Annotated in this window: 49 protein-coding genes (1 of these 49 running past the window's edge); 22 read left to right on the top strand and 27 right to left on the bottom strand. The window is 71.2% G+C overall.

What is annotated here, in order from left to right; translation table 11 throughout:
• The 4 genes in view from IT371_09715 to IT371_09700 are tightly spaced (at most 14 nt apart) and all read right to left on the bottom strand, a layout consistent with a single transcriptional unit that may run on beyond the window.
• Positions 1-688, bottom strand: the 5' portion of a protein-coding gene (locus tag IT371_09715) for an alpha/beta hydrolase (GenBank protein ID MCC6747923.1). It extends 125 nt beyond the left edge of the window; only the first 688 of its 813 coding nucleotides appear in the window; it begins with the start codon at positions 686-688; the stop codon falls past the left edge of the window.
• Between the two features lie 14 nt (positions 689-702).
• Entirely contained in the window at positions 703-2,424 is a 1,722-nt protein-coding gene (locus tag IT371_09710) for an acyl-CoA dehydrogenase family protein (protein MCC6747922.1), read from the bottom strand.
• An 8-nt stretch (positions 2,425-2,432) separates the two neighbouring features.
• Positions 2,433-3,452, bottom strand: a complete 1,020-nt coding sequence (locus tag IT371_09705) for an electron transfer flavoprotein subunit alpha/FixB family protein (GenBank protein MCC6747921.1) — start codon at positions 3,450-3,452, stop codon at positions 2,433-2,435.
• A 9-nt stretch (positions 3,453-3,461) separates the two neighbouring features.
• Positions 3,462-4,352 (bottom strand): electron transfer flavoprotein subunit beta/FixA family protein, encoded by an 891-nt coding sequence (locus IT371_09700; GenBank protein MCC6747920.1) that lies wholly within the window; start codon positions 4,350-4,352, stop codon positions 3,462-3,464.
• 215 nt (positions 4,353-4,567) lie between these two features.
• Between IT371_09700 and IT371_09695 the strand changes: the two genes are divergently transcribed.
• Positions 4,568-5,983 (top strand): trypsin-like serine protease, encoded by a 1,416-nt coding sequence (locus IT371_09695; protein MCC6747919.1) that lies wholly within the window; start codon positions 4,568-4,570, stop codon positions 5,981-5,983.
• On the opposite strand, the gene IT371_09690 is transcribed toward IT371_09695, so the two are convergent.
• Both IT371_09690 and IT371_09685 read right to left on the bottom strand, forming a co-directional pair.
• A complete protein-coding gene (locus IT371_09690) occupies positions 5,980-6,285 on the bottom strand; it encodes a hypothetical protein (protein MCC6747918.1) in 306 nt (101 codons plus the stop codon). The genes IT371_09695 and IT371_09690 overlap by 4 nt on opposite strands.
• A 57-nt stretch (positions 6,286-6,342) precedes the next feature.
• Positions 6,343-6,834: a hypothetical protein gene (locus IT371_09685; protein ID MCC6747917.1), complete on the bottom strand. Its 492-nt coding sequence runs from the start codon at positions 6,832-6,834 to the stop codon at positions 6,343-6,345.
• A gap of 341 nt (positions 6,835-7,175) precedes the next feature.
• Between IT371_09685 and IT371_09680 the strand changes: the two genes are divergently transcribed.
• Both IT371_09680 and IT371_09675 read left to right on the top strand, forming a co-directional pair.
• The gene (locus tag IT371_09680) at positions 7,176-7,556 is read left to right on the top strand and encodes a hypothetical protein (protein MCC6747916.1); all 381 of its coding nucleotides are present in this window, start codon (positions 7,176-7,178) and stop codon (positions 7,554-7,556) included.
• A gap of 178 nt (positions 7,557-7,734) precedes the next feature.
• Positions 7,735-8,097, top strand: coding sequence for a hypothetical protein (locus IT371_09675; GenBank protein MCC6747915.1), 363 nt, complete (start codon positions 7,735-7,737; stop codon positions 8,095-8,097).
• Positions 8,098-8,113: 16 nt separating this feature from the next.
• On the opposite strand, the gene IT371_09670 is transcribed toward IT371_09675, so the two are convergent.
• Complete coding sequence (locus IT371_09670) at positions 8,114-8,665, bottom strand: hypothetical protein (GenBank protein ID MCC6747914.1); 552 nt, start codon at positions 8,663-8,665, stop codon at positions 8,114-8,116.
• Between the two features lie 337 nt (positions 8,666-9,002).
• On the opposite strand from IT371_09670, the gene IT371_09665 reads away from it, so the two are divergent.
• Entirely contained in the window at positions 9,003-9,416 is a 414-nt protein-coding gene (locus tag IT371_09665; protein ID MCC6747913.1) for a hypothetical protein, read from the top strand.
• 45 nt (positions 9,417-9,461) lie between these two features.
• Here the strand turns inward: IT371_09665 and IT371_09660 are convergent, their stop codons facing one another.
• Complete coding sequence (locus IT371_09660; protein ID MCC6747912.1) at positions 9,462-10,253, bottom strand: OmpA family protein; 792 nt, start codon at positions 10,251-10,253, stop codon at positions 9,462-9,464.
• A gap of 272 nt (positions 10,254-10,525) precedes the next feature.
• Here IT371_09660 and IT371_09655 point away from each other — a divergent pair, with 272 nt between their 5' ends.
• Positions 10,526-10,867 (top strand): hypothetical protein, encoded by a 342-nt coding sequence (locus IT371_09655; GenBank protein MCC6747911.1) that lies wholly within the window; start codon positions 10,526-10,528, stop codon positions 10,865-10,867.
• 31 nt (positions 10,868-10,898) lie between these two features.
• Entirely contained in the window at positions 10,899-13,721 is a 2,823-nt protein-coding gene (locus IT371_09650) for a hypothetical protein (protein ID MCC6747910.1), read from the top strand.
• A 1-nt stretch (position 13,722) separates the two neighbouring features.
• On the opposite strand, the gene IT371_09645 is transcribed toward IT371_09650, so the two are convergent.
• The 5 genes from IT371_09645 to IT371_09625 all read right to left on the bottom strand — a co-directional run bounded on the left by IT371_09645 (position 13,723) and on the right by IT371_09625 (position 19,952).
• Positions 13,723-15,186 carry a nicotinate phosphoribosyltransferase gene (locus tag IT371_09645; protein MCC6747909.1) on the bottom strand — a complete coding sequence of 488 codons (1,464 nt, stop codon included), beginning with the start codon at positions 15,184-15,186 and terminating at the stop codon, positions 13,723-13,725.
• Between the two features lie 152 nt (positions 15,187-15,338).
• Positions 15,339-16,070: a bifunctional nicotinamidase/pyrazinamidase gene (pncA, locus tag IT371_09640; protein MCC6747908.1), complete on the bottom strand. Its 732-nt coding sequence runs from the start codon at positions 16,068-16,070 to the stop codon at positions 15,339-15,341.
• A 262-nt stretch (positions 16,071-16,332) separates the two neighbouring features.
• Complete coding sequence (locus tag IT371_09635; GenBank protein MCC6747907.1) at positions 16,333-17,205, bottom strand: hypothetical protein; 873 nt, start codon at positions 17,203-17,205, stop codon at positions 16,333-16,335.
• A gap of 9 nt (positions 17,206-17,214) precedes the next feature.
• Positions 17,215-18,243, bottom strand: a complete 1,029-nt coding sequence (gene nadE, locus IT371_09630) for an NAD(+) synthase (GenBank protein MCC6747906.1) — start codon at positions 18,241-18,243, stop codon at positions 17,215-17,217.
• A gap of 35 nt (positions 18,244-18,278) precedes the next feature.
• Complete coding sequence (locus IT371_09625) at positions 18,279-19,952, bottom strand: ribose-phosphate pyrophosphokinase (protein ID MCC6747905.1); 1,674 nt, start codon at positions 19,950-19,952, stop codon at positions 18,279-18,281.
• Between the two features lie 273 nt (positions 19,953-20,225).
• Here IT371_09625 and IT371_09620 point away from each other — a divergent pair, with 273 nt between their 5' ends.
• The 11 genes from IT371_09620 (at position 20,226) to IT371_09570 (ending at position 32,600) form a co-directional block, all read left to right on the top strand.
• The gene (locus IT371_09620) at positions 20,226-20,822 is read left to right on the top strand and encodes an RNA polymerase sigma factor (protein ID MCC6747904.1); all 597 of its coding nucleotides are present in this window, start codon (positions 20,226-20,228) and stop codon (positions 20,820-20,822) included.
• Positions 20,819-21,652, top strand: a complete 834-nt coding sequence (locus tag IT371_09615; GenBank protein MCC6747903.1) for a hypothetical protein — start codon at positions 20,819-20,821, stop codon at positions 21,650-21,652. Before IT371_09620 ends, IT371_09615 begins: the two co-directional genes overlap by 4 nt.
• The gene (locus IT371_09610) at positions 21,649-23,574 is read left to right on the top strand and encodes a hypothetical protein (protein ID MCC6747902.1); all 1,926 of its coding nucleotides are present in this window, start codon (positions 21,649-21,651) and stop codon (positions 23,572-23,574) included. Before IT371_09615 ends, IT371_09610 begins: the two co-directional genes overlap by 4 nt.
• A gap of 81 nt (positions 23,575-23,655) precedes the next feature.
• On the top strand, positions 23,656-24,099 hold the full coding sequence (locus IT371_09605) for a VOC family protein (GenBank protein ID MCC6747901.1): 444 nt from the start codon (positions 23,656-23,658) through the stop codon (positions 24,097-24,099).
• 89 nt (positions 24,100-24,188) lie between these two features.
• A complete protein-coding gene (locus tag IT371_09600; protein ID MCC6747900.1) occupies positions 24,189-26,414 on the top strand; it encodes a hypothetical protein in 2,226 nt (741 codons plus the stop codon).
• Between the two features lie 250 nt (positions 26,415-26,664).
• Positions 26,665-27,699 carry an SUMF1/EgtB/PvdO family nonheme iron enzyme gene (locus IT371_09595; GenBank protein MCC6747899.1) on the top strand — a complete coding sequence of 345 codons (1,035 nt, stop codon included), beginning with the start codon at positions 26,665-26,667 and terminating at the stop codon, positions 27,697-27,699.
• Positions 27,700-27,701: 2 nt separating this feature from the next.
• Positions 27,702-28,889 (top strand): DUF2330 domain-containing protein, encoded by a 1,188-nt coding sequence (locus IT371_09590; GenBank protein MCC6747898.1) that lies wholly within the window; start codon positions 27,702-27,704, stop codon positions 28,887-28,889.
• Positions 28,890-29,061: 172 nt separating this feature from the next.
• Complete coding sequence (locus IT371_09585) at positions 29,062-29,580, top strand: hypothetical protein (protein MCC6747897.1); 519 nt, start codon at positions 29,062-29,064, stop codon at positions 29,578-29,580.
• A gap of 26 nt (positions 29,581-29,606) precedes the next feature.
• Entirely contained in the window at positions 29,607-30,116 is a 510-nt protein-coding gene (locus IT371_09580; protein ID MCC6747896.1) for a hypothetical protein, read from the top strand.
• Between the two features lie 161 nt (positions 30,117-30,277).
• Positions 30,278-31,060, top strand: coding sequence for a hypothetical protein (locus tag IT371_09575; GenBank protein ID MCC6747895.1), 783 nt, complete (start codon positions 30,278-30,280; stop codon positions 31,058-31,060).
• A 217-nt stretch (positions 31,061-31,277) separates the two neighbouring features.
• On the top strand, positions 31,278-32,600 hold the full coding sequence (locus IT371_09570) for a carboxypeptidase regulatory-like domain-containing protein (GenBank protein MCC6747894.1): 1,323 nt from the start codon (positions 31,278-31,280) through the stop codon (positions 32,598-32,600).
• 23 nt (positions 32,601-32,623) lie between these two features.
• Here the strand turns inward: IT371_09570 and IT371_09565 are convergent, their stop codons facing one another.
• Positions 32,624-33,442, bottom strand: a complete 819-nt coding sequence (locus IT371_09565; protein ID MCC6747893.1) for a hypothetical protein — start codon at positions 33,440-33,442, stop codon at positions 32,624-32,626.
• Between the two features lie 302 nt (positions 33,443-33,744).
• On the opposite strand from IT371_09565, the gene IT371_09560 reads away from it, so the two are divergent.
• Positions 33,745-35,241: a hypothetical protein gene (locus IT371_09560; protein ID MCC6747892.1), complete on the top strand. Its 1,497-nt coding sequence runs from the start codon at positions 33,745-33,747 to the stop codon at positions 35,239-35,241.
• Between the two features lie 8 nt (positions 35,242-35,249).
• Here the strand turns inward: IT371_09560 and IT371_09555 are convergent, their stop codons facing one another.
• The 3 genes from IT371_09555 to IT371_09545 all read right to left on the bottom strand — a co-directional run bounded on the left by IT371_09555 (position 35,250) and on the right by IT371_09545 (position 39,919).
• Positions 35,250-36,734, bottom strand: a complete 1,485-nt coding sequence (locus IT371_09555; GenBank protein ID MCC6747891.1) for a hypothetical protein — start codon at positions 36,732-36,734, stop codon at positions 35,250-35,252.
• A gap of 152 nt (positions 36,735-36,886) precedes the next feature.
• Complete coding sequence (locus IT371_09550; protein MCC6747890.1) at positions 36,887-38,218, bottom strand: hypothetical protein; 1,332 nt, start codon at positions 38,216-38,218, stop codon at positions 36,887-36,889.
• Positions 38,219-38,419: 201 nt separating this feature from the next.
• On the bottom strand, positions 38,420-39,919 hold the full coding sequence (locus IT371_09545) for a hypothetical protein (GenBank protein MCC6747889.1): 1,500 nt from the start codon (positions 39,917-39,919) through the stop codon (positions 38,420-38,422).
• Between the two features lie 201 nt (positions 39,920-40,120).
• Here IT371_09545 and IT371_09540 point away from each other — a divergent pair, with 201 nt between their 5' ends.
• Positions 40,121-41,236: a multicopper oxidase domain-containing protein gene (locus tag IT371_09540; GenBank protein ID MCC6747888.1), complete on the top strand. Its 1,116-nt coding sequence runs from the start codon at positions 40,121-40,123 to the stop codon at positions 41,234-41,236.
• 56 nt (positions 41,237-41,292) lie between these two features.
• Here the strand turns inward: IT371_09540 and IT371_09535 are convergent, their stop codons facing one another.
• The gene (locus IT371_09535) at positions 41,293-41,937 is read right to left on the bottom strand and encodes a hypothetical protein (protein ID MCC6747887.1); all 645 of its coding nucleotides are present in this window, start codon (positions 41,935-41,937) and stop codon (positions 41,293-41,295) included.
• Positions 41,938-42,023: 86 nt separating this feature from the next.
• Between IT371_09535 and IT371_09530 the strand changes: the two genes are divergently transcribed.
• Positions 42,024-43,619 carry a phosphodiester glycosidase family protein gene (locus tag IT371_09530; protein ID MCC6747886.1) on the top strand — a complete coding sequence of 532 codons (1,596 nt, stop codon included), beginning with the start codon at positions 42,024-42,026 and terminating at the stop codon, positions 43,617-43,619.
• On the opposite strand, the gene IT371_09525 is transcribed toward IT371_09530, so the two are convergent.
• The 9 genes from IT371_09525 to IT371_09485 all read right to left on the bottom strand — a co-directional run bounded on the left by IT371_09525 (position 43,596) and on the right by IT371_09485 (position 53,548).
• Positions 43,596-45,488, bottom strand: coding sequence for a hypothetical protein (locus tag IT371_09525; protein ID MCC6747885.1), 1,893 nt, complete (start codon positions 45,486-45,488; stop codon positions 43,596-43,598). The genes IT371_09530 and IT371_09525 overlap by 24 nt on opposite strands.
• A 428-nt stretch (positions 45,489-45,916) precedes the next feature.
• Positions 45,917-47,341: a hypothetical protein gene (locus IT371_09520; protein MCC6747884.1), complete on the bottom strand. Its 1,425-nt coding sequence runs from the start codon at positions 47,339-47,341 to the stop codon at positions 45,917-45,919.
• The gene (locus IT371_09515; protein ID MCC6747883.1) at positions 47,338-48,567 is read right to left on the bottom strand and encodes a prohibitin family protein; all 1,230 of its coding nucleotides are present in this window, start codon (positions 48,565-48,567) and stop codon (positions 47,338-47,340) included. The genes IT371_09520 and IT371_09515 overlap by 4 nt, the downstream gene beginning before the upstream one ends.
• Positions 48,568-48,716: 149 nt before the next feature.
• On the bottom strand, positions 48,717-49,550 hold the full coding sequence (locus IT371_09510; GenBank protein ID MCC6747882.1) for a hypothetical protein: 834 nt from the start codon (positions 49,548-49,550) through the stop codon (positions 48,717-48,719).
• A 307-nt stretch (positions 49,551-49,857) separates the two neighbouring features.
• Positions 49,858-50,481 carry a hypothetical protein gene (locus IT371_09505; GenBank protein MCC6747881.1) on the bottom strand — a complete coding sequence of 208 codons (624 nt, stop codon included), beginning with the start codon at positions 50,479-50,481 and terminating at the stop codon, positions 49,858-49,860.
• Positions 50,478-51,248, bottom strand: a complete 771-nt coding sequence (gene bamD / locus IT371_09500) for an outer membrane protein assembly factor BamD (GenBank protein MCC6747880.1) — start codon at positions 51,246-51,248, stop codon at positions 50,478-50,480. Before bamD ends, IT371_09505 begins: the two co-directional genes overlap by 4 nt.
• A complete protein-coding gene (locus tag IT371_09495) occupies positions 51,241-51,780 on the bottom strand; it encodes an RNA polymerase sigma factor (GenBank protein ID MCC6747879.1) in 540 nt (179 codons plus the stop codon). Before IT371_09495 ends, bamD begins: the two co-directional genes overlap by 8 nt.
• A gap of 92 nt (positions 51,781-51,872) precedes the next feature.
• Entirely contained in the window at positions 51,873-52,826 is a 954-nt protein-coding gene (locus IT371_09490; GenBank protein ID MCC6747878.1) for a hypothetical protein, read from the bottom strand.
• Positions 52,823-53,548: a hypothetical protein gene (locus tag IT371_09485; protein ID MCC6747877.1), complete on the bottom strand. Its 726-nt coding sequence runs from the start codon at positions 53,546-53,548 to the stop codon at positions 52,823-52,825. Before IT371_09485 ends, IT371_09490 begins: the two co-directional genes overlap by 4 nt.
• Positions 53,549-53,700: 152 nt before the next feature.
• Between IT371_09485 and IT371_09480 the strand changes: the two genes are divergently transcribed.
• Positions 53,701-54,174 (top strand): hypothetical protein, encoded by a 474-nt coding sequence (locus IT371_09480; GenBank protein ID MCC6747876.1) that lies wholly within the window; start codon positions 53,701-53,703, stop codon positions 54,172-54,174.
• A complete protein-coding gene (locus IT371_09475; GenBank protein MCC6747875.1) occupies positions 54,171-56,792 on the top strand; it encodes a diguanylate cyclase in 2,622 nt (873 codons plus the stop codon). Before IT371_09480 ends, IT371_09475 begins: the two co-directional genes overlap by 4 nt.

Raw genomic sequence — 56,792 nt, 5'->3', positions numbered from 1 at the left:
GCACCAGGGCATCGGTCGCCGCCCGGTCGACGATCGCATCCTGGTCGCCCCAGACGATCAGTGTCGGGGCTTCGAGGGTTGCGAGCTCGGCCAAATCATCGTCGTCGAGGAGCGACCTGAAGGTCTGGCTCCAGACGCGCGCCGGGACCTTCAGGCTCTCGGCAATCATCGCCTCCACGAACGTCTGGTCGACGGGGCGCGCGAACGTCCCCGCGGCGAAGTCTCGCACGAAGGCAGGATCGATGGGGTCGGTGAGGTCCCTGATACGTCGTCCTGCAGCCTCTACCGCTGGACCCGCCAGCCGGACGAACGAGCCCTCGAGGACGACGCCGGCGACGCGCTCGCGATGCTCCATCGCGAAGCGCCGTGCCACGAGGGACGCCGAGGAGTGACCCGCGACCACGACTCTCGCGAGACCGAGCGCCTCGAGCAATGCCTCGAGGTCTCGCGCGTAGTCACGTACCGAATATCCCGCGTCGGGCTTGTCCGACTCACCGTGACCGCGCTGCGAGACAGCGATCACGCGAAGCGACGTGGGGAGATGGCGGAGCACCAGCTCCCAGCTCCGCCACGAATCCGACAGGCCGGGGAGGAGAACGAGGACCTCCTTCGACCGCGAGTCTCCGAGGTCGACGTACGAGAGGCGGAGCTTCGTTCCGAGTACGACCGTCTGCTGGACGGGGGTCATTCCGCACCGAGCCCTCAGACCAGGATCTTGTCCACGTGGATGAGGTCGGCGAACTGCTCGTGCAGGATCGAGCCGGCGGCGCGGCGGCACTTGGAGAGCGCGCTCACGATGTAGCGCTGCGCGATGAAGACCTTGTGCTCGTCGCGCTCGGCCTCGTCGAGCAAGAGGTAGCCCACGTAAAGGTGCCCGTAGATGTCCACCAGTTCCTTGGCCGCCACGTCGGCGAAGGCCTTGTCGCCTCGCTCGGTGACGGTCTTCAGGCCTTCGAGGAAGAGGCGCCGCATCTCCTTCAGCGCGTCGCAGAGCCGGACGAGCGTCCCCTTGCGCGGGCGCTCCTCTTCGGCCGCGAAGTGCGCCCCGAGGAGGTCCTTCATCACGCCGCCGCTGGCCGCGACCACCTGCATCTGCGAGGTCCCCTCGTAGATGTTGGTGATGCGCGCGTCCCGCGCCAGCCGCTCGACCGGAAATTCCTTCATGTAGCCCGCGCCGCCGTGGATCTGCAGCGCGTCGTAGGCGATCTGGTTGGCCGACTCGGAGAGGACGTATTTGGTCAGCGGCGTGAGCAGGCCCGAGATCTGGCTCGCCTCCTTCGACTTCTCACCCGCCTCGCCGGAGGACTCGCCGCGCGCCTTCAGCGCCTCGGCCCGCGTGGTCAGGGCCTCGCGCCGGTCGACCCATTTGGCCGTGGCGTAGAGGAGCGAGCGGTTGGCCTCGAGCGCGACGCGCATGTCGATGAGCATGTTCGTGACCGGCGGCAGGTGCACGATCGCCTGACCGAACTGCTGCCGGGCTCGCGCGTAGGAGAGCGCCTCCTCGTAGGCCGCCTGCGCGATGCCGAGAGCCTGCGCCGAGACGCCGAGCCGCGCGGCGTTCATCAGGTCCATCACGTAGCGGATGAGCCCGAGCTTTCGCTTGCCCACCAGCTGCGCCGGCGTGTCGTTGAACTGGAGCTCGCAGGTGGGCGAGCCGTGGATGCCGAGCTTGTGCTCGATGCGTCGCACCTTCACCGTCTCGTCGCCGTAGCAGACGAAGAGCGAGAGTCCGCGGCCGTCCTTGGTCCCCGGCTCCGAGCGGGCGAGGACGAGCAGGACCTCGCCGCAGCCGTTGGTGATGAAGCGCTTCACCCCTCGCAGGCGCCAGCGCCCCTCTGCGTCCTGGTAGGCCTGGAGCTTGACCGCTTGCAGGTCCGAGCCGGCGTCGGGCTCGGTGAGCACCATCGCGCCGGTGACGTCGCCGTTCGCAAAGCGGGGCAGGAACTCCTCCCGCTGGGCCTCGTCGCCGAAGCGGTGGATCGTCTCGGCCACGTCCTGCAGCCCGTAGATGTTCATCAGCGAGGCGTCCCCCCGCGAGATCATCTCGATGGCCATGATGTAGACGGTGATGGGAAAGTTCAGGCCGCCGTACTGCCGCGGCAGCGTGACCCCCATCAGCTCCGCCTGGGCCAGCCGGTCGAGCGCCTCGCGGGTCCCCCTCGCGTAGCGTACCTTGCCGTCCTCGAGGGTATTGCCCTCCACGTCCACCTCGGCCGCGCGCGGCGCAACGAAGTTCGCCGTCAGGTCGCCCACGATCTCCAGCACGCGCCGGTAGTTGTCGAGCGCGTCGGCGTAGTCCGTCGGAGCCCACGGATAGCGGGCCGCCTCGCGGTACTCCTCCTCGCGGATCGCGATCACGTCCTCGAGACCGAGCTGGTTGAACTGGAACTGCAGGTCGCTGTTGTCGGTGAAGAAGTTCGACATGGGTCTTCCTAGCGGAGGCGCTCGCGATAGGCCTCGATGAAGGTGTGGATGACCGTCGCCACGTCGCCCACGATGGCGTGGTGGCAGATGTCGAAGATCGGCGCCGCAGGGTCGGTGTTGATGGCCACGATGCGCCCCGACTTCTCCATCCCGGCTCGGTGCTGGATCGCCCCCGAGATGCCGCACGCGATGTAGAGCTTCGGCCGCACGGTCAGCCCCGTCTGCCCCACCTGACGGTCCGAGGTGGCGAACCCCGCGTCCACCGCCGCGCGCGTGGCGGCCACGTCCCCGCCGAGGAGCTCGGCCAGCTTGTGCAGCAGGCCGAAGTTCTCGCGCGTGCCCATGCCGTAGCCGCCGGCCACCACGATCGGCGCGTGCTTCAGGTTCGACGGGCTCTCCTCCTGGTGCCGCTCCACGACCTGCACCAGCTCGTCGGCGGGAGCGGCCACGTAGGGGAGCTCCACCACGCGCCCCTCGACCGCGCCCTCGGCCGCCGAGGCCTCCATCACCCCCTCGCGCACGGTGGCCATCTGCACCGGCACGTCAGGCGTGATGATCGTGGCGATGATGTTCCCGCCGAGGGCCGGCCGGATCTGCAGGAGCAGGTTCTTGTACTCCTTGCGCAGATAGCTCACGTCGCCGATCTGCAGGTCCGTGCAGTCCGCCGTGAGCCCGCTGCGGGTCTGCGAAGCCACCCGCGGCGCCAGGTCCCGACCCACCACCGTCGCGCCGAAGAGCACAATCCGCGGCTGACGAGCGCCGACCAGCTCCCCCACGATGCGCGCGTAGGGCATCGTGCGGTAGTCCGCGAGGGCCGCGTGATCCACCAGCAGCACCTCGCGCGCGCCAAAGCGAAAGAGCTCGCGCGCGGCCTCGCGCACCCCGTGTCCGAGGAGCACGGCCTTGAGCGTGCCCCCGAGCTGCTCGGCGAGCTTGCGCCCCTTGGAGAGGAGCTCGAAGCTCACGGCGTGGGGCCTACCGCCCCGTTGCTCGACAAAGACCCAAACGTCGTTGGCTGGCGCGTCCATCACAGGCCCCTACCCGAAGAGGTGGTCGTGCATCAAGCGGTCGATCAGCCGACCCAGACCATCCTTCGTCGGCGGAAAGTGTTCGTGCTCGCCCCCGGTCAGGACTACCGAGTCCACGCTCTTGACCTTGGTGGGCGAGCCCATCAGGCCGCAGCGGTCGAGCTCCACCCCCAGGTCATCGGCGCTCAGCGTGGGGATATAGAGCTTTCGTTCCATATACTCCTGGGTCAGCGCGTCCACGTAGAGCAGCGGGTTGGCCTCCGCCAGCTTCTCCAGCTCCGAAAGCGAACGTGCGTTCTTGTAGGCCATCACGCGCGTGGCCTTGAAGGGGCGCGGCACGGCGGCCTCCTTGATCACCGTGAGCAGCACGGGGAGGCGCGCCCGCAGGACCTCGTGTCCGCCGTCGATGCGCCGCTTCGCGATCACCTCGCCCGGCGGCAGGGCCAGGAGCTCCTCGACGCAGGTGATCTGGGGCAGTCCGAGCTTCTCCGCCGTCTGGGGGCCGACCTGCGCCGTGTCCCCGTCGATGGCCTGGCGGCCGGCGAAGATCAGGTCGAAGGCCCCGAGCTTCTCCACCGCCTTCGAGAGCACGTACGAGGTGGCGAGGGTGTCGGCGCCCGCGAACTTGCGGTCCGTCACCAGAAACACCTCGTCGGCCCCCATGAAGAGGCACTCGCGCAGCAGGTCCGAGGCCTTGCTCGGGCCCATGGTCAGGGCCGTGACCTTCCCGCCGTGCTGGTCGCGCACCCGTAGCGCCAGCTCGAGCGCCACGCGGTCCTCCGGATTGAAGATCGCCGGGAGCTTGGCGCGGTTCACCGTGCCGTCGGCGCGCATCACCTGCCCGGTGATCTCGGCCGTGTCCGGCACCTGCTTGACGAGCACGAGGGAATCAAAGCCCATGAGCGCCTCTCCGGAGGTTGGATGCGTGCCGGCTATGCGCCGCGAACCATGGCCTGCGGGCGCGGAGCCGGCGCCGAATCTGCCATCGCCGGCGCGGCGCAGCAACGCCAATCGTGGAAGCGGGGCCGAGGGAGGGTGCGCCCCTTGCACTGCGTCTCGCGGCGAGACCTGGGCCGTGCCCGCGCCAGGTCGCAGCTCGCAGCGGAGGGCCCGGAATGCGGAACGATTCCTCGACGACCACGGCAGGGCGGCAGAGGCCGCGGCGTCTGGTCCTGCTCGGACTGGCGGTCGCAACGGTGGGAACGGGAGGTTGCACCGCCTCCGACGGCCTCGGCTCGGCGGAGCAGGCCATCACCGGAGGCAGCGCCGTCCAGCACCCCGCCGTCGGGACTCTCGTGGTGAAGCGGCTGGGCGTCGTCACCACTTGCACGGCGAGCCTGCTCGGTCCCCGCACGCTCCTGACCGCCGCGCACTGCCTGGCGCGGAGCAGCAAGGACCCCCTCGACGGGGTGCAGGCCTTCTTCTGGAACCGCGACGGCGTGGCCGGCTCGCCGGCGGAGCTGAACCCCGTGGTGGCGATGGCGGTGCACCCGCAGTTCCGCGCTCGGGACGAAGCCGGTGCGCTCCTCGAGAACGTGACCATCGACGGCCAGACGTTTCCCTTTCGCGTGAGCGCCTTCGACCTCGCGGTGGCGCATCTGGCGCGGGCCGAGGAGGGCGGTGCCGAGCCCGTCCCTCTCTCGCCCGTCGCGCCGCTGGCCGGCCAGCCGGTGACGATCTACGGCACGGGGGTGACGGAGAAGGAGCGCCGCGACGGCGACACGCTGCGCGCGGCTCGGAACACGATCGAGGGCGTGGGGACGAACACCTTCCACTTCGTCGGGGCGACGCAGAAGGACGGCACGACCTGCGACGGCGACTCGGGGGGACCGACGCTCTCCACCGTGGACGGGAAGGACCGCCTGGTGGGGGTGCACTCCCTTGGCACCTGCACCCTGCTGCAGGAGAAGAAGCTCTGGATTCTGCCTCTCGGGCAGACGGACCTCAGCACCGGCTTCGACGCGCGAATCGACGTGGCCCGGGGCTGGATCGGCGACCAGCTGACGCGGGTCCCTCCCGTCGCACCCGAGCCGCCCACGACACCGGCGCCACCGCAGGGCCAGCCCGGCGCCGCGGCCTCGGAGGGACCGGAGATCTCCGTCACCTCGACCGACCTCTCGCTCGACCCCGCGTACACGGTGCGGTTCCGCATTCGCGGCAGCGCCCACCTCCGCAGCCTGCAGGTGCTCCGCGACGGGCGGCTCGTCTGGCAGACGGGGCCCGAGGAGCTTCCCGGCGCCTGGGGGGTCGAGCTGTGGAACCTCACCCCTGGGCCGCACACCCTGAAGATCCGCGCAGCGGACGACCTCGGCCGGGCACGCGAGGTGTCCTTCACCCTGCGCGTAGTGGGCGGGGACCCAGAGGAAGAGGTGGGCGGCTGCGCGGTGACCCCGTCAGCGCCGCCGACCTCGCAGGCCCTCCTGCTCCTCTGGGGAGCTCTGCTCATCGCCGCGATGCGCCGCTCGGGGCAGCGACGCGCACGGGCGATCCCTTCGGACGAGCTGCATCGCAGCCGAGGTGACGACGCTTAGCGGCAGGTGCCGGTGCCGCACTTCTTCGGCGGCGCGCAGAGCGAGCACTTCACGCCGCCGCTCCCGCAGGACGAGAGGCGGGTGCCGTCGACACAGATCCCGTCCTGACAGCAGCCGGCGCAGGACCCCGGACCGCACGAGCCCGAGCCGCCGGTGTCGGCGCCACCGGTCCCATCGGGCACGAGGAGGCCGTCGCGCTGCGCGTGCCCATCCCCGCTCGTACTGCCCCCATCGGTCGGGTTCGAGCTACCGCACGCCGCAAGCGTGCCGCAGAGAGCAAGCACCAGGAGGAGCGTCCGCATGCCGGCAGTCTCGCCCGAGCGAGCGACGCTCACAAGAGGTAGGAGCGGGCCGGCGCTCTAGAGCCGCATCATCGTGCCGGGAGCGTGGAAGTTACCCATGAAGGTGCCGAAGGAGAAGATGCCCGTGAGAAGAGCAAGACCGTCGGTATACCACTGGTGGAGCTGAACGAGGCCCGCCGTGGCCGTCGCGAGCAGCGTGGAGGCCACACCGAGCCCGATGGCCGTGCGTCCCGCCTTGGTCCCGAGGTCGCTGTTCGTAGCGAGAAGGGCGAGGTTAGCGCCCCCTACGGCCATCGGCGCGCTGATGAGCGGGTTCAGCTCGTGCGCCGCGGCGCCGATCCCGAGCGCCGTGAGCACCAATCCACCGAGGGCGACCGTGCGGCGCAACGGCCTCTCGTGGTTGGAGACGAAGCGCTTCACGGCGGTGACGGGCCGGACGAGCCACGCCCCCCGGCCTCCTGGCGCCTGCTGCGCGGGGGTCTTCGCGTAAGCGGTCGCCACGGAGAACAAGCTCAAGCCCAGCACCAACGCCGACAACGGTCGTCGCATCGCTCACGTCCTTTCTGAGGTTCGCGCGGGCCGGGTGCAACCCTCACGCCAGGCCCAAGCCTTTGATGCAGCACGCGAGGGGGATCGGGCAGGGTGGCTCGGGTAGCCGCTACGAGAAGCGTATCGCAAGAGATCCGGCCCGGCCGTCGTCCGACGGCGGTCGATCCCCGACGCCGGTAGCCAGCTGCCAGCATGGCTGGCGGCCACCTCGAGGCGCGCCGCAACAGCCAACTCCGCGCCAGCGCGAGATCCCGCGACCCTCGTGTCTCTGGAATGCCAGTTGCACAGGAGGCGGTCGCTAACGACCTTGTGTTCCACCCGTCAGACCCTGGAGGTTGGTCATGACTCGTCCGTCGTCTCTCGGTTCCGTGGCCGTGTGCGCCCTGCTCATCGGCTGCTTCCTCGCACCCCCCGCCTACGCGCTGGGCGGGACGAAGGGGGGCATCACCCAGATGGTCGGGAGCCTCGCGCAGCGCGGGCGCCAGGCGGTCGACCGCCTCGCGATGCGGTCCCTCGCGGGGGCCGAGAGCAGGTCGGCCCGCCTCGGCACGACGGCGCAGGTGCACCCGCTCCTCAAGATCGCCGGGATGGGTCTTTGGGCTTGGCTCGCGGGGAGCACCCTGAAGAACGGGCTCGTGCTCCATGACGGCGGGATGATCTTCTCCGGTCTCTTCGGGTCGGGCGTCCTCTTCGCCTACCTCGCCTCGAAGCTCCGGCATTAGGCGCGGTCCGAGATCGCGGTCCGTCCGAGATCGCGGTCCGAGATCGCGCGCATCACGGGTCGAAGGCGTAGACCTTCGGAGACCCGTCCCTCCCTAAGTCGTCGAAATTACGCAACGCGGTACTGGCGCGGGCCTTGCCCCTCCGGGGGCCAGGAACCTCCGGGAGGCACGCTCTGTCATGCGAAGACACTTTCTCGTTCTGCTCGTTGGTCTTGGGTTCACCGTCGGACCGGCGGTGGCGCACGCCAACGAAGGCAAGAAGGCCCAGCTCGGGATCACCGTCGTGGGCGCGAATCTCAACGTGAACCGCAACCACGTCACCTTCGGGCAGCGGCCGCAGAACCGGCGGCTCGGCGCACCGAGCACCCTGCGAGGTGCGGTCATCGTGGGGAGCAACGTGAACGTGAACGAGAACACGGTGCACTTCGGCGGGCTCGGGGATCTGGCGCAGAGCTACGCCGCCATGTACGTGGCCAACGTGCAGTGGTCCATCGCGGCGATGCAGGCCTGGAGCAGCTTCTGGACCGGGGGCCGTCGGTAGCGCCCCCTCCTGACCGTCAGATGCCGAAGCGGCGCTTCCGCGCTCTCTCGGCCCGACGCTCCGCCCCCTTCGGACCGAGGTGGTAGTCGATATACGCCTTGGCGATGAACTTCGAGACGAGGCCGGAGACGAAGGCCGTGCTGGACTGCAGCATGACCATCGGATCGCCTCCCGAGCCGAGGCTCCCCACTGCATCGATGAGGCCGGAGAGCGCCCCCGTGAAGAGGGTCGCGATCCCCACCGCGGCGAGCTCGTGCCCAGCATGCGCCGTGGAAGAGCGCGGGGCCTTCTTCGTCAGCTGATGGACCACCTCGCCCGCGAGATACGAGCCGCCTCCTGCCACGGCGGGATGGACGCCCTGCGCGGTGAGATAGCTATAGGCCAGCAGACCCGTCCCCCAGCGCGCGGCCACCTTCACCGGCCCGGGGAGATGGCGCGGCAGGCGCGTGAAGCCGCGCAGCACGGAAAACACGGTGTAACGCCGCGGCGAGGAGCTCGTCTCGGCCGCGAGCGCCGACGAGCTGATGAAGAGCGCACACGCGGCGCCGAGGACGAGCGTCCGTACCATGATCGTTCTCCGAGGTCTGTACGGAGGACCTATAGCAAGCCCGGGGCCAGCCTCCGGCCCGCGCAAGGCCGTGAGAACGCATGAATGCCATCAGATGTTGGCCGTGGCCTGGATGGCCGCCGGAAGCCGCCCGCGCTCTCGAGCGCGCGAGCACGACCGATCGACGAGACGGGTAGCCAGCAGCCGGCGGGGCGGCCCGCCACCTCGAGGCGCACCACCAGGGCCAACACCGCGCAAGCGCGGGCTCCCGAGCCCCTCGTGGCTCTGGATCGCCCGTTGCATCAGGGACAGTGGTTACCCGGTTTGCAGCTCACCCGTCAGACCCTGGAGGTTGGTCATGACTCGTTCGGCGTCCGTCGGTTCCGCGGCCGTTTGCGCGCTGCTCATCGGTGGGTTTCTCGCGCCGCCCGCGTACGCGATCAAGGGGCAACAGCGGGGCGGGCCGACGCCGATCGTGTCGGGCCTCGTGCAGCGCGGTCAGCAGTTCGTGGGACGTCTCGCGACGGGCGCCCTCGGCCGCGCCGAGAGCCGGCCGGCTCGGCTCGGCACGACGGCGCAGACGCCGTGGTGGCTGAAGACGATCGGAGTGGGAGCGTACGGGTGGTTGTTCGCCAGCGCGACGAAGCACGCCTACGAGGCTAGCACTACCGGCGAGCTGTACCTCTTCGGAGGCATCACGTTCCTCATGGCATCTATCGCCGCCGCCCGCATCGGCTGGATCGTCGCCAGCCGCCCCCATTCTCGGTTCTAGCTCCGGTGTCGTGGCACCACCGACGACCGAGCGGCGCGCACCGAGCTACTCCCCGATCTTGGGCAGCTCGTCCAGGTTCGGCATGAGCGTGATCTCGATGCGGCGATTGAGCTGCCGCCCCGCCGGCGTGTCGTTGCCCGCCACCGGGTCGTGCTCGGCGTAGCCCGCCGCGGAGAGGCGCTTCGGGTCGAGCCCGTTGTCGGACATGAACTTGACCACGTTCGCGGCGCGCGCGGTGGAGAGCTCCCAGTTCGAGGCGAACTGCGCCGTCTTGATCGGCACGTTGTCGGTGTGGCCGGCCACCTGGAACGCGCGATCGGGGATCGTGCCCAGGATGCGCGCGACCTCGAGCAGCGCGACGGAGCCCTCCTTCTTCAGCTTGGCCTTGCCCGGGTCGAAGAGGATCTGGTCGCTCATCTTCACGATCATCTTGCCCGAGCGCACCTCCACCTTGAGCTTGCCCGAGTCGATCATCTGCTTGAACTTGGCCACGAGGCCGGCGTAGAAGGCAGCGCGCTGCTTGGCCTGCTCCTGCGCCTTGAGGAGCTCGGCGATCTGCTGCTCCTTCTGCGTGATCGCCACCCCGCTGGCCGTGAGGTCCTGCCCGAGCGAGATGAGCTTGGCGCGCATCTTCCGCGCCTGCTCGTCCAGCTTCTTGTGCTTCGTCTCGAGCTCGCTCTTGGCCTCGGCGCAGGACTTCTGCTCGGCGGCCAGGTTGGCTCGCAGGTTCTTGAGCTGATCGAGCGTCTTGTTGTGCTCCTCCTCGGGGATGCCGCAGCCCACGGCGAGCGCTGCAGCGAGCACGGGAAGAAACGAGATAGATGTGCGACGGGACATGCTAGGGCTCCTTTGGCTAAGGCGCGCGGAGCATACGCCGAGCGCGCGCGTCGGGGTAGTGCGTGTCGCGCCGCCCAGCGGCTCTGCGAAGCCCCCGCCAGCCCCCGCCAGCCCCCGCCAGCCCCCGTCACGCCAGATCCGGCGCGCAGGCGCCGCCCGTGGCGCGACGCGGGGGTGCCGGTCGACGGGAAGGTGAACGCCAACCTATCGGGATCGCGAGCTCCGAGCTGCCGAGGGCCGGGGGCACATGGTTTGCACCTCCATGGCGCCGCATGGTCTTTTCCTCCTGGTTCCGTATTGCCGCGCTCGCTTTGGGAGTCTCGACGGGTGGGTGCGCCGGGGACCTGCCCGACCCGGCGCCGCGCGGGAGCCGCACCCGCGTCGTGGAATGCACGCCGGAAGCCCCGTGCGAGGCAGGCGTAGCGACCGACCCGGCCACCGACCCGTCCTCCCCGGGGACGATCCCGTCGAGCCCGCCGCCGCCGGCCCCGGACTCCCGCGTGAATCCGGGGAGCCAGAAGGACCCGCACGTGCCGCCGGGGTCGAAGCCCAAGGGGAAGCCGGGCGACGGAGGGGTGTCGTCCCCGGGTCAGGACGCCTTCATCGCCCCTTGACCCGTCCCGCACGGTATACGACCTTTGCCGGATGCGCATCCGGGGGACGTGGCAGTGGTGGGTCGTAGTCAACCTGTCTTCGCTCGGGCTTGTCGCCGGGCTCGTCGGCTGCAAGGACGCTTCGACGGGACCCGCGGGTCCGGTCGCGCGCCTCGAGATCGTCCCTAAGGGGCTGCTCCTCACGGCCGCGGGGGCGAAGCGACAGCTCGCGGTGAACGCGTACGACGCCGAAGGTCGCGTTGTGGCCGCGCCGCCCATCTCGTGGCGCTCGACCACACCGGCCAGCATCGCCGTCGACGGGCAGGGAATGATCACGGCCCAGGTGCAGAACGGCGCGAGTCAGCTCGTCGCCGAGGCCCAGGGCGTGACCTCCCCGCCGCTCCTGGTGGCCGTCACGGCGTTGCCCCCGGGCGCGCTCGCGGTGACGGACGCCCAGCTCGTCGGGGACCCGAGGGCGATCGACCCCAGCGCCGCACCCGTGACCGGCGCCACCTACGAGGTCGTACTCGCCGGCGTGGACGCGCCGCCGCCGGGCACTCTGGTGATCGGTCTCGAGGCCAAGCCCGTCGGCGGCAAGGTCGTCTCCGCGCAGCGGGACGGCGACCAGGTGCGAGTCACGCTCGCGGTCGTGCCCGTCAAGGAGCTCCTGCCTCACCTGAGCATCAAGGAGGTCTTCGACCTCTCGACCGTCGAGCCCGAGATCGCCTCGGACCTCAAGGACGCCTACGAGATCACGCGCGAGGGGTCCACGATCCGCTTCAAGCCTCGGCCCAAGGCGGACGCCGCCTCGAGCGGGGCGACCGGCGAGCGGCAGGCCACGAAGCTCTCCTTCAAGATGCCGCCCTTCGACGAGTGCGAGCTCGACGCCACGGGGGTGAGCCAGTGGCCGGTCACGCTCGGCACGGCCCCCGCGGTCAGCATCAACCGCAACCTCAGCCTCGACTTCGTCTACACCTCCGGCGTGGGCCTCGAACGGCTGGTCGCCAAGGGAGACCTCGGCGCGACCTTGGACGGCAGCCTCACCGTGGCGCTCGGCTTTCAGGGCACCGTGTCGTGCACGCGGGAGTTCTTCGAGCTCCGCATTCCCATCGCGGGGGCGCTCTCCTGGGTGGTGTCCGTGGTGATCCCCCTCAGCGTCGGCGTCGAGCTCGGCGGCAAGGTGGCGCTGACGAACCTGGTCGTGGGCGCCAAGGCGGAGGCCAAGGCGCAGGCGGAGCTCGGCGTCGCCTGTCCGAAAGGAACCAACTGCGAGTTCGTACGCAGCCTGACGGCGAGCGCCAGCGCCGAGCCGGTCTGGAAGAAACCCACGACCAACGACCTGCGGGTAGATGCCAGCTTCGCCGTGTTCGGTCTGGCCAAGGTCGGCCTCGGCAACCCGATCTTCAAGCGGCTGCGCCTTACCCCGTTCTCCCTGCGCTACGGGCCGACGCTCGAGGGCAGCTTCGCGCCGTGGGGCGACCAGCTCGCGGACCCCGCCTACGCGTCGTCCTACAAACTGTCCCTGGTGAGCAAGGGGAGCGTGGGCGTGGACCTGCCCAAGATGCTCGGCCAGTTCGGCATCACGGACATCACGATCCTCGAGCTCCAGTCGTCGAGGCCGCTCGCGGAGTCTCCCAAGGGCACGCTGACCGCCGATCGGGGCAGCTTCGTCGCCGGAGACAAGGTCACCTTCACCGTCGAGCTCGACCCCGCGACGGTCACGTTTCCGCCCACGGTGGGGCCTTACAACGTGAAGGACATCATCCTGGTGCGCAAGGTCGGCACCTCCTCCTTCGTCGAGGCGGGCCGCGCGACCGCCACGGCGGGGCAGACGAGCTTCGCCCTCCCGTTCACCGCGACCGACGTCGGGCAGACGAGCGACTTCTCGGCCTTCGTCATGACGCGGCTCCTGCCCTTCGACAACCTGGCGCTCGAGCTCGGCAAGGGCTCCTCGTGCGTGATCAAGGACCTGGGCACGCTCGGCGGGGATTGCACCGCCCAGGCGCTCAACAACACCGGACAGGTCGCCGGCTGGTGCTACGCGAGCAGCGGGAGTAACGAGCACGCCTTCCTCTGGGACAACGGCACGATGCGGGACCTGGGCACCCTCGGTGGATCGACCAGCCGAGCCCTAGGCATCAACGACGCCAAGGACGTGGTGGGTACGTCGACGTCGAGCAGCGGAACGCAGCGCGCGTTCATATGGCACAACGGGGCGATGCAGGACCTCGGGACGCTCGGCGGAAACGTGGCCGTGGCCTACGCCATCAACCAAGCGGGCCATGTAGCCGGCCGGGCCGCGCTGAGCACGGGCTTCTCGCACGCCGTTCTCTGGACCGGCGGCAGCGTCACGGACCTGGGCACGCTCAGCGACAACAGCCAGGGCCACGCGCTGAACGAGGCGGATCAGGTGGTGGGACAGGCCAATCTGCCGGCGGCGCCCGGTGTCGGCCCCGACGCGCACGCGTGCCTCTTCAGCGGCGGAGGGGTTCAGGATCTGGGTGCGGGATCTGGAGACTGGAGGCTCAGCAGCGCCAACGGCATCAACGCGTCAGGGCTCGTCGTGGGCGTCGTGAGCAACTTCTCCGGGGAGGGACGTGCAGCCTCTTGGTCGGGCGGCGGCATGACGGTGCTCCCCGGCGGTGACATCAGCATTGCCCACGGCGTCAACGACGCGGGGGTGATCGTCGGAGAATCGGTGAAGCGGGCCGTACGCTGGAAGGACGGAAAGCTCGAAGACCTCAACGGCCTGCTCCCCGCCGGCGCGGGCTGGTCCCTCGTCCGTGCCCTCGCCATCAACAAGAAAGGGCACATCGTCGGCATGGGAACGATGGGCGGCGCGCAGAGGCCGTTCCTGCTCACCTGCGGGCCGTAGACTACTTCACGCGACGCGGCGTGCGCGGGCTGCTCGCACCCTGCGTGGACCGCGCGTTGGCCATGAGCTCCTGCCGCACCTGATTCAGGCCGAGCTCCATGCCCACCTTGTACGGGGTCGGCTTGGTCAGGCGCTTCACCCCGGGGCGGAGCGCCTCGAGCTGCGTGCGGCAGTAGGCGCGCTCCTGCTCGAGCGGGAGCTGCCGCATCACGAAGCGCGCGGCGTTCTTGCCCCGCCGGAAGACGGGGACGAGCAGGTCCTGGTGCGTGGCGCCGGCAAAGCGGGTCACGCGGCTCGCATCGGCGTAGCTCACCATCCGGCCCTGGTCCTTGGGCGGGCTCAGGAGGTCCCAGATCATGTCGCCGAGGAACTTGCCGTCCTTCATGAAGCGGCGCACCTGCAGGATGCCGGGGGTGGAGGTCTTCTCGGGCGTCTCGGAGAGCTTGATCTTGCGCTCCCAGGTGCCGTCGGGGCGGCGCACGGCGGCGAGCTTGTAGACGCCGCCGAGCGCGGGCTGGTCGAAGGCGGTGATCATCTTCGTGCCCACACCCCAGACGTTGACCTTCGCCCCGCGCTTCTTGAGCGCGGCGATCTCATGCTCGTCGAGGTCGTTCGAGGCCGAGACGAAGGCCTGCGGGAAGCCCGCCTCGTCCAGCATGGTGCGGCTCTTCTTGCTCAGCTTCGCGAGGTCTCCCGAATCGAGGCGAATGCCGAGGGCCTCGTGCCCGCGCTTGCGCAGGCGCTTGGCCACGGTGATCGCGTTCTTCACCCCGTTCAGCGTGTCGTAGGTGTCGACCAGGAAGACCGAGTTATTGGGCATCACGCGGGAGTAGTTCTCGAAGGCCTCCACCTCGGTCGGATGGAACATGACCCAGCTGTGCGCGTGCGTGCCCTTGACGGGGATGCCGAAGAGCTCGCCGGCGGCGACGTTCGAGGTGCCGGCCGCGCCCGCGAGGTAGCAGGCGCGCGAGGCGGAGAGCGACCCGTCGAAGCCCTGCGCGCGCCGCAGGCCGAAGTCGAGGACCGGGTCCCCCTTGGCGGACTGCACGACGCGCGAGGCCTTGGTGGCGATCAGCGTCTGGAAGTTGAGGATGTTGAGCAGCACGGTCTCGAGGAGCTGCACCTGCAGGAGCGGGCCCCGGATGCGCAGGAGCGGCTCGTTCGGGAAGACCACCGTCCCCTCGGGGACAGCGTCGATGTCGCAGTTGAAGCGCATGGTGCGCAGGGTCTGGAGGTAGCCGCGGTCGAAGAGCGGGCGGCCGTCGTTCCCCTTGAGCGTGGAGAGGTAGGCCACGTTCTTGTCGGTGATGCGGAAGTTCTTCACCAGATCGATCGCCGTATCGAGACCCGCGGCGACGGCGTAGCCCCCCTTGAAAGGGTTCTTGCGGAAATAGAGGTTGAAGACCACCTCGTCGTCGGCGTGCCCCGTCTTCCAGAAGCCGAAGCCCATGGTGAGCTGGTACATGTCGGTGAGCAGCCCGAGCGCCCCCTTCTTGTAGAGGCCCACGGTGGTCGGGTTCGTGGGCTTGGGCGCCGCCTGCGCCGGAGCGAGGGGCGCGAGCACGAGCGCGAGCGCGGCCAGGAGCACGGAGAAGCGGGAGCTTCGAACGGTACGCTTCACGGCTGACCTCGCTTCCCTCGGGCGGCCTGCGGAGCGCCGCCGAGGAGGGCCTCGAGCGCCGCATCACCGAGGATCTTCGCGCCGGCCTTCTTCATGGCCTTCACCGCGCGCCCACTGTCGCCCCGCCGCGCATTCACACCGCGGCAGCCGGCCTTGATCACGTGCGTGGTGAACCCTTCCTTCACCGCGTCGAGCACGGTGAACTTCACGCAGTAGTCGGTGGCGAGCCCCATCACGTAGAGCTCCTCGATCCCCTTCGAGCGCAGGTACGCGGCGAGCCCGGTCGAGCTCCGCCGGCCGTTGTCGTAGAAGGCGCTGTAGCTGTCCACGCGCTTGTCGTTGCCCTTGAGCACGAGGTGCGTGATGCGCTTCCGGTCGAGCCCGGGGTGGATGTCCGACCCTTTGCGACCGCGCGGGGCGTGCTTGGGCCAGAGGACCTGCTGGATGCCGTGCAGATCGATCACGTCGAAGACCTGCTTGCCGGGGTGCTGGGTGACGAAGCTGCCGTGGTTCGCCGGGTGCCAGTCGAGCGAGACCACCACCAGGTCGAAGAGCCCCATCAGGCGGTTCGCCACCGGGACGATGCGGTCCCCGTGCTTCACGGCGAGGGCGCCCCCGGGCATGAAGGCATTCTGGGGATCGACGATGAGGAGCGCGCGCTTCCCGTGGCGCTTCGGCTCGCGCAGCGCGACGACGCCGTTCTTCGTCGGACAGCGGCCGCCGAGCATGGAGACCACCGAGCTCTGCTTGCCCCGGTTCGAGCCCTGCTTCGGCTCGCGCGCCGCGACGGCGGGCGACGGCAGCAGCGCGGCGAGCGCGGCCAGCCAGAGCGATGCAGAGGTCAGAGCAGCCTTCATGGGCCTTCTCCCGAGGACACGGTTCGGATGCTGCCCACGATAGACAGCAGGATCCGTGCCGCTCCGGCGCGGCCTCGGGCCCATGGATTTCCAGCAGATGGGCCGGTGCCGGGCGGCCCTCGCCCTGGCCAGACTAGCGGTAGGAGCCAGCGCGCAGGATGGCTCTCGCCACGGCGGGGAGCACGCCGACGGGCGAGCGCTCCCCACGGGCGAAGGCCTCACGCAGGGCAGTGCTGCTGAGGGTCGGCAGCAGCTTGAGGTCGAAGCCCCGCGGCAGGAGCCGGGTCAGTCGCTCGCGCAGACCCGGTTCCTGGGCGTCGGGGAGCAGGATCACCTGCCGGGCCTGCCGCTCGAGCGCCTCCTTCACCACGCGCGCCTTGGCCTTCTTCGGGTCCGCGTGATCGCCCCGCAGGGCCACGAAGAGCGAATGCTCGCGCACCACACCGAGGCCGTTGCGCCACTTGCTCGTGGGCAGGTCGTTCCAGACGTCCTCGCCCACGATCACGCTCAGCTCGACCCCGGGGAAGCGCCGCTCGAGGGCCTTCAGGAGCTGATAGGTGCCACGAAAGCCGCCTTTCGCGAGCCTCAGCTCCACGTCGGTGGCGTAGACCGGAAGGCCTTTCTTGCGCAGGTAGCGCGCGGCGAGCCGCGTCCAGGCGAAGCGCCGGCCGTTCGGCACGCGCTGGGCCTTGTCCGGTCGCGGCGGCGAGGGAACGATCCAGACCTGGTCCACGCCGAGCTGGGCGCGCACCGCCGGATCGACGAGCGGCAGCGCGGCGAGGACCAGATGCGCGAGCGAGATGGGATCTACGGAGGCCCCGAGCAGGGCGATGCGCGTGCCGGGCTTCAGCCCGGAGGCGAGGTCGAGGCCCGCCACCCGAAAGCGCGTACGCGGGTCCCCCTCGACGAGCACCGTCGCGTCGGCCCCCGCCGGGAGCTTGGCCCAGGCGGGCGAGCCGCTGCAAAGGAGCAGCGCGACGAGGAGGGTGAGACGCCTGAGCCGCACGGTCCGATCCTACCTATAGGTCAGGGTGACGCCGGCCACCTCGGGGCGAACGAGCTCGCCCTTGGGCTTGGCGATATGCTCCTTGCGCCAGATGATGGCGTCCACGAGCTCGCGAACCGTCGCGTACTTCGGCGCGCCAAAGAGCCTCTGGTAGTCGCCCAGGTCCTTGCCCGCCCGGCGCAGCACCTGGGGCTGCCGCGCAAGGACCTCGGCGGTGAAGCCCTGCTCTACGCCGCGGTTCACGAGCTCGGCGAGGGCGTAGTGATAGCCGAGCGCCTTGAAGGCCGTCTGCCCCGCCTCGAGGCCCGCCCAGGGCTCCTTGCGCGCGATGTCCATGAAGCCGAACCACCGCGCGAGCTGGAAGACGTGCCGCTTGGAGAGGTTGCCGATCGGGCTGAAGTGCACGGCCCCGTCCCCGAAGAGGGTGTAGAAGCCCGTCTCCACGTCCTCGTCGCGGTTGCCGGTCCCGATCACGAACTTGTTACGTCCCTGCGCGTCGGTGTCCGAGGCCGCCTTGGTGTGCAGCACCACGGCGCGAAGCTCGGACATGGTGTTCCCCTTGGTGAAGGAGTTCTTCATGGCCGCGCGGTTGACCTTCTTGAAGGCGCGCACGAGCGGCTCGATGCTCGCCACCTCGTAGCGGATGCCCAGCGTCTTGGCCACGAGGACGCCGTCCGCGGTGTCCTGCGCCGTATTGGTCTTCGAGGGGAGGATCATCCCCACCACCTCGAGCTGCGGCTTGTCCGGGTTCTGCCGGTTGTAGGCGTCGAAGGCGCGCTTGGTGATGCCGGCGACCACGGTGGAGTCCGAGCCACCCGAGAGCCCGAGGACCACCCCCGATTTGCCCATGGCGAGGACCTTGCGCACGATCGCCTGGCCGATCTCGCGCACCGCCCGCTCCGAGCTCACGCGCGGCAGAAGGATACGGTCGGTGGGTTGCTTGCCCGTGCGCTTGGTCGCGCCGGCGGGCAGTGCGGCGAAGAGCGTCGCGGCGAGCAACCCGGCGACGATCGAAGTGGTGCAGCGCGTGCGTCTCATCTCCCTCATCCTTTCCCTTTCCCTCGATCCCGTCCTTATTCGTGCTCCCAGAAGAGCTGTTTCGAGAGGTCCCCTCTCCCATCCAGGGTGGTGAGCAGCCGGCCCACGGCCTGGGCCACGCTCACGATCTCGATCTTGGCGTTGTCGTGGTGCTCGCGCGGCTGCGGCACGGTGTCGAGGGCGAAGAGCCGCTCGAGCCGCGAGCTGTCGAGCAGGCGGTAGGCCGGCCCCGTGAGGTGGCTCACCGCGGCGAGCATCGAGGTCGCACCCTTCGCGAGCGCCGGCTCGACGAGCTGCGCGAGGGTCTTGCCGCTCGCCGTCTCGTCGTCGATAGCTACGAGCACCGCCTTGCGCACGTTCGCGGTGAAGCGGGTCTTCACGTCGCGGCCGTGCCGCTCCTTCTCGGCCACGACGACCTTGACCTCCGGCAGGCCGAGCTCGGCGGCGAGCAGGCGCGCGAAGACCAGCGCGCGCTTGCGTGCCCCCGGATCCGGCGCGAGCACCCGTACGTGCTTGGCGAGCTCCTTCGGCGTGAGCTTGGCCTTCAGATGGCGCGCCACCGCCGGGGCGAGGACCGCCTCCCCCGAGGCGTGCAGCACCTGGATCTTCTGCCCGAGGAAGAAGCCGACCTCTTGGGGTTGATGCACCGAGTAGAAGGCCACGCGGTCCACGCCGACGGCGCGCGCGAGCTGCGGTAGCACCGCGGCGCCCACGGTGGTGCCGGCGGTATCCATGCGATCGGAGCGCGAGTAGGGCAGATAGGGCATGACGAGAGTGACCTCGGCGGCCCCGCGCTGCTTGGCCTGCCAGGCGGCGTAGAGCACCTCGAAGAGGTCCCGGTGCAGGGCCTCGGGATCGCCGAGGCGCTTGGTCTGCAGGAGATAGACGCGTCGGCCGGCCGGGTCCTCGGGGAGGATCTGGCGGCCCTGGAAGGCCTTCTCCGTCGGCAGAAAGCGCGGCGCGAGCCCCATCGCCTCGCCCACGCCCCGCGCCAGCTCGGGGTAGCCGTGACCGCTCCAGAGCAGCGGCGGAGCGGCGCTGCCCGAGCGCTTGGAACGGCGTCCCTCGCGGGGCAGGTGCACCGGCCGAGGAACGAGGGGTCCGTCGACGCCCAAGCGTTGGGCCAGGGCGGAACCGCGGAGCGGGCGCAGAAGTCGCTCGAGCGGGCCGCCGTGCGCATCGGCGTAGCGCAGCGAGTCCGCGTGTAGCGCGGAGAAGAGCGTGGCCACGAAGGCCGGGTCGAAGCGCTTCGCGAGGCCGCGATCGAGGACCACGTGGACCGAGGAGGCGAGGTTGCTCTGGCTCGCCGCCACCGCGAGCAGGGTGCGGAAGAGCGCCGTCGAGGGCTCGCGCGCCTCCGCGGGCTGCGCCACCACGATCGATCGTCCCTGGACAGCGGCCGGGACGCGCAGGCTGAGCTCGTCGTTCGAGAAAGGCTCGATCCCGACCGGATGGAGCGCCCCGCCACGTGCGACCTTGCGCGCGACGGCGAAGAGCGACGTCACGACCGGCTGGCTGGGGCTGGCCGCGAGCACGAGGCCGGGCTCGCGCGAGCCTTTCACCCGCCCTTTGGCGAGCCCCGCGAAGAACCGTCGCGCGAGCGCGCCTGGCCCCGCGGCGGCGCTGGGTCGCTCGAGACCCACCGCGGCCGCCAGAAGCAGCGCGAGGGCCACGGAGAGACGTACGAACAGTCTGTACCGTCGGGGCATGGGTGGGGCCAGCGTCCTGTGCAAACAAGAGACAGCAACATCTGGACCAACCGACGACGGCCGGCGGGCGTGAAAAGGATAGGCAGTTCGCGGGGCTCGTGGGAGGACCCGCAGGGCGGGAGCTGGCTGGGCCGCTGGCCAGGACGGGCGAGGGGCGCCGGGGGGTCGTGCGGGCTACGGGGCGGCGGCGAGACACCCGGCGGGGCGGCCTGCCTAGGAAAAGAACGCCGCCCCTGCTAAACGAAACCGGCCTAGGGGGGTTCTGGTACCTAGATGCCCGGCTTCGAGCCCAAGGTGCTGCCGTTTCCGCGCCCCGAACCGGGCGGGCTCGCGGCACGCTCCGACGACGAGCTGATGGAGCTCGCGGCGGCCGGGTTGCGCGAGGCCTTCGCCGCGCTCGTCGCGCGACACGAGCGACGGGTGCGGAGCTTCTGCGCCAAGTGGGACGGCGCGCGCAGCGAGGACCTGGCCCAGGAGGCGTTTCTGCGGCTCTGGCAGGCCCGGGCGCGCTATCGGCCGGACGGGCAGTTTGCCGTGTACCTCTTCACCATCGTGCGCAACGTCTGCCGCAACGCGCGTCGCGGGTTCTTTCGCCGCGAGCGCGTGCTCCAGGACGCCCCGGCGGCAAACGAGCCGTCGCACCGCGCCGAGCAGCTCGACGCGCTCCTCCGGCGCGAACGCACGGAACGTGTGCACCGCGAGCTCCGGGGTCTCTCCCCCAAGCTACGCGAGGCCGTGCTGCTGCGCTTCGGCGAAGGGCTCTCGTACGCCGAGGTGGGAGCGATCGTCGACGCGCCCGAGGCCACCGTGCGCTCCCGCGTCTTTTTGGGTCTGCGCGCGCTACGCGCCCGACTGGAGGTTTCCGCATGACGAGCTGCCCCAGCGACGACGAGTTGCTTGCGCTGCGCGAGGAGCAGGTGGCCGTGGCGCGCGCTCGCGCCCTCGAGGCGCACCTCGGTGAATGCGGCGAGTGCCGGTCGCGCGCCTCTCGGCTCGAGGTCACGCTCGCGGCCATCGCCTCGCCGGCCCCAGGCGTGTCGTCTGACGCCTCGCCCGACACCGCGGCCTTCGTGGCGCGCACGATGGCCCGGCTCGACCCCTCGCCCACCGCGACGTCGCGCGCCTCCTGGCTCCCCTACGCGCTCGCGGCCACGGTGCTCGCGGTGACCGTTCCGCTCTGCGTCTATCTGTGGCGCCACACCGGCGGTCGCGCGGAGACCTTTCAGGCCCGCGGCGGCGGTCCGACGGCCGAGAGCCTGAAGGAGCTGACGGGGGTCGAGCTCTACGCGGCAAAGCGGCACGGCGCTCCCCGGCGCCTGAACGCGCACGATCTGCTCGCGGCCGACGAGGGTCTCGCGGTCGAGGTGAGCCGGCTCACCCCCACGCCGCTCTATCTGCTGGTCTTCGTCGTCGAGGCCGGGGGAGAGGTGCACTGGGCGGCCCCCCGCTGGGACGACCCGGCGAAGGCTCCGCTCGCGCTCGACCTGCCGCGGGGGCGCCGCGTGATGCTCCACGAGGTCTTCGCCCCCGACGCGAAGCCCGGCCTCCTGCGCGCCGTCTCGGTCGTCTCGCGGCAGCGCCGCTCGGTGAAGCAGGTGGAGGCGCTCCTGCGCGACGCCGGGAAGGCCCCCTCGCTCGCGCGGCTCTTTCCCGAGGCGCACGTGCAGGAGTGGTCCCTGACGCTGCGAGGTGCGCGATGAGGAGGCGTCGGCTCGCGACGGGTTCCAGACCGTTCGGTGTGCTGGCGGGTCTGGCCGCCCTGCTCCTCGCCAGTGTGTCGCCCGTCGAAGCCGCCTCCGAGGTCGGCTTCACGCTCGTGGTGACGAACAACCGGAGCCTCCTGCCGCACCGACCGAACCTGCAGTACGCCGACGACGACGGGGCGCGCTACGTGCAGGTCTTCCGCACCATCACCGAACCCGGGCACCTGCGCCTGCTCACGCGCTTCGATCGTCCCACGGCCGCGCTCTATCCGGGGCTCGGGGCCACCGCGCGGGCCCCTCGGCGCGCCGAGCTGCGTCAGGCCGTGCGCGAGCTCGCCGACGCGGTGCGCGCGGCCCGTGCAAAGGGACTGCACACGGTCTTCTACTTCGTCTTCGCCGGCCACGGGCAAGTGGACCGCGGCAAGGGCTACCTCGAGCTCGAGGACGGCCGGCTCGGGCCCGAGGAGCTGGAGCGGGAGGTGCTGGGAAAGGTCCCCGCCCACCGCGCGCACCTGATCCTCGACAGCTGCAACTCCTTCTTCGTGATCAGCCCGCGCAAGGCCGGCGGCCGCCGCTGGGCCACCCCGAAGGACCTGAAGCTCGGCTTCGTGGAGCGCTTTCCGCAGGTCGGGGTCTTCCTCTCCACGAGCGCGGCCGGCGAGGTCTACGAATGGTCGGAGCTGCAGTCGGGGATCTTCAGCCACGAGGTGCGCTCGGGCCTCTCCGGCGCCGCGGACGCGAACGGCGACGGGCGCGTCTCGTACGACGAGCTCGCGGCCTTCGTGGCGATAGCGAATCGCCGCATCAAGAACGAGCACTTCCGCCCCAAGGTCTTCGCACGCGGGCCCTACCAGAACGGAGGCGCCTCGCTGTTCGCCGTGGACCGCGCGGTGGGGCGCAAGCTCGTGCTCGGCCCGCCGGCGCAGCGGGTCTGGGTGCGGGACCTCCAGGGGACGCGCCTCCTCGACGTCCACAAGGAGCGGGGGCGCGAGCTGACGCTGGTCTTGCCCATGCCCGTGACCGAGGGCGCCATCGTGCAAGAGCTCGTCGCGGCCCGCGGCAAAGGGGGGCGCCCCACGCTGCGCGAGATCCGCCTGCCCACCTCGACCGCCTCGGTGATGCTCACCCCGCGCCCGACGCCACTCCTCGCCCGCGGGGACGACGCGCTCTACGAGGAGTTCTTCGCCGAGCCCTTCGGCCCCGAAGCCTACGCGCGCGAACGACGGCACCCGGCGGCCGAAGAGGTCTTCGGCATCTCCTGGCGCGACGAGGTGCGCATGCGGCACTACCTGGCGGCGCTCGCCCGCGCCGACCGCGCCGACCGGCTGACCCTCGCCGGCACGAGCGCCCTCGGGGGCCTGGTCGTGGCCGCCTCGGGGGGCGTGATCCTCGGCATGAAGAGCGGCGAGCTCGACCAGACGACCAAGATCTCCGCGATCGTGCTCCTCGGCGGGGGCGGCGCCCTCGCGGCCACCGGCCTCCTGCGGCTCTTCGCGCGCTCGGAGGGGGAGAAGGCCTACGCCGCCTTCGAAGACGAGCTCCGACGCCCCGGGGCGAGCTTCGAGTCCGTCGTGGCCCGCACCGAAGCGCACCTCCTCGAGCTCGCCGAACGCGAGGCCCGCCGCCGGCGCCTCGTCTCCGCGCTGGCCTTCGTCGAGGGGGGCCTGCTCCTCGGTGCCACCGTGGCGATCGGCATCGTGGACGCCCGCTTGTCGAGCACCAACCTCCCCGCCGCGATCTACGTCATGGGCGGAGCCATGAGCGCGCTCCTCTTCGGCCTCGGCGTCTCGCTGCGCTACATGGAGACCCCCATGGAACGCATGCTGCGTCTCTACCGCGAGGACCCGGACCTCAACCTGAACCTGGCCTTCGGCCCCGCACCGGGGGGCGGGATGGTGGGGGTAACCGGTACCTTCTAGCGGGCGTACTCTGTCCGTCACGGGCCGCGGCCCGCCCCGACAGCTTTTCACGGCAAACCCTTCACCCCAGAGGAGGACCCCATGTCCCATCTTCGTCCCTACGGTCATCACACCATCACGCCGGCCTTCGTCGTCCAGGGAGCGGGCAAGGTGGTGCGCTTTCTCGAGCAGGCCTTCGGCGCGAAGGTGGTGGATCGCTACGACGGCCCGAACGGCGCGCTGATGCACGCCGAGCTCCTCCTCGGCGACAGCGTCGTGATGTGCGGCGAGCCCATGATGGGGATGGAAGCGATGCCCGCCGCGTTCTCCTACTACGTGGCGGACGCCAAGGCCGTGGATGCTTCCTACGGGCGCGCGCTCGAAGCGGGGGCGACCTCCGTGGAGCCGCCGAAGAATCAGGCCTGGGGCTATCGCTCGGCCACGGTGAAGGACAGCGGCGGCAACCGCTGGACGATCTGCGCCGTGGTGGAGCTCGTCTCGCGCGAGGAGATCGTCCGCCGCCTGGCGGAGATGATGAAGGGTTAACCTCGAGCCCGCCTCCCGACCGCCGATTCGCACCCCGCGCGCGCCTCCGCGCCCTTCGGTAGACTCGCCCGTGCACGGGGAGAGCCGCCATGCCGAGCCGCGAACGAGAAGAGGGCTTCGAACCTGCCCGCCGCCGCGCCGCCGCCTGGCTCGGCCTGCTGGTCTGCGCCGTGGCCGTCGGCGTCAGCGGCGCCTGCAAGAGCCCGAGCGAGAGCCCTCCACCCTCCGGTTCCGCGCCCGAACCGCGGGCCGGGCTCAGCGCCGTGCAGCGGCGCGTGCTCGACGAGGTGCTGGGCTGGAAGACGCTCGACCACGACGTGATCGTCTACGCCCTGCCGCAGGTGGCGGCGGCCGGCGCGCGCCTGGGCGTGGACGGGCGGCGGGATAGCCTGACGCTCGGCGAGGCCTCCTTTCTCTTCGTCATCGACGACGCGCCGCATCGGCTGCTCGAGCACCCGCTGCGGCACGTGCTGGTCTCCGAGAGCTCGGGGGCGGTCAGCGTCCGGCACGCCTCGAACTGGCCGCTCCTCGACGGGCGCGCGGCCTTTCCGACCCGCCTCGGCGAGCTCGCGAGCGAGGCCCTCACGGTCTACAGCACCTACCGTGGGCGAGTCGTCCCGCCGCCGACCGTCGAGCCGCCCAAGGACGTGCTGCTACGCACCTCGCAGCGGCACGTCACCTGCGCCTCGGGCCGCGCGCCGCGCCGCTACGGCGTGATCGGCACCGGCAACGGCACGGGCGAGGACCTGCTCCTCGCCACGGGGCACGCGATGTGGGTCACCCTGAGCGCGCTCGGCTTCGACGTGCTCCTCGGAGCCTGGGGCGCGAAGGACCCCGGCGCGGGAGACACCTTCCTGCAGGCGCTCGCGGGCCTCGCCTCGCAGGTCGAGTGCTGCGACGAGGTGGTGGTCTTCGTGAACGCCCACGGCGCGCGACGGGTGACGCGCAAGAACGCCGCCGGCGTCGATGATTTTCTCTTCTACGGCGAGGACGGTCAGGTCTACGACAATGGGCAGCTCGTCGCCGCAGCGCGACCGGGCGAAGCGCTGAGCTGGGACGTCCGGCTCGGCAAGCGCTTCATCTCCGAGGCCGAGCTCGCGGACGCGCTCAAGCAGCTCAAGGCCTGCCACATCACCGTCGTCCTCGAGGCCTGCTTCAGCGGCGGCTTTCAGATCGCCCTCGCCGCGGTGCCCGGGGTGGAGCGCGTCTTCACCTCCGCGTCGAGCGACGAGGCCAGCGAGGCCAGCCTGGCGCTCCCCGCCTGCCCCGCCACGCACTACCTGCTCAAGAACTTCTCCGTCACGGGCGCGAAGCCGGACCTCGGAGCGGCACTCGCCGCGGCGTGGGCGGCCGGCACGAAGGAAAGCCCGTTCGTGGAACGTGACGGGACGAGCGCGGCCGCCGCGGACCTGACCTTCGGACGGCGGGTCTCGGATCGCCCCACGCAAAGCCAGCGGCCAGGCGAGTGCGTCTGCTGCGGGGATGGCAAGGCGAGCCCCGGTGAACGCTGCGACCCCACCGCGAGCCCGAACGGCTGCGCGGCCGGCGCGAGCTGCAGCGCGCGCTGCGACACCTGCAGCGCACCGAAGGAGTGCCCGACCGTCGCCTGCTCGCCCTCGTGCACGGAGGGCTTCACCTGCTGCTCTGGGCGCTGCCTCGAGCTGAAGCCGAAGAAGCCGAACACCAACCCGGACGACCAGGCGCAGACCATCTACTGCGGGAGCTGCGGCCACGCCTGCACGCTCGGCGAGTACTGCGACAGCGACGGCACCTGCAAGCCGTTCTACACGGGGGACGCGAGCTTCTGTTCGGACGCGAAAGCGTGCGCGCGCTACTGGGCGGAAGCGCATCCGCCGGCCTGGTGGATTCCGCCGCCGTCGGGCGCCTCGGACTGCACGGCGCTCTCGCCCACGGGTACCTGGAGCTGCATCGGGGGCTCGTGCTGTGCGCCGGGCCGGGAGGCCACCTGCAAGGCGAACCTCGAGCCGTACACACCGTGCAAGTCGAACGAGACGCTCTGCCCCTTCCCGAGCTGGCACGGGAACGCCTGCGTCAAGGCCTGCGTGGATCTCAAGGTCGGCACGGGCGGCCCGACGCAGGGCCCCATCCACTGCGGGGCCTGCGGCCGACTCTGCCGCCGCGGCGAGTACTGCTACGAAGGAGCCTGCCGCCACCCGAGCGAGGCGAGCATCTGCGACCTGCACTACTACGGACCCTCGATGAAATTCCGCGTCTGCGACCCGAGCCAGCGCTGCTGCCCCATCGACCTCACGAGCCCCGAGGGTCAGACCTACTACCGCTACGAGTGCCGGTAGGCAGGGCGCGGCACGGCCAGGCCCCGCGGCACGAAGGGCCCAGCACGAAGGGCCCGGCACGAAATTTCGTGCCCTGTGCCCGGGACCTTGGCACAGGCTGGCGCACAGCCCGCTGCGCCAACGCTGATTCAAGCCATTGCGATCATTGTAGGTAGAAGGCGTGCGGCGTCTGGCACGCGGCCTGCTAACCGAGGGATCCGCGCCGCACAGGAAGCTGGCGCGACTCGGCACACTCACGAGGAGGGACCTCATGCGCACGTCCATTACCTTTAGCCTGGGCCTATGCGCCGCCGTCGGCGCGCTCTGGGCCTTCGCTCCGACGCCGCGGGCCGGCGAGAAGCCCGGGGCCGCTCGCGCGCGCGCTGCTTCGGCTGCGCCGGGCGCCGCGGCTTCCTGCGCCTCGGATCAGGACGGAGACGGCTACGGTCCCGGCTGCGCCAAGGGCCCCGACTGCAACGACCGCGATGCGGCCGTGCATCCGGGCCGACCCGAGCAGTGCAACGGGCGCGACGACAACTGCGACACGCTGGTGGACGAGGGCCTCGCGAGCTGCGCTGCGCCCACGATCGATCGCCGCTCCGTCTCCGTCCCCGCCGGCGCCTTCCTGATGGGCAGCCCCGCCGGCGTGGGCGCCCCCGACGAGCGCCCGGAACACCGCGTGGTGGTCTCGGGGCTGCGCCTCGACCGCCACGAGGTCACGAACCGCCGCTACGAGGCCTGCGTCGCCGCGAAGCAGTGCACGCGCCCGGCGCTCCTCGGCTCGCACCGCCGCGCCGAGTACTACGGGGACCCGCGCTTCGCCGACTACCCGGTGATCTTCGTCGACTGGCACCAGGCCCAGGCCTTCTGCCGCTTCGCCGGCGGAAGGCTTCCGACGGAAGCCGAATGGGAGAAGGCCGCGCGCGGCCCGGCTCCGTCGAAGCGCGTCTACCCCTGGGGTGACTCGGCCCCCGACTGTCTGAAGGCGAACCACGGCGGCCCCGGTTCGTGCGTGGGCGATACGGACCGCGTAGGACGCCGCCCGGCCGGCGCGAGCCTCTATGGCGCGCACGACCTGGCGGGCAACGTCTGGGAGTGGACCGCGGACTGGTACGCGGCGGGCTACTACGCCACGAGCGACACGAAGGACCCGCAGGGACCGGCCTCGGGCCGCCTGAAGGTGATGCGCGGCGGCTGCTGGGCCGCGGGTGCCGACTCGCTGCGCGTCTCGTGCCGCAAGGCCGAGCTGCCGTCGAGCTGGGCCTACAACGTGGGCTTCCGTTGCGCCTACCCGGAGAGGAGCTAGCCATGCTGCGCACCCTGACGACTCTCGTGCTCTCCACGCTGGTGCTCGTGCCGCGCGTCGCGCTCCCCTGCGGCGGCGGCTTCGGCGACGGCCTGCACATCGATCCCTCGCAGCGCATCCTGATCGCCTTCCGCGGCACCAGCGAGACCTACGTCTTCAACCCGCACTTCTGCGGCCAGGCGGCCGAGTTCGGGCTCGTGCTCCCCGTGCCGGGCAAGCTCCTCGCGAATCCCTCGCTGGCCGACGTGAAGCTCTTCGCCGAGCTCGAGGCGCTCTCCGCGCCGCGCATCGAGAAGCGCACCGCCTGCCTCGGTGACCGCGGCGTGCCCGAGCCGGGCGGCTGGGGGGGCAAGGGGCCCGACGCCGGGGCCTCGCAGGTCACCGTCGTGAACAAGGGCCAGGTCGGCATCTTCGACTGGGTCCTGCTCAAGGCCGACACCGCGGCCGCCTTCACCGACTGGCTGGACGCGAACAAGTTCCCCTACGACAAGGCCTCGGCCGCGACCTTCGGCCACTACGTGACGCAGGGCTGGTACTTCGTGGCCTTCAAGATCACCGCCGACAGCAAGGCGCCGCCCCCGGGCTCGCAGCTCTGCGGCGACCTCGGGCCGCTCACGCTCGCCTTCGAGACCCGGACCGCCGTCATCCCGGCGCGCATCGCCGCGCTCGGCGGCTCGGCGAGCCAACCCTTCGGCTGGCGCGTCTTCACGCTCGCGGCGGAGCAGCAGCGCACGCTCACGAAGGGCGTGGCCGGCCAGCTCCGCTTCTCCGGCAGCCTCTCGAGCGCGCAGCTCGCCGGCACCCCGGAGCTGGCGAAGCTGGCGCTCGCGGGGGATCGCCTGACCAAGCTGGACCTCCAGTTCTGGGGGAGCGCGCTCACCGGAGACATCAGCCTCGAGAAGGACCCCGCGCAGGCCGACTTCCGCCAGACGATCTACGAGACGACCTACGTGAAGTGCGACGCGGGTCCGTCGGGCGAGGCCGGGCCCGTGAAGAAGGACGCCGGCCGCACCGACGCCGGGCCTTCGCCCGCACCGGGCAGCGACGCCCGCGTCTCGGGACCGAAGTTCTCGGGCGAGGAGGCGGACACCGGCTGCACCGTCGGTGGCTCGGACGCGCGCCTGCCGCTCGTCCTGCTCACCTTCGTTGCCCTGGCCTTCGGCTTCGGCCGGCGTCGCAAGCGCGGCTAGCCGCGAGCCTCGCGACCTGGCGCCTCGCTTCCCCTAACCGGTCACTCCACCCGCCGCTCACCGCCGACCTCGCTCCCGCCAACCCGCCGAAGTTGCACGCCCGCATCACCGCGACAACCTGGCACATGCTCTGCACAGGCCGCGGACAGACCTCGAGCCCCAGGAGTCGAAGATGTCGTCCAAGCCGTCCTTGCGTTGGGTTCGTCTCGCGACGTTCGCGTGCCTCCTCCCGGCCCTCGCGGCGTGCGGGAGCGAGGTCGGAGACCCGAATCCGGGCAGCATCGAGAGCTGCGCCTCGCAGGTTCGTACCGCGGACCCGAGTGTCGAAGCGGATGAGGCGGCCCAGCTCTGCCGCTCGTACGTCGCGAAGGGCGGCGTCCTCGGCGAGCGCAGCGCGCAGGGCTTCAACCCGTTCGCCTGGCTCGGCTGGCTCGGCATCGGCACCCCGAAGGTGACGAAGAGCTTTTCGTATCCGACGACCACCGAGGCCGCGACCTGCACCGTCACGCTCCGCGACAAGAACAACAACGGTTGCTACGACGCGCCGGAGGCCATGTCCGCGGTCGTCGACTGTCCCACGCAGGCCTGTAGCTGGTTCAAGGACGGCAAGCCCGACATGGATAAGGTTCCGGAGACGGTCGAGGTCTGCACCGACAAGTTCACCGAGCTCTACCGCTGCGCGAAGAAGTAGCGCCCCACGCACCCACGGAGTCCACGATGCGCGTCAGCCGATCTGTATCTTTCATCGCGGTCTGCCTCCTCGCCGGCATGGCGTCGACCCTCGCGGCCTGCGGTGACGAGGGAGGCGACCCGAATCCGGGCAGCATCGAGAGCTGCGCCTCGCAGGTTCGCACCGCGGACCCGAGCGTCGACAATCGAGAGGCCCTCGCCCTCTGCCGCTCCTACGTCGCCAAGGGCGGCGTGGTCGGCGAGCGCAGCACGCAGGGCTTCAACCCCCTCGCCTGGCTTGGCTGGCTCGGGATCGGGGCGCCGAAGATCAGCGACACCTTCCCGCACCCCTGGACGAATCACGTTGCCACCTGCACGGTCAGCTTCCGCGACACGAACCGAAACGGCTGCGCCGACGTGGAGGAGCTCGTCACGACGGACCTCGTCTGCCCGAAGTCGGACTGCGACTGGGACACGGGCGTGCGGACTGATTTCGACGCGTCCGCCGCGTGCGAGCAGGAGTCCGCGCGTCGCCACCCCTGCCCCAAGAAGAAGTAGCGCCCTCCTCGCCTCCCCGCCGACGCGGCTGGAACGTGTCGGCACCTGGCTCCGCCTGCCGCCAGCCTCCGACGCACCCAAGTCCCTGCGACTGCAACAAGACTTCGTGGAACGCCGATTGCAGTTCAGCGCGCCTGCATTCCACGATGGAGGCGAAAGCCATGCGTCTGCGTGTCGGGTTCGGGTCTTCGCTGCTCTGTCTGCTGGCCTCGAGCGGTGCCTTCGCGGCGCCCGTGGTCACGATGACGCCCGCGGGGAAGAAGGCCGTCAAGATCGAGATCCGCGACGGCTACTACGGGGGCCTCGTGTACACCGGCTCCGGGGCCTCGGCGCGCATGGCCAAGGAAGGCTCCTATCAGCTGCTCAGCCTCACCGTGCCGCTGGCCGTGGCCAAGGAGGTCGCGCGCGCCGGCGTCGAGGGGCTGCGGGTCTTCTCGGCCCAGGACTACCTGACCGGCCCGCAGCTCCGCCTCGTCGCGGGGCAGGGGGCCAGCACGGTGATCCTCGACCGCACACAGCGCGCCGGCGGAAACGGGCAGAACAGCTACGGCGCGATGCGCGTGCAGCGCGGCCTCGGCGAGAACGCGACGGCCTTCTTCTTCGGCCGCGCGCGGCAGGGCGAGAACCTGGGCCAGGGCCGATTCACGCGCAGCACGTCCAAGAACACCCGGCGGGGCACCTCGACCATCGTCGACCCCGCGACCCTCGAGACGCTCACCGCGGCGCTGCTCGACGGGCACACGCCGCAGTGGTACGTCAAGCCCACGCGCGCGCTGACCACCGTACCGACGGCCCCGCTCGAGGCCTTCGGCGGCTTCATGGGCCTCGGCGATCAGGACCAGGACCACGGGCGGGGCGAGCGCACGGGCATGGCCCTCCCCGTGATCAACGAGAAGGCGACGCTCGAGATCGCTCCCGCGCTGCGGGCCGTCTTCGGCCTCTGACCGACGGCGCGCGCTCGCGCACCGCACACCTCGCGTCCGACGAGCCTGGGAGTAAACCCCCCGATCGAGAGCTCCGACTCGGAGACAAAACCCCCATCGCGCCGCGTAAAGCGCACGCAAACGCCCCATCCGCGCGAATGTGTCTTGTGAGGTTCGAAGCGCGTTTCGTATAGTGCGCTCGTTGTCAACCCCACATGCAAGGAGGTGCGTAGTGCACGTGACACGCAGTCGTGCTCTGGCGTTCGCCCTCGGAATCGGCAGCCTCGCGAGCTGCTCGAACGGGCCGTCGCAGTGGAACGATAGCGACGCGAGCGTGGCGCAGGGGGATGGTGGCGGTGGCAACGCGAGCGACGGTGGGCCGAGTCCCTTTGCGGATCTCGGCCACCTGGACAGCGGCATTCCGAACCCGTGCCCGGCGAACCAAACGCTGCCTGCGCTCTCGGGGCGCGTGCTCGCCCCCAACGGCCAGGATCCCGTCGCGGGCGCGCTCGTGTACGTCCCGCACGGCGAGCCGCAGGCCCTCGGCAAGGGTAACCAGTGCGAGCTCTGCAAGACGCCGTCGTCCGGCGTGTGGGCGGTGGCGCGCACGGACGCGGAGGGGCGCTTCACGCTGCGCCAGACGCCGGTGGGTGAGATCAAGCTCGTCGTGCAGCACGGCTACTTCCGGCGCATCGCCACCGTGACCGCGAGCTGCGGCAAGGACACGGTGGTGCCCCCCGAGGCCACGCGGCTACCGCGCAAGCGTGCCGAGGGAGACCTGCCGCGCATCGCGGTGGCGACGGGGATCGTGGACCGCATGCAGGACGTGCTGAGCAAGATCGGTATCGAGGAGTTCGATCTCTTCGACGGCAAGGAAGGGAGCTCGAGCGGCGGCACGGCGATGCCCAAGGTGAGCGCGATCCTCTCCGACCCGGCCAAGCTGGCGGAGTACAACATCGTGCTCTTCAACTGCCGCAACGGCTACGAGGGCTCGCTCCAGAGCGGCACCTGGGGCAAGAACCTGGAGGCCTTCGTGCGCAGCGGAGGACGCCTCTTCGTGGATGACATGGCCTACGAGGTGGTGGAGTGGAGCTTCCCGCTGGCGGTGGACTTCGAGACCGGGGCGGCGGCGGCCACCGGAGGGACGCCCCAGGGCCCGGCGAACGCGGCCGAGCGGGGGGAGTACGCGGCCTCGCTCGCGGCCAACATCCCCGACCCCGACCTGAAGCGCTGGCTCAGTCAGTTCCCGAACACGCTGCGGCCGGACGGCACGATCCCGATCACCGGGTGGCTCAGCAACTGGGCCGTGATGCACGGCGCCGCCGCGGGGACCAAGGTCTGGGTGGAAGGCAACGTGTCCTTCAAGGGCGGCTCGGGCGCGCGGCCGCTCTCGGTGAGCTTCGACGCGGACCTCGGCGGCGGCAAGAAGTGCGGCCGGGTGGTCTACAACTCGTACCACACGGTCCCGTACAACTCGTCGCCGAGCGCCCCCTTCGTGCCGCAGGAGCGCATCCTCGAATACCTGTTCTTCCACCTCGCGGACTGCGGCTCGCTCAGGTAGGCGGGCCCACTCAGGGAGGTCGGCTACGGCGCGGCGAAGGCGGGCTGCGGCTGGGCCTGAAGCCGCGCGCGCTCGCCCGCGTCCCGCGCCGGGCGCAGGGCGGGAAAGACCTGCCTCGCCGTGCAGCGCTCCACGTCCACGGCCATGACCGTCAGCGGACCGCGCAGCGCGTGCGCCAGCGCGGCAAAGGCTCCCGTAGCGTCGCCGGGCAGCTCGGGTAGCACGAGCATCGCCGGCTGGCCCCGCTCGCAGCGCCGCTGGAGCTGGACCTGCGCGCGCTCGAGGGTGCGCCGCAGCCGGATGGCGCCCACGGCAGGGTCGGCGCCGGGAGTCACGTGCTTCATCTCCACCCGCGTCCCGTCGCTGAGGAGGCCATCCAGCTCGTGGCCGCCCACCGTCGTACCGATGCCCACGAGGCGCTGCTCGGGGCGGGTGGCCCACCGCGAGAGCGCGGCGCCCGCCACGAGCTCGAACGCCGGGCCCGAGCTCGCGCTCGCCCCACCCGAGGAGGCGAGGCGCTCCAGCACGAAGCCGACCCCTTCGATGCGGTCGACGATCGGCAGGGCCTTGAGCGCCGGCACGATGAACGGAAGGTTGTGGATGTTCGAGACCGCCCCGAAGAGGAGCTGCCGCGAGACGGTGTTGCGCTCGAGCACCTCGCCGAGCGCGACGAGGGCGGGACGGCTCCCCGGGTCGCTGCAGAGCAGGCGCCGGACCTCGCGGGGGGCGCCGGCCAGGAATTGCGTGGCCGCGCGGGTCTGAAGGGTGGGGTTCGCCGGCGCGACGCCGGACTGGAGGATCAGGGCTGCGAAGGCCAGGACGGAGACGGCACGCACACGCATGGAGGACTGAGCGACGCAGGATCCGTGCCCCGCGCGAAGCAACGAATATCCAGAAGATAGCTTCGATATTGCAACGGTTGTTGGACTCGGAGCCGGAGCCTCGCCGACGGAGCCTTCATATATTGGAGCGCGGCGCGCGACCGGCTCGCACCGTGGGGGCTCTGGAGTCCACGCCGACGCATGGCATCAGCGCGATCCATTTCTTCCCCGGCCGGCTAGCCCGGCGGCCAGCCCCTCACGCGCCTAACATCCTGTAATATCTATTATATCTATTGGTCTTGCGCTTGCATCAGGCGTTGGCCATGAGACGAACGACCCGAAAACTATCGATCCTGGTGGTCACCGCGGCCTGCCTCGCGAGCGTTCCCGCCCTGGCCGAGCGCCGCGGCAGCGATCACATTCGCGTCCAGCCGAAACCGCGCGCGGAGTCCGAGTCGGTGACCATCGCGCGCACGCTCAACATCACGCGCGCGCAGGCGCAGCAACTCCAGGCACTGCGCCTCGGCGTCCACGTGCCGGAACCGGACGCAAAGGTAGTGGAGCTCTTCCGCAAGGAGCTCGAGGAGCCCTACGACGCTAAGGGCCGCACGCGGCTCGGGCAGCGTCTGCTCGACAACGTGCAGGCCTCTCACACCGCAGCCCCGAGCCAGGGGGCGTATGTCCGGCTCTCCCGCGCGGAAGAGCACGCGCGGGCCGGAAACCCGGCGTTTTCCGGCACTCCCGCTCTGAAGCCCCCGTCGAAGTCCTTTTCCCTGGTGGACGCCCTGCTGTCGCTCGTGCGGCGCGTGTTCCCCGAGGACAGCCGCCCGCGGGAAGTCCTCGGCGCGGCCCTCCGCCCGACGACGGTCGCCAGCCGTAGGAAGGCTCTGCTCGAGAAGCTCGTCGCGGCGTACAAGGGCGGGGTCGAGCCCCACGACGTGGTCGGCCACGCCCTGGAGGCCACGCGCGCCCTGCTGCGTTCGCCCGCGACCCCCGCGAAGGACTTCGACCCGCTCCCGATCAGCCAGCTCGTGATCCCCGATCTCTCCGGTCCCAAGGAGTCGGACAAGATCATCGAATCCCTGGTCGCGAAGGAGCGACAGGTCTCCAGCACCATGTTCGGGCTGCTGGTCACCATGAACAACGCCGGCTACTCGCGCGCCCGGGAGAACGAGCTGAACATGCAGCGCGCCCTGCCCATCTTCCGCGAGGCCGCCAAGGAGCCGACGCCTGCCCGACAGCTCGCCTTCCTCATGCGAACCGCGTCGCTCCTCGAGGCCTCGATCGTCGCGGATCACTCGGGCGTCGCCCGGGTCCTCCGAAGCTACGTCGCGGCGGAGCTCCGGCGGCCCGAAGTAGCGCAGGCCGTCGCGCGCCAGACCCTGGCGCGGCGTGCTCCGGAGCAGCCGACGCGGGCACGTCCTTCGACGTACCTCACGGTCAAGTCCCGCGGCGAGGGCCTGGCCGGCCTCAAGGAGACGCTCGACACGGCGTGGGGGATTCTGGAGCGCACTATCGACCCGCAGGTTCTGGCCCGGATGCCCAAGCTGACGATCGAGGCCTACGGCTATGGGATCAACGAGAACACGGCCTGGACCACCGGCCGGATGCAGGTCGGCACCAATCTGACCGTCGCGCGGGCGCTCGACCTCTACGGATGGGTTCTGGGCCACGCCACCAACATCACGGGGACCCACCCCGAGCGTAACCCGGAGAAGCTCGGCCTGGCTGTGTTCGAGAGCGAAGCCACGCTCAAGGCCGCCTTCGAGAAGAACCCGCTGACGATGCTGGCGCTGCTGAAGGCCCTGCAGGGGCGCTAGTCAGAGCGCTACTTAGGATCGCAGCGGAGCAGATAGCCCGGCCGACAGGGGTCGTAGACGTTGACGTAGGTCTGGTCGTCCCAGCAGTTGCAGCAGCAATCGCCGGTGTACGTTCGGCCGGCGCGCGCCGGGCAGGTGGCCTGCTTGCACGCCACGGGCCCGCGGTCCCAGCAGAAGCCCTCCACACAGCAGAATTCCCCGCCCGGCCCGCACGGACACGGCGCACCGCCTGCGGGACAGCCGCCTTGCCCGGCGCACATTCCGACGGTGGGCTTGTACGTCGGGCACTGGGCCGCGTCGCGGCGCGGCGGCGCAGCGTCGCGCACGCCGCCATCACGCGCCGCCCCACCGCCGTCCGCCGTCGGGGCGTGACACACGTCGGGGTCCTCGACCTTGGTGATGTTCTTGAGCTTGCAGTAGTCCTGCGCGTAGCTGTGCACGCGTCTCGCGGGATCGCTCGCCGGATACGGGTCGTCCATGCGCACGACGTGCTCGCGCAGCTTGCCGAAGTTGTCCTTGCCCCACACGACGAGCTCGCGCGTCGCGGCGCGCACCTCCACGACCACCTCCACGTGGTCGGCGGCCTCCTTGCTCGCGCGATGAATGATGATCGTGCCCACTTCGGCCTCGGCGGCCGTGCCCGAGCCCGCGCTGAAGGTCTGGCAGAGCTTGTCCACGTCGCTCGCCGTGGCGGTGAACGGGTCGAGAGATTCGTGCGACGGCAGCCCCGGATGCTTCATCAAGATCCAGCGCAGCACCGTGCCCGCGCAGTTGCTCAAACGCGACATGCCCGCGGGCCAACCCGCCGGCGTGATCGGCGCGTAGCCGTCGGGGCCCCCCCAGTTCTCCTCGTCGCCGCGCTCGTACCGCGCGACGGCGTCCACCACGGCGGCGCGCGTGAGGTCGAAGTCGCGGGCCGGCTGCCGGATCGACAGCTCCACCCGGGCTGGCTGGCCGCTGCGCGCATCGGTACCGCTGAAGGTGACCGTGCGCAGCGTGTCGCTCCCGGCCTTCTGGCAGGCCACGAGCGCAGCGGTGCGCTTCGTCGAGGAGCTCGTGCGCGTCGGCAGCACCTGCAGCATCTCGTCGATGCCGTAGGTGTAGTAGCGAGCATTGGTGGGCTTGCCCGTCAGCACGCGGAGCGTATGCGTCACGGCGTGCTGGCTCCACCAGGTCGGCGCCAGGAGCTGCGCGTCGAGCCAGGTCTCGAGCCGCGCCACGGCGGCCGGCGAGCCGGCCCGCTCGAGCCCCTGCGCGGCGACGACGAGCAGCATGTCGTCCTCGGAGGTGGGCTCGAGCTCGAAGGGCGCGAGCAGCGTCGACTCGTCGAGCCCCTCGAGCGCAGGCACCACCGCGCGCACCGCGGGCCGGATCTGGTGGGGGAACGCCAGTCGCCCGAGCTGCGTGTACATGGCTGGCTCTTGCAGCGAGCCGAGCTGGCCGAGGCTGGGACCCGCCTTGGACGCTTTGCAGCCCGCGAGCACGCTCAGCACCAGGCTTCCTAAAAGGGCAAACGACCACTCAGCAACGTTGGTCCGACGCATCAGCTCCTCCGCAGAAGGCAGGCAGCGTAGCACGGGCGGGGACCAGAGCCGGGGGCGGGGCGGGAAGGCGGGAAGGCGGGAACGTGCCGGACGGCCGCGCCTCACTGCGCCAGGGTCGCCTCGGTGAGCGGTTTCATGACCTGGCTCAGGTTCTTGTAGCCGCCCCAGCCGAGGGTCCAGAGCGCCGCGCCGCGCAGCTGGGGGTACGGGGCATAGCGCCCGGCGGCCTCGACGAGCTGAGGCAGGGAAACCGTCGCGGCGGGCGAATCTCCCGCTCCCCAGCCGAACTCGGTGATGTGCACCGTCGGCCGCGCGATCCCCATCGCGTCGCAGGCGGCGAAGAGCTTGAGGAAGCGCCCGAGCAAGCTCCCCCAGTCGGCGAAGAGCGTGTCGCTGTTGTAGCTGTACTCGTGGAGCGACACGGCGAGCTTCTCGGGGTTCGCCGCACAGAGCGCGAGGAAGCGCCGCATCCAGGGCGTGGTCCAGCTCGACGGCTCGGGCTCGCCGCTCGACCAGCCGAACATGGCGACCCTGTACCCCTCGGCGAGCGACTGCTCGGCCAGGTGCACGGCGAACTCCGCCAGCCAATCGTTCTGGGGCGTGGCGTGGCTCTTGTCGACCTCGTTGATCACCTCCAGCCAGACGTCCCGCTTGTGGTCACCGGCCACGAACTCCGGCGGCAGGATCGCCTTGGTGCGCTCCCAGTGCAGGCGCGCCGCATCGCGCGGCGGGAGCGTGTAGAGCGGAACGTCGTACTCGTAGTCCCCGCGGTTGCTGAAGCGAAAGACGAGCTCGTGCGGGACGCCGCTCTTGCGCTTGAGCGCCACGCCGTCGTTGATCTGCCCGTAGCTGTCCGCGGACTTGAGGTAGAACGGAATGCAGGCCCCGTCGAGGGCGCGCATCCAATCGCCGAGCCCGAAGCGCGCGTTCGGGTCGAACTGATCGTTGTTGTTCGGGCCGACGTGAAAGCCGATCTTCGAGAGCGGCGGACGGCGCAGGCAGGCCGGGCCTGCCGGCAGGGGGGCCGGGGGCGGCTGCGACGCGCACGCAAGCCCGGCCGAGCGACTCCAGCCGACCTTCTCGCTGCCCCCTACCAGGGTGCGCAGGTGCGTCCAGCGGATTCCCCCGCGGAGGACCTCCTCGAGCGCGGTGCCGCGCTGGCTCGCGGGCAGGGTTGCGAGCACGCGTCCCGTGACGGCCGGGCTCACGCGCAAAAGGAGCGGGGTCCGCACCACTCTGTCGGTTGAAACGCACGGCGCGGCCTTGACCCCCGAGGTCTCGCGCTCGGACTCGAGCTCCTCGTCCGGACCGCCACAGCCGAGCCCCAGGCCAAGCATCGTCGCGAGCCCCGTCACGCACGCAGCCCGTCTCGCCCACGGTGAACTGCCGCACCTATTCGAGCGCGCACGCTCCTTCGATCGACCGGTCCTCATGCTCTCCTCCTCCTCTCGCGTCGCGCCCTGGCGCGGCGAGAGCCGTCCAGCAATCGTTGGGCCAGCCCGCAGAGGAGTATTTACAAGAGGTTACGGACAGAGACTGGCCGAGAGCCGGGGAGATACATCACTTGTTGGAACGGATGCCGCAGGGGCGAGGGCGCGTCTGTGGGTCCCCGCGCGGGCGGCCTCGGCCGGCGCTCAGAGCGCCGTGATGCAAGGACGTGCCCCCGGCTTGCCCGCTCGCTTGAGCTCGGCCAGCGCCCGCTCGAGCTCCTCGACCTTGCTCGCCACGACGACCACCCAGGGGCGTTGCCTCTCGTCGGCCGCGGCGAAGACGAAGGACCCGCGCTGCGCCTCGAGCTGCTTGAGCCACCGCGCGAGCGGCGGCGCGGCGGCGGCCAGGCCCCGGAGCTGCGCGCGGCGCTGCGGCGTCACGACGAGCACCACCGCCGCCTCGGGCCCCGCCTCTCGAAAGGCCTGCACGGTCTGCGCGTGGTCGAGCGGGCTGCTGTGGAAGATCGACTGCGCGGTGAAGGCGCGGCGAAGCTGGCGCACCCCCTCCTGGGTGGTGAAGGTCTCGCCGTCGGTGGCGAGAAAGGCCCGCTTCAGGCGGCTCCGATAGGCCACGCGCACGTCAGGCATCTTCTCGGCCACACGCCCGATCGCCTCGCGCACGAAGGCCTCGTCGAGCGGCCTCTTCGCCTCCAGATAGCGCTCCACGCGCCCGACGAGGAGCTTGGCGAAGCGGTCGATGTCCTCGTCGGCGTACCAGCTCTCGTCCGCGGTGCCGCGCAGCGTGCGCTCCACCCAGCCGTTGCCGATCGCCGTGGCGAGAGCCTCGTCGAGCAGCCCCGCGGCGTGCGGCGCGTACGGCGAGGGCGACCGACGGAAGGCGCCGAGCAGCGCGCGCTGTCTCTCGGGAGGCTGGGCCTGGTAGAGCGCGTGGCAGAGCTCGTGGACGATCACCCCGAAGCGGCCCACCAGGTCCCGCTCGTCGACCAAGGCCTCGACGCTGGCCACGGGTCCGAGGATCGTCGCGTTCGTGCGTCCTCGCGCCGCGGGGATCGGGTGGAGCACCACGACCACGGGCTGCGCCTCGGGCCAGGCCGCGCCGTAGAAGCGCGCGAGCTTCGCGAAGAGCTCCGGGAAGCGGATGCGCCGCGCGAGCTGCTCGAGCGCCTTCCGGTACCGTGCCAGGCGCGGCTCGCTGGGCTTCCAGACGAGCTCGCGATAGATGGGCTCGAAGCTGCCGAGGAGCTCCAGGTACTGGCGGTGCTCCGCGACCGGCAGAAGCGTGGCGATGCGCCCGCCGAAGTCCGGCAGGTCCCGCGCCAGCGCACTCTGCAGCTTCACCAGGCGCGCCACGTCCCACCCCATGTCGCGGCGCTCTTCGGGGTAGCCGGCGTAGCGCCCGCCACCGCGCAGGAAGCGGTCCCGGAGCGCGCGATAGGTGCGCAGGCGGGCGCGCGCCTCGGGCGTGTCGTGGCGGCTCTTGGCGAAGAGCTCGGCGAAGAGCGGCGAGTGGTTCGGCACGCCGCTCAGGGCCTCGACGAAGACGAAGAGGCCGTGGGTCGGGCTCGTGCGGAGGGAGAGCTCGGGCGCGGCGCGCAGCGTTCCGGGGGTGAGGCTCAGACAGAGCAGCCCGAGCAGCGCCAGGCCAGCCGGGGATCGCCTCGGGACGTCGTGGGTTCGCAGCATCGTCTCTCCTTCGCGCGGCGCCGAGCTCGGCCCGAGTTCTTGTCCGCCACCCTTACACGCGGCGTGCGGCAGGTGGTTCCGAGAAAACTGGGCTCCCCTGGCTCTCGGCCCACAAACAGCGCCCCGCGAGCCGCAGCGCGAAGACCGCCTGGCTTGACACGAAACGTCTCGCGCCAGTAACCAGTAACAGGAGAACGGACCATGGCGGCACGTCACACCCCCTTCGATCGGAAGACGCACCTCGCTCACGCGCTGGCGGGCGCCGTGCTGGTTGCGACGGGATTCGCCGGCTGCTACGACGCGCCCCACGGCCAGGCCGCGCGCGTGATGAGAGACCCGCTCGAGCTCCCGCCGGTCATCCGGCGCACGACGCCCACGACGGTGAACGTGGACCTCGTGACCAAGGAGATCATCGCCGACGTGGGTGCCGACCGCCCGACGCTGGTCTGGACCTTCAACGGCAAGATCCCCGGGCCCCTCATCCGCGTGATGGAGGGCGACACCGTCGTCCTCCGCCTCACGAACGAGGCCGGCAGTCGCGAGCCGCACAGCATCGACCTGCACGCGGTCGTGGGCCCCGGCGGCGGGCACGCGGTCACGGAGGTGGCCCCCGGCAAGACCGCCGAGCTGCGCTTCAAGGCCACGCGGCAAGGGGCCTACATCTATCACTGCGCGGCCGAGGGGATGCCCTGGGAGCACCTGGCGTACGGCATGTACGGGGCCATCCTCGTCGAGCCGCCGGGGGGCCTACCCTCGGTGGACCGCGAGCTCTACGTGGTGCAGAGCGAGTGGTACCTCGGGCGCGGCGGCGGGGAGGAGCACGAGGAGGAGGGGAGCTCGGCGCACGCTCCGATGCCGAAGGACGTGCTGGTCCTCGACGAGGCCGCGGCGAGCGCGGAGCACCCGCTCCTCTTCACCTGGAACGGGCACAAGAGCGCGCTCACCGACGCGGCCTTCTTCGGCGAGCGGATGCGCGTCCCGCAAGGGGGGCGCGTGCGCGTCGTCTTCGGCAACGCGGGGCCGAACCTCCCGTCGAGCTTTCACGTCATCGGGGCCATCTTCGACCAGGTCTTCACGGGGCACTTCGGAACGCCTCTCCGCAACGAAGAGACGGTGCTCGTCCCGCCCGGCTCGGCCGCGGTCTTCGAGTTCGACGCGCTCGTGCCCGGGGTCTACACCATGGTCGACCACGCGCTCTTCCGCGTGCCGAAGGGGGCCGTCGGCAACCTGCACGTGGACCCGAAGGGAACCTTCCCGTCGGACCTCTACGCCCCCAAGCCCAGCGGCCCGATGGCGGGAGCGCACGGGACGCCGTAGACGCGCGAGCCCCGCGCTACTCGCGCGCGTCGAGGTAGCGGCGCGCGAGCCCCGCGCTACTCCGTAATGCGCTGATGCCGGACGGGGTGGGTCTTGCTCGGCGCGGGGCGCTCGTTCTTGCGCTCGCCCTCTAGCGGCACCCACTTCTTGTTGCGCGTGCTCCAGACCTCCTGCTGGATCTCGGACTTGGCCGGCGCGGCCTTGAAGTCGCCCCTGTTGCGCGTCACGGCCTCCTTCGCCTTGCGGTCGATGTCCTGCGCGAGCTCGCGCGGCAGCCGCGCGCTGCCGAGCCGGAAGCTGTGCTCGGCGGTGGGGCTCGCGCGGTGCGAGTCGATGCAGAAGACCTGCAGCTTGAGCCGCAGGGTCTGCTTCGGCCGCAGCTTCAGCTCGCTGCCCGAGTGCGCCTTCTGCTGCGCGTCCTGCCACTCGAACGGACCCGCGGCCCCGAGTCGCTGCGGCGCCTTGTCGGGGTCCCCCTCGGGGACGAAGTAGAGGCCGCGTGCCACGAAGGTCTGCGACTGGTCGGTCGGGTTCTGCACCTCGACGGCGAGCTCCCCGTTCGTACCGCCGCTGTAGCGCAGCACGCGCAGCTTGAGCGGGGTCGCCTGCCCCTCGAGGGCGGGCAAGGCCTTGAAGGAACTGGCCTCCGCCGCAACCGGAGCCAGGGCGAAGGCAAGAGCGAGACACGCGGCGCGTTTCATGGGACGTATCCTCCGTTGGCAGGTGAAACGCACGAGAGGCGGGTCCGGTCTCAGGACTCCCGCCTCTCGCCTCGAAAGGAACCGGGATGAGCCAGGACCCTCCAGCGCCGCAGTGCGGCACGAACCGGGCGGCGCGCGCCGGGACCGCCCGGGCGGAGCGGGCGCCGCGAAACGCCCTCGCCTTCCTCCGCGTGGTGGGCTTTCTCGCCGCGTCGCTCGTCGCCTTCCCGAGCTTCGCGCAGTGGTCCAAGGTGGGGGTGGGGATCGAGTACCGCGCCTTCCGCGTCAACGGCGAGAACGACGCCTTCGTCACGCGCCTCGACCGCAAGGAGTCGCGCGCCATCCTGGACACGGCGATCGCCAAGGACTCGCTCGCCAGCGGCCGCGAGACGGTCTCCAGCATGGCCGCGCGCACGAACGGCACGGTCGGGTACTGGGGGGAGTCCGACGCCAAGCCCTACACGGTGGTCGCGGCGATCAACGGGGACTTCTTCGACCTGACCACGGGCGTGCCGGAGAGCGGCCAGATCGTCGGCGGCTGGTACGCCAAGCGCTTCAACGACGTCACCGCCTACTCGGGCTTCGTCTGGAAGCTCGACCGCACCGTCTTCCTCGGGGAGTGCGTCAAGCACGACAAGAACAAGCAGCTCGTGCGGTACGGCGCGACGGGCCCGACCCAGCCGCTCGCCGGCCTGAACCGCGCGCGCAAGGACAACGAGCTCGTGGTCTACACCCGGCACTGGGCCACCACGACGGGCACCGCCGCCACCGGCTCCGAGGTGCGCGTCCGTCTGGACCGGCCGGCCCTCATCGTGCCGTCGCCGAACGGCGTGAGCGGCAAGGTGCTCGAGGTGCGCCGGAACCAGGGGAACACCCCGCTCGGGCCGAACGAGGTCGTCCTCTCCGCCTCGGGCAACGCCGCCACCACGCTGCTGGCCCAGGCCACCGTCGGACAGACGGTCCAGCTCTCGCAGGAGGTCAGCGCCTTCGACCCGAGCTGCAAGCAAGCGGGCGGGGTCGACTGGAGCAAGGCCTACGCCAGCCTGGGAGGCAACTGGATCTTTCTCAAGGGCGGCGTCGTGCAGGACCTCTCGGCCAAGCAAGGGGCCGTGATCGTGAACCCGCGCACCGCCATCGCCTACAACGCCGACTACGTCTTCTTCGTGGTGGTGGATGGCCGCTCGGCGCGCAGCAAGGGCATGAACATGGCCGAGCTCGGTGCGTTCTGCAAAGACGAGCTCCAGGCGACGGACGGCATCAACCAGGACGGCGGCGGCTCGAGCACGCTGTGGGTGAACGGGACCGTCAAGAACGTGCCGTCGGACGGCGCGGAGCGGCCGGTGGCGAACGCGATCATGATGATCACCGTGCCGGGCGCCGCGGGGACTCCCGATGGGGGACCTACCGCTGACCTGAGCGCACCCGTCGGAGATGCCTATATCGATGGATCGCCTCGACCCACCGACGGCGGCTCAAGCAGCGGAGGGGGCGACCACGTGACGGGCGAGGCGGGGGCTGGCTCCCCTGCCTCCGGTGGAGGCTGCGGGTGCGACGCGACGACGCCCGGAGGCCCTCTCTACCCGGAGGCGCGGCTCGTCCCCGCCCTCCTGGCCCTGCTCCTCGGCGCGGCGCTTCGCGGCGCGGGGAAGCGGCGCGGCTCACGGAATGGAGATCGTCGGTAGGCCGTCTCGGCGGAAGCTGTCGGCGAAGCGCAGGGCCACGTCGTGCACCCACTCGGTAGGGTTATCCACCGGCACGGGCGCGGAGAGGGCCCGGATCGGCGGAAAGCCGTAGGCGAAGGCGTGCTCTCCCTTGAAGCCGACGTACATGGTGTGGGTCGCAGGGGCGACGTTCAGCACCCCCACCGTGGCGCCGTTCAGGTTGGCCTTGAGGGGGGGCTTCACGGTGGGCAGGGTCACGTAGCGTAGCGGCATGGTGCGGCCGAGGACCTCGACCACCGGCGCCCCGACGGCGCTCGCGAGGAGCTCGCCGGCCTGGTTCGGCAGGATCTCGTCGGAATAGGCCTGAAAGAGGAGCACCGACTTCGGCGCCCCGACCGGCGCGCGGGCGATGCGCCGCACGTACACCACCGGATCGCCCGGCTCGAGCGCCGCCTGCAGGAGGTTCAGCGAGCGCTGCGCCGCCGCGGGGACCAGATCCGGGCGACCGAGCTCGATCCGGGCATCGAAGGTCCCGCGCAGGAGCAGCTCGAGGAGCGACGAGAAGAAGGGAGAGTTGCTGAAGATGGGGAGGAAGAGGCCCGCCCCACCGACGGAGAGGACGGCGGCCTCGAGGTCGGGGTCCACGGCGGTGAGCATCGAGCCCAGGATCGAGCCGAAGGACTCGCTGGTGTAGACCACGCGGCGCCCGTCGAGCTCGAGCCCCTTCAGCGACGCGTCGGCCGCGGCCACGGCCGAGAGGTCCCCGAGCTTGGCCAGCCGCACGAGCTGCCCGAGCTCCACCACCGCCTGGCGGAAGTTGTCCTGCACGTAGCGGCCGTCGAAGGCGCCGATCCCGGCCGCCTCGTCCCCCTTGATGGTGAAGAAGACGGTCAGCGCGCCGAGCGGGTCCAGGTCCGCGAGACCGTCGGGCCCCTCCGCACCGCTCAGGTTGTGCAGGAGGTCCGTCGCGCCCGAGGCCCGGTCGCTATGCCAGAGGGCGTCCGCGCCGATCGTCGCGTAGCCGGCGCGCGCGTAGTCGTTCGCCACGACGGCGGCCTGGACGCGCCCGGAATTGAGGCCGTGCTGGTAGATGAGGAGCGGCACCTTCTCGGTGCTACCGGGGGGGCGCCTCGGAATCGTGAGCAGAAACGGAATCACCGTCGTGCCGTTCTGCTTCGCCGCGCCGGTCGCGTCGTAGACGATGCGTCCGAGCTGCGTCGTGGAGCGCGAGAGGTACCAGGGCGCCTCGAAGGTCCCGAGGACCACCGCGGCGATCGCCTCGTGCACGACGCCCTTCGGGTCGCCGAGGCCCGAGCGCGCGGTGCTCGGAGTGCCGAAGAAGTCGTCCAGCTCGGCCCCCTTGATGACGCGCGTGACACGAGCCTTCGGCAGCGGGGTCGCGCCGAGCTGCTGGCGCAGGGCGACGAGGCGCGCGCTCGGCGTACCGACCGTGAAGACCGTCGCGGCGCCGACGTGCGACAGGTCGAGACCGAGCGCCTGCGCGCGAGCCCGCAGCGGCGCGTAGACCGCCGCGTAGGGGCCCTGACCCGCGAGCGCCTGCGCCATCGCCGACGAGGGTTCGAGCCAGGTCTCGTCCACGACCCCGGCGTAGCGGTGCCCCTCCTCGAGCACGAGGTCGGCGGGCATCACGCCCACGAGCTCCCGGGTCTCCGCCCGATAGTGCAGGGGAAGCTCCCGCGGGCTCGCGGGGGCCTCGCTCGTCAGGTCGTAGAGGCGCACCGCGCCCGACTGCGGGCCGGACGCGAGGGTCCCCGCCCCGTCGGTGGAGAAGAAGATCGAGGTGCGGACCGGCGCGCCGTCCAGCTCGCCGAGCGCCGCCGAGAGCCGCTCCAGCGCCGCCGGGCTCCCCTTGAAGGGCAGCGGTTCCACCCGCAGCCGGCCCGAGACGAGGAAGAGGTCCGACGGCCACGGGCTATCCCCGGGCTGCCCCCCGAGCAGCGCCCGCGCGCGCGCGGGACCCGGGGTCGGCGGCGTCGGTGGACTCGTCGTGGCCGAACAGCCCCCGAGTGTAAGAAGGAGAACCCACGGAAAGAGGCCTCGCACCGCAAACAGCCCTCGTGCGAGCCGGAGATCGTCGTCGCGCTGGCGAGCGTGCATGAGCTGCGCGCTACGTTAACGCAGGGTCCGTCGCTTGCACAGTCCGCCGCAAGGCCCGCTCAGGGCGGTCGAGATCTCGGACATGGGGGTATGGAGGGGGGCGGCGTCCGCCAGGGCCCGCGTCACGAGCGCCCTAGGCCCTCCCCAGGCTCTTCCATTTCCGAGAACGCGATCGCCCTGAAGGCCCGCTTGCCCGCCGCTCACCGGAGCGCCAGGGTCTGGCCGCGCCACTCGGGGCTGAACCAGCGGCGGAAGGTCGGCACGCGGCGAAGCATCGCCCCCTGCTCCTTGACCGCCAACGTGGCCACCTCGAGCACCTCGAAGCGCCGCTCCCACCTCCGGCCGGCCACCACCTCGCGCGCCAGGAGGAGCCGCCCACCGTCGGGGGAAAAGCCCGCCAGCTCCACGTACCCGAGGCGCGGCTCGGTCGTCGCGGGGACCACCACGTCCACCTGGAAGCCCTTCTCGCCCCGCTGAAAGACCCAGAGCTCGAGCCAGCCGGCGAGCGGTTGCACGGCCAGGACCAACCGCTCGCCGCGCGGAGCCACCCGCGCCGAGGCCGCGTGCACGAGCCCGTGCGTGCAGCGTTCGACGAGCGGAGCGGCCGCCTTCGCGTTCGTCCGACCGCGCGCGTAGAGCCTGACGCAGGTCTCGCCGGGACCCCGCGGCTCGAGCCGCAGCGCGAGCCCACGCCCCGGTCGCGACGCCCTGGCCCCGCGCAGGTAGCGGCTCGTGCCCACCTGCACCCGGGTCTCCTCGTACGCGAAGAGATCCGCCTCGGCGAGCTCGCGGCGATCCACGCGCAAGAGCGAGGCGAGCGCCGCCTCAGCCCGTTTGGCTCCTGCCGCGCGATCGCCCGCGCGGGCCAGCTCGAAGGCCAGCTCCGCGGCCACGCGCGCGCTCCGCAATCGCAGCCGGTTACCGAGGTAGGCCGGCAGCGCGAGCGGGTCCACCTTATCGAGGAGCGCGGCCGACCATTCGAGGACCGTGCGCCGTTCGCGCGGCCCGAGCTCGGGGTGCACGCACGCGGGGTCGGTCACCGCGAGCGCCGCCCGCGCCTTCAGCTCGGGCGGGGCCTTGAAGGCCAGGACCCGCCGGAAGGCCTCGCCGTCGTAGCAGGTGCGCGTGCGACCGTCGCTCTCGAAGCTCGCGAGACGCACGCCGTAGCTCCGCGCCACGTCGAGGTGCGCGCCGAGCGAGTCCTGCCCGCGTTTCGTGCGCTCCGCCGACGCCCGGTACGCGAGCCGCTGGGCGAAGGTGCCGAGCGCCGAGAAGACCTCCGCGTCGAGCGCGCTCCGCGGCGCTACCTTGAGGTAGAGCGCGACGTAGCCGATCCCGAGCGCCTCGCCCCCCGCTTGCTCCCTGAGGAACTCGATCACCGCCCGCAGCCTCGGCGCGGCAGCCTCGGTCGCCTCGTAGGCCCTGACCAAGCGGCGGTGCACGTACCCCGGACGCTCGTGCCGGTGGTCGTAGACCTGCAAATAGTCGCGCCGCGCGCCGCGCACCTCCAGCCAGTCGCCGGGCCAGAGCGTCGCCTGGCGCGGGGCCCGCTCCTCGGCGGCGGCGAGGAGCGGAGTCTGATCCTGCGCGACGAGCGCCACCGTGAGCACCGCGAGCCACGTCATTTGTCACCCCTCGCCGCGGTGCGCGTGGAGGGGAGGCCGAGCAGGTCGTTGCCGAAGAAGTCCTTGCTCGGCGGCGCGATGATCACCTGGATCTTGTCCGACAGCTTGTCGGCCAGGGTCTTCTGGATGAGCAGCGGGTTCTTGGCGATGAGCACCCCGTCGCGGGCGAGCTGCGCCGACTGCGCCTTGCCCGTCACGTCCAGGCGATACGCCTCGGCGTCGGCCAGCCGGCGGCGCGAGTCGGCCTCGCCCCGCGATTCGATGCGCCGCGCCTCGGCGTCCGCTTCGGCCTGTTTGAGCCGCGTGACCTTCGAGGCCTCCGCCTCGAGGCGCCGCTGCTCGATCTCCTTCTGCTTGAGCGGCAGCACGTGCTTCATCGCCTCGGCCCGCGCGCGCGCGGCGATGATCTGCTCCTGCCCGGCGGCCTCCGCGGCCTTCTCGCGCTTGAGCTTCTCCCCGAGCGCCTCGATCTCCGTCTGCTTGAGCTGCTTCTGCTTCAGCTCGAGCGTGTAGCGCATCTTCTCGGCGCGCAGCCCCTCGCCGAGGAGCCCCTCGAGCCCGCGACGGTACTCGGCCGGCAGGTCCACGTTGCCGAGGAATACGTCCTTCACCGTCACGCCGTCCTTGCCGAGCAGCGCCGTCAGCTCGCCGCGCACGTGGCGCTCGATCTCGGCCCGCTTGCCGGAGAAGATTTCGCGCACGGTGTGACGCGCGAAGGTGCGGTGCAGCACGCCGTCGATCACCGGCCGGATGAGCTGCGTGCTCACGTCCTCGGGGAGGGCGCGCGCGACCCGTTCCACGCGCTCGGGGTCGAGGGCGTAGCGCACGGTCACCTCCACGCCGACCGACAGCCCCTCCACCGACTGGAAGGGGGAGCGCCCCTTCGACCGCGCGCTCCCGGCGGGCTGGTAGATCTGGTCGCGCAGCGGGTAGCGGCGGAGCTGGTGCACGCCGGGGAGTACGAGCGCCCAGCCTTCGTGGAGCTGCGAGACCCCCCCGGTCACGCGGTTCACGCGCAGGCCTACCTCCCCCGGCTCGATGGTGCGCACCGGCCGGCTCAGGGTCACGGCCACGCCGAGCCCGACCAGCGCGAGGAGCCCGAGGACCATGCGCCCTCGCCGGCTGCTCATGGTCTCGATGATCCCGAGGAGCACCGCCGAGGCCGCGGCCCGGCAGAGGTACCCCGTCCGTTTGAAGGCTCCGCCCAGGACTCGAAGAACGCGCATGCTCACCCTCCCGCGTGGTGTGCTGTCGGGAGAGCAGCTTTCGTGCCGAGAGCCGGGCACGCGATCTACGCCGGGATAGCTTGGGTGCGTGGGCGGTTACCCACAGCGATGCGTCCGCTTTGCCACGCGGAGGGCCGGTGCGCCCGACGCTACTTCACGCACTTCACCAGGGCTTTGCCCGTCCCGAGGTCGTGGCAGACGCAGCCCGCCGCGAGCGTGATGCACCCGCAGCTCGAACACCCCGTGGGGAGCGGCTCGCAGACGTAGCTGGAGCAGACGCAGACCGGCCCGCCGCCGTTCTTCTGACAGCTCGTCGGCTTGCAGTTCGTCGCGCACTTGCCGTTCGCGTCGGGGGCAGGGCCGGTGCAACCCGCCGCCAGGCCCACGCTGCAGTACTCGGTGCCCGCCGTGCACTTGGCCGTCGCGCCGCAGGCGAAGCTGTAACCCGTCCCTCCCCCTCCGTCGGGCTTCGGCGGAACCGGCGCCCCGCTATCCCGCGACGCCGCGGGAACACCGCCGTCGGCAGCGGGGTGCGAGGCTGCGGCATCCTGGCCGCTGCCACCGCCTCCACCGCCACCGCCCGCACCCGGGCACTTGTCGTGGTAGAGGCTGCAGGCCTTCTGCTGGCAGGTCTCGTCGGCACAGCTCGAGTGGCTGCCTTCGCAGGCCGTCTTGAGCTTCGCGCACACGTCCACCTCTGTCGGGGCCGGCTTGGTTCCGCCGCCCGCACCGCCTTCGTACTGGCTCGCGCAGAAGGCCTCCTTGGCCGCGCACCCCTTGCCCAGGTCGGCGCAGACCTGGTCCAGCTCTTTGCAGGCCTTCTCCAGCGACGCGGTGGCGGCCGTGGCCGAAAAGAGCGCCATGTCCTCCGCCGGCACCTGGGCGCTGGCCGTCGCGGCCTGGCCCGCGGGAGTCGTCGGGCCCTGACACGCGGCGAGCACGAGACCGAGGCCCGCACCGAGACAGGTAAGATAACGCTTCATCCGCTCCTCCTCCGGGTAAGGGGTGATGTTCCCTGACTGTCGGGTAGGAGTGGGGCGAGACGGGCGAGGCGATCACCGCTCTCTACAGGTGGGCGAAAGCTCCACGTCGGCGCGCGCGGGCTCCGGACCCGGGAGCGCGACCGCCCCGCTAGGGGGTGTCCCTAGTTCCTGGACCGAGCCAGGCCGAGCGAGGAGGCTCGGCCACGAGGAGAGAGGAGGGAAGCTACTGTTGGTAACTGACCGACGAACGACAAAGTGGACGAGCCCCGCAGCCGGTCTGGCGACGGGAGGGAATTAGGGACACCCCCTAGGGCGTGCATTTCACGAGGAGGGCGCCCGCGGCGACGGGCGTGCAAGAGCAGCCGGTCCCGAGGGGCAGGCAGGCGCAGCCCGTGCACCCGGTGGGGAGCGTCTCGCAGCGATAGGTCGAGCAGTGGCACTCGGAGACCGGGCTTCCCGGACAGCTCACCGGCTTGCAGTTCGCGGGGCAGGTGCCGCCGTCCGGCATGGGAGTGCCGCCGCAGCTTCCCGGCACCAGCGAGCGGCAGTACTCGCTGGCCATATTGCACTGGAGCAGGTCGCCGCACTTGAAGAGCTTGCCCGGAGCCGCGTCGTGCTGCGCCCCGTCTCGCGCGCCCGCATCGTGCTGCCCCGCGAGGTCGTGCGACCCGGTGCCATCGCGCCGCCCCCCGCTGTCGCGAACCGGCGCCTGTCCGTCGGAGGTCGGCGGAGCCCCGTCGCGCCGCACCTGCTCCGCGTGCGCCCCGTCGGAGAGCCCGAGGTCCCCGGTCGCCACGGCGCCGTCCCGGCCCCCGAGCGTCACGTCCGAGCGGCTGCACGCCCCGAGCGCCAGCGCGAAACCGATGCCCGCCAGCACGAAGGCCCCGCCCGAGCGCTCGACCCCGGCCCAGCGTCGCCCAGGACGTCTCATGGTGCGCGACTCCCCGGGCCGCCGCCGGGCCCGCCGTCCGCCTCGAGGATCGTCCTCACCTGGGCCGCCTTGGGGCTCGCCGGGTAGCGCGCGAGAAAGCGCCTCGCCTCGGCCCGCGCGGTCGCGAGCTCGCGCAGCCGGAGGAGCGTCTCGATGATCCGCAGGTCTACCTCGTGGACGAGCGACCCCTGTGGCCAGCGCTGCCGCATGCCGCGGAAGCTCGCCAGGGCCGCACGGTCGTCCCGCCGCTGGAGCGCTTGCGCCGCTCGATACGCCGCGACCTCCAGCGAGAGCGCCGACGGCTCGGGGGCCGGCTTCGGCGCCGCAGCGTCGGGCGGGGAGGGTTGCGCGCGTTTCGCCACCACGCGCCGTCGCTTCGCCGAACGCTCGGCCGGACGTTCGACCGCGGCCTCGGGCACCGGCTGCGTCTCGAGCTCCGTCACCGGCGCGCTCGCCGGGACCTCGGGCTGCTTCACCGGCTCGACCGTCGCTTTCGCCTTCGCCTCCGAGACGCTGCGCCGCGCCTCTTCCACCTGCCGCACCATGGGCGGTCGCTCGGGCGGCTGGCGCAACGTGCGCACCACCATCACCGCGGCTGCAGAGGCCGGGATGAGGAGCAGCGCGTAGCCGATCTTGCGGCGACGCCGACGACGACGCAGGCCGTCCTCGACGGCGCGTCGGACCCGCTGCTGCGCACCGACGGGTGGCTCGACCTCGCGCAGCGTGCGCGAGAGCGCCTCGAGCTCGGGGGAGCGCCGCTCATCCATGGCTCGGCTCCGCGTCGAACTCCGCGCGCCAGAGCGCGTGGAACTGCTCGCGCGCCAGCCGCTTGCGCGAGCGCACCGTGTTCACCGGAATCCCGAGGAGCTCGGCCACCTCGGAGAGCTCGAGCTCCTCGATCTCGAGGAGCACGAGCACCTCGCGGAGCTTCGGGCTCATGCGCGCGAGCACCGCCTGCACCTGCTTTTGCGCCTGCGCCGCGCTCGAGCGCTCTTCCGGAGTGGACGGGTTCTCCGAGGTGGCCTGCGCCGCCGCGGGGACGAGCCACTGCTTCACCCGCCGCACCACCTTCCAGCGGCGATGATCGGCCACGACGCGCACCGTGATGGCGCGCAGCCAGGCCTTCGGATGCGTCACGACCTGCTCGGGGTCCTTGCGCAGCTTGTCGTGGACCACCAGAAAGACCCGCTGGGCCAGATCCTCGGCGTCGGCAGCGTTCACTCCCAGGCTGTAGCTCAGACGATAGACGTAGGCAAAGTGCGCGTCGTAAAGCTCGCGCCAGGTGCGATGGTCGTCCATTACACCGTACAGCGGTAGGCCATAGGGGGCCTCGTATGTAAGCGAGATCTCGAACACCTCACTCCTGAAGTGGAGCGTCCAGGCGCCCGGGATCACCATTTTCTCCCGACCTCGAGACCGAGACTCCCGAGGAAGAGCAGCCGGGGCGAGCGACCGACCTCGCCCTCCGGCGTAACAAGGTAGCGATCTCCGACGGGAAAGACAAACAGCCCGAGGTCTAGACGCAGCGCGAAGGCGGCCCCGAGCCGCACGCCGCCCCCGACTGTCCCCCCGAGGAGCGCCTGGGCTCGCCAGCGCATCGGCTGGCCGGGTAGGTCCTTCGCCGACACCTGAAAGAGGCCTACCCCCGCACCGAGCGCCGGCTCGAAAAACAGGCGACCCCCGCCGAGCCGCGCGGTGAGCTCGCCTCGCACGAGGAGCGGTCGGAGGTCGAGACGATCGCGCTGCGCCGTCTGCTCGCTCGGGTGCGCGAGGATCACCGCCACCCGCAGCCCGAGCGGCAGAGCCCACGGCTGGAGCGTCACTCCGAGCGCGCCAGCCGGGGCGAGGGAGCCGGGCTCGATCCCGACGAGCAGGCCCCCGCCGAGGGCTACGCCGACGTAACGGCGTCGCACGGGAGGCGTCGCCGGCGGAGGACGCACGGGAGGCGGCGAAGGTGGCGCGCGCGGAGGCCGCCGCGGGTCCAGGCGCGGGGGGAGCGCGAGCTGCAGGAAGTGCGCCTCGAGGATGATCGCCACCGCGTCCGAGAGAGCCGCGCAGTCCGCGCCGGGGAGCGTGCGCTCGAGGGCCCCCTCTCCCGACGGACCACGGAGCGCGAGGACGAGCTGTGCGGCACGCCGTTCCACGCGCAAGGTCCAGAGCTCGGTCCCTCGCGAGCGCAGCCGGAACCCCTCGTCCAGGCGCCGTCGGAGCGCCACCGCGCTCGGACAGCGCGTCCGGTGATCGAGGCGCAAGGCCGGCTCGGGGGTCGCCGCGGAAGCAGCGTCGCAGCGGAGCGCCCCGAGCGACGCCAGCACCGCGAGCCGCGAAGCGCGCCGAAGGTTCACGGACAGCTCTGCGCGGCGCCGCAGTCGGAGCAGCTCGCGCACCATTCGTCCCGATAGGTGTTGCCGTTGCCGTCGCACTTCAGCCAGCACGCGACGCAAAGGGGCCTAGGTCCCGCCGGGCAAGGGTGATTCTGCGAGAAGCAGGTGCTGCCGCTCGGACGAACGTACTGGCCGGCCATCGAGCAGCCGGTCCAGTTGCAGCTCCCGTCGCAGCTCCTCTGCCCGCAGCCGTTCGCACAGCCCTGCGTGTCCACGCCCGGGCGGCAGGGCTGGTTCTTGCACCCGCCCCAGGCGCAGCCGCTCCCGCACTCCTCGTCGCCGCGATTGCAGTTGCCGCACTTGCGGGTCGCCTTCGGCGTGCACACCGTCGGCGGAACGACGCAGTTCCCCCAGACCCCGCCGCGACCGCAGGTCTGCTCGCCGAGCTGGCACGGTCCGCAGCGGAGCTTGGCCCCCTGCGCGCAGCCGGCGTCGGCCACCGGCCGCGTGTCCGCCGGACGGCCGTCTCGTGCCCCGTCGCGACCCCCTCCGTCGCTCGACCGCGCGTCGCGCGTCGCCGCGTCGGCCCCCCCGTCGCCCGAGGCCCCGCGGTCGCCCGAGACTGCGCTATCGCGGAAGCCGAAGCCGTCCTCTACCGGCACCCCGCCCTCGCGCGCGAGCCCCGAGCCGCTCCCCGGGCACCCTGCCCCGAGCAGCACGATCAATGCGCCGACCCGTCGCATACCAAGAGTGTAGTGGCCCTCGGCGGCACGCTCCAAACGAAAGGCGCGCGGCGGGCCCGCGGGCCTCTGCAATGGCCGTACGGCGCCCTTGACAGCCTGGGCACCCGCATGGTGCGCTCCCGTGAATTCGTGGATCTTTGCGAGGGGGAACGATGAGCAGTCTCAGGGTCACCCGGGAGCAGCGTGCGGACGGATCAACCTTCTTGATCGTGGCCGGCGCGATCGACGAACGCGCCGACCTCGAGCGTCTCTTCTCCAACCTCGACGGCCGGGTGGTGATGAACCTGAAGGGGATCGAGCGGCTCAACTCGCTCGGCATCCATCGCTGGGTCCCGCTCATGGACGAGCTCACCGGGCGCGCGAAGGTCGAGCTCGAGGCGCTCTCGGTGCCGCTCGTGACGCAGGCCACGGTGGTCGCGAACCTGCTCGGCACGGCGCGCCTCACGTCCTGCATGGCGCCCTACTTCTGCCCCCTGTGCCAGGATGGACGGATGATCCTCGTCACCGTCGAGGACCTGCGCGCGGCGGGCGGCACGTCGCCGCACAAGAGCTGTCCCGAGTGCAACGGCCCGATGGAGCTCGACGAGCTCGACAGCTACCTCACCCTCCTCAGGAGCGAGCTGTGACCGAGCACCCGGTAGCGGCGGCGCGGAAGGTGGTGGTTCTGGACGAGCCGGCGCACACGGGTCGCCGACTGGCCGAGACGGTGCGCGGGGCCGGGCTCGCGGCCGAGGACGTTCCGACCCTCGAGGCGATCCCCGAGGCGCTGCGGGGGGCGCGCGCGCGCGTCGCCGTGCTGGCGCTCGAGGCGCTCGAGCCCTCCCCCGAGGCCAAGCTGCGCAAGCTGCGCGAGCAGAGCGCGGGGGTGCGCCTCATCGTCGTCTACTCCGACGAGGCGCCGCGCCTCGCGCTGGCCCAGCGGCTCTGGATGGTGGGACTCCTCGATTACCTCGTCCCCCGGTCGCTGGCGCCGCACGAGCTCACGCCCGTCCTCCGCCAGGCGCAGGCCGACGCACTCATCGAAGAGGCCACGCACGGGCCCGCGAACGACGAGCCGCTCACCCCGCTCGGGTACCGCCTCAGGCTCCTGCAGCAGCTCGCCGCCGCCTTCGCCACGCAGTGGAACGTGGAGGGGCTTTTGCGCGAGCTGCACATGAAGCTCCCGCAGCTGCTCGACTACAACATGCTCGAGGTGCTGCTCCTCGAGAGGCCGCGCGCCCGCATCCACGTGCAGCAGACGCGCCCCGCCGTGCACGAAGCGATCTGGCAGCTCGCCGAGCGGACCTGCGCCGCGCTCGACCCGTTCGTCGAGCATCCGCTGCGACCCGAGCAGATGGAGCTCGTGGCGGGCTCGCCGCCGCCGGACGCGGAGGCCGACCCCGTGGCGAACGACGACGGGGCGGTGCTGACCCTGCCCATGGTGGTGCGCGGCGAGGTGGTCGGCTGCCTCGGGCTCCAGACCGCGCCGGGAGTTGCCGTGGGGCCCGAGGAGCGCAGCGTGCTCCAGCTCGTGGCGCACCAGCTCGCCACCTCGATCACGCACGCCCAGTCGCTCCGCGCGGCGGAGAGAGCCTCGCTCATCGACGAGCTCACGGGGGCCCACAACCGGCGGTTCATGCGGCGCACGCTCGAGACCGAGTGGCGGCGCGCCAAGCGCTACAAGGCGCAGCTCACCGTCGCGATGGTGGACCTGGATCGTTTCAAGCAGCTCAACGACGAGTTCGGCCACCTGGTGGGCGACGAGGTCCTCCGCACCCTCGCCTCCCTGATGCGGCAGCACCTGCGCGACACCGATCATCTGGTGCGCTACGGGGGCGACGAGTTCCTGCTCCTCCTGCCCGAGACGGGGCCGAGCGAAGGGGCGCTGGTGCTCGAGCGGCTGCGACTGGTCCTCGCGCGGCAGCCGCTCCGCATCGGCGGCGGCGCGCGTCCGCTGCTGCTGGCCTTCAGCGCGGGGGTGGCCTCGTTTCCGTCGAGCAGCGTGGCGACGGTCGAGGAGCTGGTCGAGCTCGCCGACCGCGCGCTCCTGGCCGCCAAGCGCAGCGGTCGCGGGCGCACCTGTCTCGCCTCGGGCCAGGGCTTCACCGAACCGAGCGGGGTGCTCGAGCTGGCCGACCTGGAAGGGGGAAAGCGCCGCTTTCCGCGCGTGCCCGCCGAGATCAAGGTGCGCTACGTCGAGCTGCCCGACTTCCAGGCGCACGTCGTGCCGGCCGAGGCGACGGACATCAGCCCGGGAGGGATCGCCGTACGCGACCCGGAGCGACGCCTGCAGCAGGACGGCTACGCGCTCGTCTACCTGGAGGAGGACGAGAAGCCGCTCCTCTCGCAGGTGGTCTGGTCGAGCGAGACGCCGACGGGAGAGCCGAGCGCGGGGCTGCGCTTTCTCAAGCGCGAGGAGCTCGGCCCCGGGGCGCAGGGCGTGGGGCTGCACCCGGCTCTCGTCGTGGCGCAGGACGGCGTTCCGCACGAACGGCTCTTCCACGTGCTGCGCGCGGCGGGGTACGCACCGCAACGGCTCGACGACCAGACGGAGCTCTTGCTCCCGCTCGGGGTCTACGACTACCCGCTCCTGCTCGCCGGCCCGTCGGACCTGCGCGGCTGGGTCGGGGCGCGGCTACGCGAGGTTCCCGCAGTCCTTGGCACTCAGCAGCGCATCATCGTCTTGAACGGCCTCACCGGCGACGCGCAGCCCCGCGAGGACGACGACCCCGGGGTCACCTCCGAGGACCGCCTCTGGATCACGCTGAGCAAGCTCGTGGTCGGCCAGTACTTCGGCCTGAAGAAGTACCTGCAGCTCGGGGCCGAACCGACGCTGTGGGCCGTGGGAGACGCCCGTCAGCGCACCGCCGCGCTGGATCAGCTTCGCGCGGTGACCGAGCAGGCCCGCTGCACGCCGCATCTCGTGGAGGCGATCGTCGCCGGGCTCGAGGAGCTCACGGCGAGCGCGATCCGTCCCCCTTCCACGCACCCCGATCGCCCGACGCGACCGGTGCTCCTCGAGTGCGGCAGCGATGGGGAGCTGCTTGCCATCGCGCTCGTGGACGAGCACGGCCAGCTCAGCGCCGAGGTGATCTACGACGCGCTCGGCCTCGCGCTCCTCCCCAACGAGGAGAAACGCGCGGGCGCCGCCCCGTGGGCCGCCTTCCGCAGCCTGGTCCAGTCGCTCGACCAGCTCGCCGTGAACATCGAGCCCGGCTCCTGCACCGAGCTGGTGGGGATCTTGAACCTGCAGCGCGGGCGGTAG

It is taken from the genome of Deltaproteobacteria bacterium, assembly GCA_020848905.1.
GTDB lineage: Bacteria > Myxococcota_A > Polyangia.
Note: the sequence above shows the minus strand (reverse complement) of the source record. Positions and strands in the feature narration are given on the sequence as shown.

Bases quoted from the DNA above. Each gene is read 5' to 3' on its own strand.
- IT371_09565 (MCC6747893.1), bottom strand. From the start codon at position 33,442: ATGCGTGTGCGTGCCGTCTCCGTCCTGGCCTTCGCAGCCCTGATCCTC.
- IT371_09680 (MCC6747916.1), top strand. From the start codon at position 7,176: ATGACTCGTCCGTCGTCTCTCGGTTCCGTGGCCGTGTGCGCCCTGCTC.
- IT371_09625 (MCC6747905.1), bottom strand. From the start codon at position 19,952: ATGCCCCGACGGTACAGACTGTTCGTACGTCTCTCCGTGGCCCTCGCG.
- IT371_09615 (MCC6747903.1), top strand. From the start codon at position 20,819: ATGACGAGCTGCCCCAGCGACGACGAGTTGCTTGCGCTGCGCGAGGAG.
- IT371_09550 (MCC6747890.1), bottom strand. From the start codon at position 38,218: ATGAGGACCGGTCGATCGAAGGAGCGTGCGCGCTCGAATAGGTGCGGC.
- IT371_09600 (MCC6747900.1), top strand. From the start codon at position 24,189: ATGCCGAGCCGCGAACGAGAAGAGGGCTTCGAACCTGCCCGCCGCCGC.
- IT371_09590 (MCC6747898.1), top strand. From the start codon at position 27,702: ATGCTGCGCACCCTGACGACTCTCGTGCTCTCCACGCTGGTGCTCGTG.
- IT371_09685 (MCC6747917.1), bottom strand. From the start codon at position 6,834: ATGCGACGACCGTTGTCGGCGTTGGTGCTGGGCTTGAGCTTGTTCTCC.
- IT371_09650 (MCC6747910.1), top strand. From the start codon at position 10,899: ATGCGCATCCGGGGGACGTGGCAGTGGTGGGTCGTAGTCAACCTGTCT.
- IT371_09485 (MCC6747877.1), bottom strand. From the start codon at position 53,548: ATGCGACGGGTCGGCGCATTGATCGTGCTGCTCGGGGCAGGGTGCCCG.
- IT371_09515 (MCC6747883.1), bottom strand. From the start codon at position 48,567: ATGCGCGTTCTTCGAGTCCTGGGCGGAGCCTTCAAACGGACGGGGTAC.
- pncA (MCC6747908.1), bottom strand. From the start codon at position 16,070: ATGCTCGGCGGCCGCTGTCCGACGAAGAACGGCGTCGTCGCGCTGCGC.
- IT371_09495 (MCC6747879.1), bottom strand. From the start codon at position 51,780: ATGGACGACCATCGCACCTGGCGCGAGCTTTACGACGCGCACTTTGCC.
- IT371_09700 (MCC6747920.1), bottom strand. From the start codon at position 4,352: ATGGGCTTTGATTCCCTCGTGCTCGTCAAGCAGGTGCCGGACACGGCC.
- IT371_09545 (MCC6747889.1), bottom strand. From the start codon at position 39,919: ATGCTGCGAACCCACGACGTCCCGAGGCGATCCCCGGCTGGCCTGGCG.
- IT371_09605 (MCC6747901.1), top strand. From the start codon at position 23,656: ATGTCCCATCTTCGTCCCTACGGTCATCACACCATCACGCCGGCCTTC.
- IT371_09505 (MCC6747881.1), bottom strand. From the start codon at position 50,481: ATGAGACGTCCTGGGCGACGCTGGGCCGGGGTCGAGCGCTCGGGCGGG.
- IT371_09575 (MCC6747895.1), top strand. From the start codon at position 30,278: ATGCGTCTGCGTGTCGGGTTCGGGTCTTCGCTGCTCTGTCTGCTGGCC.
- IT371_09610 (MCC6747902.1), top strand. From the start codon at position 21,649: ATGAGGAGGCGTCGGCTCGCGACGGGTTCCAGACCGTTCGGTGTGCTG.
- IT371_09675 (MCC6747915.1), top strand. From the start codon at position 7,735: ATGCGAAGACACTTTCTCGTTCTGCTCGTTGGTCTTGGGTTCACCGTC.
- IT371_09520 (MCC6747884.1), bottom strand. From the start codon at position 47,341: ATGACGTGGCTCGCGGTGCTCACGGTGGCGCTCGTCGCGCAGGATCAG.
- nadE (MCC6747906.1), bottom strand. From the start codon at position 18,243: ATGAGACGCACGCGCTGCACCACTTCGATCGTCGCCGGGTTGCTCGCC.
- IT371_09510 (MCC6747882.1), bottom strand. From the start codon at position 49,550: ATGAAGCGTTATCTTACCTGTCTCGGTGCGGGCCTCGGTCTCGTGCTC.
- IT371_09695 (MCC6747919.1), top strand. From the start codon at position 4,568: ATGCGGAACGATTCCTCGACGACCACGGCAGGGCGGCAGAGGCCGCGG.
- IT371_09660 (MCC6747912.1), bottom strand. From the start codon at position 10,253: ATGTCCCGTCGCACATCTATCTCGTTTCTTCCCGTGCTCGCTGCAGCG.
- bamD (MCC6747880.1), bottom strand. From the start codon at position 51,248: ATGGATGAGCGGCGCTCCCCCGAGCTCGAGGCGCTCTCGCGCACGCTG.
- IT371_09620 (MCC6747904.1), top strand. From the start codon at position 20,226: ATGCCCGGCTTCGAGCCCAAGGTGCTGCCGTTTCCGCGCCCCGAACCG.
- IT371_09665 (MCC6747913.1), top strand. From the start codon at position 9,003: ATGACTCGTTCGGCGTCCGTCGGTTCCGCGGCCGTTTGCGCGCTGCTC.
- IT371_09670 (MCC6747914.1), bottom strand. From the start codon at position 8,665: ATGGTACGGACGCTCGTCCTCGGCGCCGCGTGTGCGCTCTTCATCAGC.
- IT371_09705 (MCC6747921.1), bottom strand. From the start codon at position 3,452: ATGGACGCGCCAGCCAACGACGTTTGGGTCTTTGTCGAGCAACGGGGC.
- IT371_09710 (MCC6747922.1), bottom strand. From the start codon at position 2,424: ATGTCGAACTTCTTCACCGACAACAGCGACCTGCAGTTCCAGTTCAAC.
- IT371_09645 (MCC6747909.1), bottom strand. From the start codon at position 15,186: ATGTACCAGCTCACCATGGGCTTCGGCTTCTGGAAGACGGGGCACGCC.
- IT371_09690 (MCC6747918.1), bottom strand. From the start codon at position 6,285: ATGCGGACGCTCCTCCTGGTGCTTGCTCTCTGCGGCACGCTTGCGGCG.
- IT371_09560 (MCC6747892.1), top strand. From the start codon at position 33,745: ATGAGACGAACGACCCGAAAACTATCGATCCTGGTGGTCACCGCGGCC.
- IT371_09535 (MCC6747887.1), bottom strand. From the start codon at position 41,937: ATGAAACGCGCCGCGTGTCTCGCTCTTGCCTTCGCCCTGGCTCCGGTT.
- IT371_09595 (MCC6747899.1), top strand. From the start codon at position 26,665: ATGCGCACGTCCATTACCTTTAGCCTGGGCCTATGCGCCGCCGTCGGC.
- IT371_09580 (MCC6747896.1), top strand. From the start codon at position 29,607: ATGCGCGTCAGCCGATCTGTATCTTTCATCGCGGTCTGCCTCCTCGCC.
- IT371_09480 (MCC6747876.1), top strand. From the start codon at position 53,701: ATGAGCAGTCTCAGGGTCACCCGGGAGCAGCGTGCGGACGGATCAACC.
- IT371_09540 (MCC6747888.1), top strand. From the start codon at position 40,121: ATGGCGGCACGTCACACCCCCTTCGATCGGAAGACGCACCTCGCTCAC.
- IT371_09655 (MCC6747911.1), top strand. From the start codon at position 10,526: ATGGTCTTTTCCTCCTGGTTCCGTATTGCCGCGCTCGCTTTGGGAGTC.
- IT371_09585 (MCC6747897.1), top strand. From the start codon at position 29,062: ATGTCGTCCAAGCCGTCCTTGCGTTGGGTTCGTCTCGCGACGTTCGCG.
- IT371_09530 (MCC6747886.1), top strand. From the start codon at position 42,024: ATGAGCCAGGACCCTCCAGCGCCGCAGTGCGGCACGAACCGGGCGGCG.